Origin of the sequence: Sphingobacterium puteale (assembly GCF_050986225.1) — a bacterium.
Taxonomy (GTDB): domain Bacteria; phylum Bacteroidota; class Bacteroidia; order Sphingobacteriales; family Sphingobacteriaceae; genus Sphingobacterium; species Sphingobacterium puteale.
Map to the genome: position 1 here is coordinate 288,357 of NZ_CP158959.1, position 57,671 is coordinate 346,027.

A 57,671-nucleotide genomic window follows, 5' to 3' on the forward strand; every position below is an offset into this window, starting at 1 on the left:
AACCGATGAGGATATTGCTTCGATGTGCGAGTAACTGCTTGGCAACGTAGGCTTTTAGCCCGAATTTATGGGCATTGGATACGAAGTATAAAACAGAATATTGATACCTGGACAGGTGGTAGCTTCTTAGTAAATCATTGACCCGGATGGTCTCATCAAAGCGGGATTTGAAATAGGCTGGATTTACGGTATTGACGATGCTACCTTCTCGGACGGTTACGGTATAGAGGATTTCTTCTTTGACGGTGAAGGAACTGCATAGGATGCCGCATAGGCAAGAAAACCACATGTCATTTCCTGCAATGACTTCAGCAAATCGGATCCGATGTTGTTCTATAAAACGGCGCCGATAGACTTTGCCCCAGGGTACTGAATATTTGTAGCGTACATCCATCTTGCCCCGCTGTTGAAAATTGGTGATCAGCTCGTTGAAAAAATGATGACGATGACTTGTTTGATAGCTTTGTGAATCGACAGAATTTACTTTGTAGCATATTAAATCTTTATCATAGGCTGGAATACGGTCGAGCTCATGGGCAAGTGCAGAAGTAAAGTAGTCATCTGAATCCGCAAAGAGAACATAGGTGCCACTTGCCATCTCCAGGCCGATATTACGGCTCGCCCCGGCACCTTTCCCGATGCTATTAAGGTGCAACTTAAAATTATAGAACTTTTGCAGATGTTGCAGTTTTTCCTTTTCGTTTTCTTGGCTGAAGTCATCGACAACGATGATTTCCAGATCTTCGCGCTTGGGAATTGACTTCATTAGCCGGTGCAGCAATTCAGCTGAATTTTTGTGGGGAATGATGATGGAGTAGGTCATAGCTAGGTAATAAAAATATCGTTAATCGTTTGATTGGATAGGGTGTTATAATGTTGTTCGGCACGCTCAAGTTGCTCGAAATGCGCTTGCCGTTGAACAAGGATGTCGCTGAGCTGGCTCGTAATATCTTGTGCTTCTTGTTGCGTGTCTAGTAGGAGTGACTGTAAGCCTGCGTCAATAAATATCCCTTTAATCTTTACATGTTTATTGATATCGGTTACTATGATGGGGAGGCAACCGTATTTTGCCGCCAAGAGCGCAACATGTAAGCGATTGGTGAGCACTGCTGCTGCAGATTGATAGTAATGTGCATTTGCGAGCCCTAGTTGCTGCTCGTGGAAGTGAATCGTTGCATCAGGTTTGATCGCTGCATAGAGTTGCTGGCTAAAGGCTGCATCCGAAGCGACTTGATAGACGATTTCAAACTGGTATTGATCGGCATTTTGACGTACAAGGGCTTGGATGAGTTGGAGCAGGTCCTGCTGATAGCCATCAGCGCTGTCTTGATGGACGGCGCTGCGAAAAGAAAGTAGGACCTTTGGCCGGCTGTCTAGGCCGGTAGCCTGGGCTGGAAGTGGAGCAGTTTGTGGTTGGAATGTCCAGCATAGATCAGGAAAAATCTTGGCTTGTGATATGCCCAATCTTTGGGCATATTGGAGCGATAGACTATCCCGAACATAATAATAACGGACAAAAAGAGCCCTAAAGCGTTCGCCAATGTTGCCAAGGGGGCTTAACGGACCTAGTGAAAAGCCGATCTTAATAATTCGTACGCCCAGGAGATAGAGCAGCAGGTAAAACAATCCTGATAGGATATATTTTAATCCGGTAACATTTGATGTCGTTGACTGATCTCCTGGAGGAGAGGCAAGAAAATAGACCTGTTGTTGGGGCGAGAAAATTGCTTTTACAGCACATTTTAGCAACTGGAGATGGAATTCTAACGGTTGGGAACTTGATTTTTCGATTTCTTGCAGGGCTAAAATCTCTGTATAATAATCGGGCATGCCTTTGTCGCTCACAACGACGCGACTGAATTGACGAAAGAATGCGAGCAGGCTTTTATTGATCAGTTGGTCGCCAATATTATGGTATTGTGTATATCCTTTATAAAACAAAATGTTAGGCATGGTTAACTAGGCTTTGGTAAAATGTATAATATTGCTTTTCGATTTTCAGGATATTAAAATTCTCGGCATAATCCCTGCGTTTTTGCTGTAGCGATGGATCGTTTACAGCTGAGTTGTTGAGTTGTAGGCGTAGTAATTCACTGAGATGTTCTTCATCTTTGGCTATGAGTTGTGGTTCGATTTGCTCAATCAGTTCGGTCAAACCGCCACCATCTTGCATGACCAGGACGGGCTTACCCAAATGGAGGCATTCGATGGCCACCAGCCCAAATGGTTCGGAAACGGATGGGAAGACACAAACGTCCATAGCCTTTTGATAGGCACGCACATTTTTTTGATAGCCGGTAAAATAGATGCGATCGGTTAAATTTAGCTCTTCAACCAACCGTTCGAGCTCTTCTCTTTCCGGGCCGTCGCCAACTAAAAGTAGGATGGCTTCTGGGTAATCTGTACTTATTTTGGCAAAGCTCTGGATGAGTAGGTCTACACGCTTCCAGCTGATAAACCTGCTGCTTGTCCCAATGATATATTTGCCCTTGCATGCGGGAAAATGCTCAAATACCAAGCTGCTGTCAGCTGTTTGGATAAAATGCACGCCATTGTAAATGGTTGTGTTGTAGGTTGTTTGCAGCCCTTTGTCCACCCAATATTGTTTGGAGTATGTGGAGTTGTTGATGATACCTTTGCAGTGATTATTCATCTGCCACACTTGTAATCGGGCTTTTATTTTATGGTAATAGCTTTGCTTTCTCCGGATCGCACCGGCAGTATGTACAGTGAAGATGACAGGTATACTTGACTGTGCCAATGTGCGCAAGAGGAGTGGCTTGAAAATATGAAGCTGCGCAAGATCGTAGTCCTTGACAATGTTGTGGATGTTTTGATAGCGGGATATGTGCAGATCAAAGGGTTTAAGGACTTGAAAGTATATTTTAACGTCGAGATCTAGCATTCTTCTGTTGGCTATTTTATTTTCGGCCTGGCAGCATAAAATGGCTACTTCGAGGCTTGGGTTCTGTAATTGGGCCTGAACCAGGTAATACAGGTAACTTTCTATACCCCCAAAGAGAAAATCGTGAACGACATGTAATATCTTAAGTTTTTGCATGACTAATGGACTTTTGCTGACGTTGATAATGATAGAATAAGTTGCCTTTGCTTAACATATATAGTGCTAAACAGAGCGTGGGGATGGTACCCAATAAGGTAGAACCTGCAATATTTCCGATAAACAGAAAATAAATATAATATTTAAGGTAGCTGTATTGCGGCGCGACTTTTAACCGCATGACTTTAAAGAGCAAGACGGCAAAAAAGAGCAAGCCCAATACACCGAAATAGAGAAAGATGGAGGCATAGCCTACGTCGGCAGGGATCAGCCCCTGACTACGACCGTTTTTATCGACGAAATCACCATAGCGTGACTTGCCCAAAGAAAACATGCCATTGCCAAAGATATCATTTAAAGGGCTCCGGGAGACGTCATTAAAATAAAATTTATAGGCCGCAAGCCGGACATTGTCATCTCCGTCCTGTTGCGATTCCAGCTCTTTATTAGTTCGCTCCTGTAGTCCCTGAAAGATATTAGAAGCAAGGATGGGCAGTATAAATATGAAACTTCCCAGCACAATTACAGCACCAATTTTTTTGGCTAGACTAGACCCTTTCAGGTAAAATAATAATCCAAGCAGTGAGCTGATCAGAATGGTCTGACGACCTAATTGAAGCACGATGGTGATGAAAAAGAGCGCGATCAGTAAAAGCCATTTTCTCTTGTTTCCATTCAATTTATACTTGTTTATGGCAAGAAAAAAAGCCAGATACAAAGGGCCGCCACCAATGAGTGTCAAACGGATTCTAGACAGGCCCCGTTCGGTATCAATTTCCTTTCCTATTTCACCATAGCCCAAAAATAACCGTGTTGGTGCTACAGCTAATGCGATGTAAAAACAGACTATAAAGAGGACTGTAAACCACCATAATAATCGTTCCGCTTCCTTCGTTTTGAGATTGCGCTGAAGCAAATAAAAATAGAGCAGGAAGGAAAAATAGGGCAGACAGGAGAGCAATGTGTCGATAATACTCTGCCCCCAGGTCATCATACAGACCATGGAGGAGAGGAAGATGATCCCAATAAATAAACGAATGGGATTTGAAAATACATCTTTGTAGCGACTGTTGAAAAACCCGGATGCTACTGCTCCCATCAGATATAGGAGAACAGGGTAAAAAAATAGTTTCCAGATATCGTCTGTAAACCCCAATGGCCGGAATAAACGAACATAGAGTAGGCAGAACAATAGCACGAATGCGCCTGCGGAGCTAAGTTTATTATGCCTGCTGAAGATCTCCATCGTATTGAAAGGTCAAAAAATTGTCGGCTAAAGTGCGCTCCTTTTCCAGTGCTGCCATGGGTATGCTGTAATCTATGCCCCACTTGCTTACTTGAGGGAGGTCCTGAATACTGTTTATGACCCTATTCTCCAGGCTCAGCTTTTTTACAAGATTGAGCACACGGTGCGGGTTGGATGGTTTGTAAACGCTATAAAAGTCTTTTTGAAAGTTTATGGCGAATGCTGTTCCATGAAATGAATTGGAGACAACAAAACGGCATTTGTCAAGTACATCCAAAAATTCGGCGGGGCCGAGGTCGGCAAGCGTATACTGGATAGGAAGCTTGGTTTTTACCTTAAACAGAGAAACAATCGGTAAGGATAATTCTCGTGCGATACGGTGGGCAATTGCAATGGTTTTGCTATCGTTATCAAACGTGTAGAGCAAAATAAATTCCTGAGGGAGACCGCTCACCGGCTCGCGGATGCTTAACCAGTCGTTTTTGCTAAGTAAAAGGGTTGGATCGAGCACGACTTGTACATCCTGTTTAATGGGATTAAGCTGCTGCCGTAAATATTCTTCCCGTACGGCGACTGCTTGATAACTGTCGAGATACTGTTTCAATTGCTCAAGCTCCAAGGCATTAAAGTCACGGGCGCCAGCACTCGATGCGTAGGCAAATTTGCGAGGTGAATGGTCGGTATCCAAGAAATAGACAGGGTCCAACTGACCTCCGGTAAACTGCGGATTCCAGAGCTGATCGCTGCCACTTACTAAAATGTCAAAGCTAGCAGAGACTGCACGAAACTCGCCGATATGATGAACAGCCGATGTAAGTGGAATATAGTGCTTTAAAAAGGCGTTAAACTTTTGTTCCTTTTTATAATTGCGCCTGAGTATATAATAGGTTATAAAATGTTTGACATTTTGCACGGACGGTTTTTCCGGATCCCACAGCTGATGGCGGTATTTTCTAGTTAATGCCTCCTGTTGATAATCAATACAATAACAATTGCTGTATTTCTGATTTATAAATTGACATAAGGCATAGGCTTGTAGCATGCCGCCATAGTTATATACATTGTGAAAAGTAACAATTCCGATTTTCATTAGGCAAAAAATTTAGTGATTTGATCGACTTCTAACCGTGGTGAAGAGGCAATTTCTAGCGTGTCTGGTAAATAACCCGCCGAAATTACCAAACCAATCCGTTCATTATCGGGTATGTGAAGGAGTTTGCGTAAACGCGCATCTCGTTTATGGTCTACGCTCCAATTAAGCGGACAGGCTCCAATCTCATGGTGATGAAGTGCGTTGAGCAATGACATGGCAAACATGCCTGTATTTATGTAGGATTCATTTCGGTCATTTGGCCCTTGGAAGTAGGATATATTGGCCGTTAAAATAAATAGCGTGCTTGCCAAATGTCCAAAACCCCGGTTGCCATATTGAAGTTTAAGTACTTCTTCTTTTACTTCGGGCGATGTGATCACATAAATTCGATTGAGCTGCCGATTGCAGGATGTTGGTGATTTCATGGCGAGACCAATGCATTTTTTTAAGATTTCTGCGGGAATGGGCCTGCTGGAATAATTGCGGCATGAATAGCGCGACGATGAGAATAGGTCAAAGGGATGATCCTTGTATTTGAAATATTCTTCCCGTGTAAACCGTAGTTGGTGAACCTGTGGGGATTGTACAATTGAATTGGAGAATTCCTGATACTGCTGGGTAATCTCTTCGGGCAATGTAAAAGCTTGTTCTTGATGAAAGTAAAAATATTCGCCTAAAACTTTCTTGCTATGCTGATACTCCAGGCACCTGATATCATAACCTTCTTTCTTAAATTTTTGTAGTAAATCAATGAGATCCTTGATGACAGGTAGGCCAAATCCTAGTCTAGTCTCGGGCATGGTTAAGCCTTTCTCAATAACATGGTATAGGATAGTCAGACGACCTTTATAAGCATCCTCGTTGGAAAATAGCTGTTTTACATTTGAATATTTGTAAAATCTGACCAGATCATAATAATAGATGCGGAAAACACGCATGTAAACCAATGCGTTCTTACCTAATATAGCTTTTATACGATTCATACACTAAGACTTATATTTTTTTTCTTTATCTTTCTAATAGCCGCATTCACGATTGTCCGCTCCGATGCATTGATGCCCAACAGGTAGATGCTGAGGGACATGACGATGGCATTGAGCATGACCGTAAGGAATAGTCGGAGGATGGAGAAGTCTAGACAGTATTGAAGTAAAATCATGGTACATACAGCAATACTCGATACCAATATAATCTTGACAATGACCTCAGTGAAAAAACGATTGATTCCTATTTTGGTGACTTTATGACAGATGATTAAACGCAATGTCAGCGATACAACTTCCATGCTGCTCATGGCCAGAAGTACCTGAAATACAGTACAGCCATGTTGTAGTAAAATATAGGTTATGGGGACAATCAGAATAATGGTGCTACCCACAACAGATTGATACAACTTGATGTTTCCGCTGGCTTGCACCGCAGATTTTAATCCGGTTGATAACTGATTAATGACTGCATTGATCAGGATAATCGTACAGAAAAGCCCGGTTGCTGGTGGTATTTTGGGAAGCCAAAGTTGAAGGACGCCATTCATCTCGGCAATAAGCGGGATAACGACGAAAAGAAGCAACAGGGTGGAACTTTTGGATGACAACAACGAGAGTTTGGTCATCCGTGCCCGGTCTCCAATTCCCTCACTTTTCATGATCTGTGGGTTTAGGGCTTTGGAAATGATTACTGAGAAGGACTGAAGCTGCGAATTCATTTGCTGTGAAATCGCATATGTACCATTTATATTGACGCCCAAAAAGCGGTTTAGCACGACCGCAATACCTTGGCTGGAGGCAACATAACAGATCGATCCAAAGAGGTTCCAGGTAGCATAGGCTAGCATTTCTCGGAAGAGATATCCTTCTTTTAACCATTTCATCTGTATGCTGGACTCCTGGTATTTTATTCGGCACCATAGTGATTTTGCAATACGGATCACAATGGTGGTAAACACGATGCCGGCACTGTAAGCAATCAATTTATGCGCGCTGAAAAAGGTGATATAATATGCTGCACCTAGCTTGAGTATCGTCTCGACGATGCCAATGATGGCGTCAAATCGCATATCTTCTTTGGCATTGATCAGTGAATCGTAGGGGACAGCGTTGACCGTGAAAAATGTGCTTACAACCATCATATGGTAGCAACAAGAAGCTTCAAACTGCTTGTCGGCGGGAATTTTAAGAAAACCACCCAAGAGCCAAATACTAAGTACCTCAAGCACCAGGACAATGATTAGGCTGATCATAAAGTGGATGCTCACACTCGAATTGAATATTTTCGTTAACGTATGGCTATCATTTTTACCGAGATGATACGAAAGGTAGCGCTGGGTGGTGATGGTCATGGCGCCATTAATAAAGGCAAGCATCAGGATAACGCCTGCGATCAGGTTGTAAATACCAAAATCGGCAATGCCCAGTGCACTGATTAAAATCCGGGTACTGTATAATGTGACAACGGCCGAGAAGATAAGCTTGCCATATAGAAAACTCGTGTTCAATAATATTCGTTTAGCGGAGTTATTCATGGAGTGATCGCTTAATTTTTATTTCTTGTTCCAAAATTTCCACCAGGGCTGTTTCTCTTCTTGCCCATAATCGCCATAACCGTAGCCGTAACCATAGCCATAATTTCGCTGATAGCTGCCTTTGGCCTGAATATCATTGACCACAAACTGTATGGGTTTGATTTTTCCTTTCTTTTCCAGGTCGTTCGGAATAAATAGCTGCTCCTTGAAAGTGAAGTCTTGGCGGATAATATAAAGACAGACATCGGCATAGCGATTTAATAGTTGTGCGTCAGTAACCAGTCCCACGGGCGGAGCATCGATGAGAATGTAATCATAACGGTCTTTGAGGCTGTTTATCAGATCTGCTGTTCGCTGAAGTATCAACAATTCGGCGGGGTTAGGGGGAATAATTCCGGCCTGAATAAGATCCACAAGCTCATGCTTGCCTGATGGGGTAATGATTTCATCTATTTCCATGTCGGGACGGACGACATAGTGCGAAAACCCTTTCCCTGCGTCAATGGATAATTTGGAAGTTAAAGTGGGTTTGCGAAGGTCAAGCTCCATCAATACCACGCGTTTGTTTAGTAAGGCCAGTGTGACGGCTAGGTTCAAAGCAATGTACGACTTCCCTTCACCGGACATGGAGGAGGTAAATAGGATGGTCTTGCCGCCCTGCAATACAAATTCCAGATTGGTCCGCAATGCCCTAAACTGTTCGGCTATAGGTGATCTTGAAGTCTTGGTAATCACAACCTGCTCATGGCTTTGGTTGTGCGCAATTGCTCCCAGGACGGGCAGATTACTCCGGCTCGTAATATCTTCTATCGAACGAATACGTACATTAAGCAGGTCTTTGAGATAAATAATTCCTAATGGCGTGATCAGGCCTGCTAACAATCCTAATATGTAGATAAGTTTTTTTTTCGGGGCGATGGGAAATTCATCTGCCTTGGGTGAATCAATTACTTTGGCATTGGCGACGTTGGCTGTTCGGCTAATTGCTGTTTCTTCCCATTTTTGTTGTAGAAATATATATTGCTCCTGTTTAATCTGCTGCATTCGCGTAAGATCAATAAATCCGCGCTCGATGGTAGGTACTTCTGAAAGTTGATTTGTCAGCAAGTCGCTTCTTTGCTGCTGTTTATTTCGTGATAGAGCCAGTTGTTGCCTTGTATTTTGAATATTGGCAATCATATCTGCACGCAGGCCCTGCAATTGTTTGTCAATATTTTGAATAATCGGGTTATTGACCGTATTGCCCAATAGTAATCTTTCACGCTGCAAGACCAGCTCATTGAAGCGCGGGATCAGCGTGTTGAAGGAAATATCTTGTGGGATAATGGATGCCGGCACTATCCTTGGATTGCTACTGTCTTTAAGGTATTTGCTGATATCATCTAGTATGGCAAGCTGCGTTTCAGCTTCGGCGAGAGATTTGGTATACTCTGAGGAGGTATGCAAGAGGATTTTGCTCTGCTCGGAGATGTCAGCCAGACGGGCATTCTTCTTATAGCCGGATATTTTATTTTCTACTCCCGCAAGTTCCTGTGTGACAAATTTAAGTCGTGCATTGATGAAAGAAAGCGTCGAATCAGCAACTGCATTTTTATCATGCAAATTTCGTTCGATGTACTTTTGAATCAAGGTCCGCAAGACCTGTTCGCCACGCTGGGCAATGCCGTGATTTAATGTTAGGTCTATAGTGGATACATTTTTATTGGTAACTTCAATGTTGAGCGATTCTGCTAGACTTCCGACCGCTTTTCTAACGGGGACGATAGAAAAGCCAAAGGTCATTCCTTCGGCGGCAGGATATTCTTTTTTGTGGAGGGTCACGGTACCTACGCTGGGCAAGCGAAAGGCCCGGTCGTAGCTGATGCGAAAGCTGGTGTCCGCATTGGACAATTCGACGGTTTTGCTGTCAATTAAAAGGGCCTTAAGGCTGATGCCGTCAAGAATAGAGTCCGGATCTGAAAGTAGTTGAAGATCAATGGGGGCCAACATGACTGGAGCATTATGCACCTGTCCGGCGTTGAAATAGGTGATATAGGTTTTTTCGGCGAGCACCGCTTCGCGAAAAAGATCAGCCGTTTTTAATACCTCTACCTCATTGTCGACAGAATTTTTTGCACCCATAAGGCTTGAAAGGTCCAACAAGGCCGAGGGTTCCACCATTCCGCCCTTTTTATCGTCAGATACAAGCAATTTGGCCTTAATGGTGTAGGTGGGGTTCGTATACCGAAGGTAGAGATAAGCCAGGCTTAATCCGAGGAGCGCACATAGGGCAAACCAATACCAATTGCTATAGAGTCGCCGAATAAATTGTATCAAATCACGATTGTCCGATTTGGTGTCTTCAAAAGTTAATTCGTCTTCCCAGTCGTTTATTTTCTTCATATAAATGATAGTTAGAGCGTGTAAGTTTAGTAGTTGAATGAAAATGCAATGATGGATTTGAATACATCAATTTATACGGGTGAATACGACGACTAATAAAGATAGAAATGAACCTATCAGTGCAAAAGTTTGCGTCCGTGAAGCATTATTCATTGCTGCTTTGCCTTTTCCGGGCTCCACATAGATTACATCGTTTTGTTTCAGATAGAAATATGGAGAACTAAAGAGCTTACTGTCGTTAAGATTGAGCCGGACGAGTTCTTTTTGTCCATCGTGATCCCGCGCCAAAAGCACGTTGTCCCTACGGCCATAAATGGTCATATCCCCTGCTAGTCCCATCGCGTCAAGAATGGTGACTTTCTCATTGGGTAAACTATAGGTCGCTGGTCTGGTGACCTCCCCCAGGATAGTGACTTTAAAATTGGCGAAGCGCACAAGCACATTCGGGTCGTTATAATATTTTTTTGCCAGATTGGTGATCTTTTCTCTGGCCTGAAAGGTGGTTAATCCCTTAACATAAATATCACCCAACAGGGTAATATTGATATAACCGTTTTTGTCAACCAGATAACCCGATATCAGTTGATTGCCCACGTTGCTGGCTGAACTGGCCCCCACAGCCTGTACAGGTGTGGCCTGATTGGAAATGGCCGCCGAGGCGGGATCTGAGGTCTGGACCGTAATATTTAATATATCATCCTGTTGGATGGTGGGATCTGTAAAGGCTGTTGATGCACGCAATAAGCGGATTGAATCGGCCGGAAGATCGTTAAAGTAAACCGTTTTTTTTACAGAACAGGACTGTAATAAAAAAAGGGTAAGTAGTAGATATAATAAATACTGGGGGTTGTGTAAATGGATTTTAGGAATACTCATGTTGATCGTGTTGTATGTGTTGTAGAATTGTAGTTCATTGTTGTAGAACAGCTTGTACCTGTTCTCTTATTTCTTGGTTTTTTACCCTGCAATCTTTAAATAAAGTGTTGATATTGTGTGTTGTATAGTACTGTTCCAGTACCTTGGTATGTTTGCTATGGTGCACATCGGTACCAACGAAATCGATAAGTCCAGCATCAATCAAGTGTTTGGCCGCTGTTTTTTCCCGGGAGCCATAGTATCCGGTGGGGGATAGCAGGTTAAGCTGCAGGTAACATCCACGATCACGCAATCTTTTGATATTTTCTATGGAACCATGGAAGTAGATATAGCGTTCCGGGTGAGCCAATATGGGTTTATAACCCAAGGTCAGCAGCTTAAAAATATCCTGATCGATGGTTCGGCTTTCGTGGATGTAGGACATTTCTATTAAGATGAAATTCCCGGGAAGTGTCAGCAATTCCTGTTCATTCGCGTTGGATACGATGGAATGAAAGTGGCTGTCAACCATATATTCTGCTGCGTAGCCCCCACTTACAGTATACTGTTGCTGTAGGGTTTGGTATGCAGTTGCAATAGACTTGGGGGTATTGGGATGTACTTCCTGATATACATGCGGCGTAAAGTAGAATGTGGATATGCCTAGCTGCATGAGTGAATCCAATAAGGCTATGCTTTGGGCAACGGATGTACTACCATCGTCTATTCCCGGGAGTATATGTGAATGAATATCAGTCCCCAGCCATTCTAAATTATATTTCGAAGTATTGCGCTTAAAAAAATGCCACATCTGTTTATTTGTTTTTGATTACTCCGTGAACCTGAGGATTGTAGAAATACCCGGCCGGAGCGACCGGCCGGAATATCTCCCTACAATCACAAGTCAACACTTGAGTTCTTTGATATTTTAATTTGTATATTGATTTTAAAATGCATTTTCTTCTCCTTTAATCATGTTGATCGCTGTCATGCAGACAATCTTAAAATCCAACATGGCAGACCAGTTGCTTAAGTAGTCCAGGTCGTATTCCACTCTTTTTGCCATGAGCTGTGGGTCTTTTGTTTCGCCACGATATCCGTTAACCTGTGCCCAGCCTGTAATACCAGGTTTGACAAAATGACGTACCATATAATGCTGAATTAGTTTGCTATAGTGTTCGGTATGTGAAAGCATATGCGGTCTTGGCCCGACGACACTCATCTGTCCCAGAAAGACGTTGATAAATTGTGGGAATTCGTCAAGATTGGTCTTTCTGAGAAAGCGTCCAATTGGCGTGATGCGGCTGTCATCTTTTGAAGCCTGTTTGGCATGGGAATCTTTATTCTGAACCATACTCCTGAACTTGAAACAATCGAAAGATTTATTGTTGCGGCCAGAACGGGGCTGTCTGAAAAAGATGGGGCCGGGACTTTGTATTTTAATAATAATGCCAACTAAAGGAATCATCCAGCTTAAAATAAAGACCATGACAAAGGATGAAATCAAAAGGTCAACGAAACGCTTTTTTAACCTGTTTTCCATGGATGACATGGGCTCTTCATGCGATTTTAGCACAGGAAGCTGCATGGTTAAAGGTTCTTGACGACCGTTCCCATAGGCAATGTTGGCGGTAATAGTGGGAACAAAATTGAGCTGTACGCATTGGTGATCTGCAGCTAGGATGAGTTCTTGACTACAGTCTGTAATATCATTTGAACCAATGAGAAATACATCGTGAATACCCGCTTTGGAAACTTCTTCAAAGTAGCGCTTAAAGATGTCAATCTTTTCTTCTTTACTGAGGTCTTTTTCGTCCGATTCAAAGGGAATCGTGTCTACTGTGTAGAAAGCGTTTTGCCTAGAGAAAGCGGCTGCAATATTGTCTAGATTTTCATAGTGGCCGATCAAAGCTACTTTTTTATTCCAGTTAAATCGTTTTGGCAATTTAACATAAATGTAAGTGAGCAAAAATCGGGAAATCAAACAATACAGAAAAACGATGATCGTAAGGGAAATCAGAAAGGAACCGATGCCCGTAAATGGGTGTGCTAAAAGTGCGTAGCCTGAGAAGACTATCGTCAAGGCTGTTGCAGTTTTCAGGGTGGCTCTGTAGATGCGCTCAATATGCTCGATCGTGGCATCATTATACAGATGGTGGATGAGCGATAGTGCTAATGCGGCCAGATTGAACATGGCCCAGAATGAATAGTAGTTACTTGAAATGACCTCCTCTGTGTCAATGAATCCATTAGCTGTGCTCCATGAATTTACAAGTAAAAAAGACAAATTTAAGCAAATGGCGTCTGTTATTATAAGTAACATTTTAATACAAGTTAACGCACGGTTTTGAACATATTTTAGCATAACACTGAATGATTAGTCAATTCAATGGATGATAAGGTTGTCTTTGAAAACTATCACGATAGATGTAACAACTAGTGTATTTAATATTGTATAAGGGTGTTGAATTTCCTTATAGCGTATTTGAATAAACTAATGTTTTAAATGTCTTAATTTTTGAAAATAAGATTCGTTCCGGTGATTTTAATTTTCTTAGTTAGCCATATTATCCAAAATAATTTTTAGCCTGCCTCTTTGATTTATTAGTGACAGGTGCTTTGCAGTTTCCCGCGTACTCAGTGTTGTTTGTAGATTGTAGATCTAAGTTTGATCATTTATGTACAAATCGCAGGCCAATTATAGGTGTATTTGTTTTTTTTAATCGGTTAATTATTGAAAAATAATGTTTTTTATTGGTTTGTAGTGTTTTAATTGTTTGAAAAATATAAAATTTTTATTTTTTATTTATTTTTATTGGAAATATTGTATTGAAAATAGGTCAGTTGTTTAAAAGTTGTATAAAAAAATGGATGTACATTCATTTGTTTGTATATAATAGCTAAATTTTATTTAAAAAAAATATGAAATGTATCTATTTTAATGTTTTTATAATTGTTTTATGGTTTTTTTACGATTAAATAATGTGTTTGCTGTGTATTGGTGGTATTTTATTTATTATTTTGTGTTTTTATTGAATTTTATTTGTCTTTTTTTTAGAAATATGGTTATTTGTGTTTTCTTTTAGTTCTTTTACCCAAAGGTCTGGTCGGTTTTTTTAAATGCTTCTGATTTCCGGCTGTTCTATTCATAAAAAACGAAAGGAAAATCTTATGAGCGAATTAACTTGGAAGGGCCGTTGGAATGAAATCAAAGGTAAGGTAAAACAACAATATGCTGATCTTACGGATGATGATTTACTTTACGCTGAGGGTAAAGAAGATGAGTTGGTAGGAAAGCTTCAGAAGAAGATTGGTAAAACACAAGATGAGGTGAATAGTTGGCTGAACGGATTGTAGAAACAAGTGTTTTTTTTTAATAATCTGAATAGGTAAGCGGTTTCGCTCTTGCTGTTTCTACAAAAACTTGATTCAACTTGTGTGATTCTGTACTTCTGGAAATAGAATATTGATGTTTATGTAAGATATTTATCAAATGGCGAGAAATATTACCGCTATTTAGATGAAAATCTATAACTTTAGTAAAGAACTTTAATATAAAATCCAAAGGCATGAACCACCATAATTTTATGAGCGCCATTGATCAGAGCATTTCTGAAGGCGTTAGGAGAGGTATACTTCATCTGATCCAAGAGGGCAATCTCGCAACCGACAATTTGATCCAAATTAATGGCTCCGAATTAGTGAACTTTACTTCTTGTAGCTATCTGGGACTGGAACACGATGAACGTCTAAAAAGCGCTGCCATAGCTGCCGTGGAAAAGTATGGTGTACAATTTTCTGAATCGAGAGCATATGTGTCCATCGATTTATACCGGGAATTGGAGCAGTTGATGAGTGAGATTTTTGAAGCTCCCACTATTGTTGCTCCTACGACGACACTCGCGCATTTGTCTGCAATCCCTGTAATCCTGGATCCAGAAGATGCGGTCATCGCTGATCAGCAACTTCATAATTCAGTATTGAGCGGTATAAATGTATTTAAGGCAAATTGGCCAATCCACTTTGAAGTCCTTCGCCATAATCGTTTAGATGTCTTGAAAGAACGTATCGAAGCACTGCAAAAAACGTATAAAAGGGTTTGGTATTTTGCCGATGGGGTGTATTCCATGTTCGGTGATCGCTGTCCTGCAAATGAGATCTTTAATTTGTTGGACTCCTTTCCCGCATTTCATACGTATATCGACGATGCACACAGTATGAGTATATTGGGCAAAAACGGAAAAGGATATATACTTAGTAACCATACTATACACGAGCGGATGATTGTAGCCTCATCGATGGCCAAAGCCTTTGCTACAGGTGGAGGTATTTTGGTTTTTCCGAATAAGGAAATCGCCAGGAGGGTGCGCGCCTGCGGGGCGCCGTTCAATTCCTCCGGTCCTTTGCAGCCAGCGACCTTAGGTGCTGCGGTTGCCTCTGCAAAAATCCATTTAACGGACGAAATATATGTGCTGCAAACTGAACTGGCAAATAGGATAAAATACGCAAACTCATTATTTAAAGCCACCTCATTGCCATTAATTTCGAATTTTGATTCGGGGATATTCTTCGTTGGTACTTCAAGGGCCGAGCTGGCATATAGTATTATGGGAAAAATGATCAAGCGCGGATTTTTGTTGAACATCGGAGTATTTCCCGCTGTATCCAAAAACCATTCAGGCATAAGATTTACAATGACAACACTGCAGTCCTATGATCAGATAGAAAGAATGATAAAAACGCTGAACGAAGTATTTTTTGAAACTTTAGGCGAGCATCAATATTCCGTCGATCAGATTTATAGCGCATTCAAGGTTGTCGCCCGTCTGGAGGATCGTGCAACCGGCGAATTCATTAGCGAGTATAGCGCTGAAAAAGACTAGCATATACAATGCCATTTCTGCTAAAGAGAAAAGTTGGAGGGCATAGATCTTATAAACGAGCGATGTCCTCTTATGAATTTCTGGAATTATGCTGAGAATATACGGTTTGCTTATCCGGCAGGCTCTTCGACCGAGTTATAGGCCCACCCTAAAATGTTCTTGATCGAAGCTTTGATCCTGTTCAGCCCTTCAGGGGTGGAGATATCGATTTCACAGACGGTACTTTTGGTATGTGCCGAGTGGAGAACAATATAATAGATGCCTGCAACCAGAATAGTAACAACAGCCCTGAGGTCGAGATCCTTACCTTGAAGTTCTTTATCTGCAAAGGCAAAGAAAAGAGCACTCATCTTTTCCCGTTCCTGCGAAATCTCAGACATTAGTGCAGATTCCTCGCAGATCTGCCAGGCCAAAATCTTTTGCATTTCGGTATTGGTAAGAAAATCTTCCAGTTGATTTAATAATAAAGATTCTAAAAACCCCCGTGACCCCACCTCGGGCGCATTTCCAAAATATCCAACAGCGTTAATCGTTGCAGAAAGCCAATAGTCTTTGCCTCTGATGTAAGTTTCTACCAAGTTGTCGAGCGTCCCAAAGTATAGACCGATGAGCTTGCGGTCGACACCGGCCTCCTTTGAAATATTTGCGATCGTAAGCCCTGAATAACCTTTTTCTTCAAGTACTTTGCCAACGGAAGCAATTAACTTCCCCATGGTTCGTTCTTTATTATTTTTTTCTCCTTGATATTTTTTTCTCGACTGTTGTTTATTGGTCATAATACTGCTTGAAATCGAATGATTTAAAGATTGATATCAAATATAAAAAAAATTAACTTAGCATACAGTTAATTCGTTAAAGAGTTGTAGGTTATTTAAACGTACGGTTATAAAAAATGCTACATATAACGTTGAGTAGTATCGTAACCATACTATGTTTCCATCTTTTGAAAAACATAGTATGGTTAAACAAGAATCATCTATTTGACCTTAACCAGCTCGACACGGCGGTTTTTTGCTTTGTTTTCTTCGGAGTCGTTGGCTACAAGCGGTCGCTCGGCGCCGTAACCTTTGGCTGATAGGCGTGACTTGTCTATTTTTTGCCCTACTAAAGCAGTCATCACCGCGCGCGCTCTATCATCAGATAGTTTTTTATTATGTGCCGCATCACCTGTATTGTCCGTATGCCCCTCAATGGCAATTTTAAGGGTGGGGTCATTTTTTAGCGCTTCGGCAATCTGAATAACCAGATCAGTGCCTGCTGTGGTTATGCTGGACTTATCGGTATCAAATGTGATGTAAACAATTGATTTTCCGGTCTCCGATAGATCCTTGCTGATGTCGTCTGCCGTGATTTTTTGGATGGTTTGTTTAAAGTTGTTTTCCTGCAGTATATTGAGCTTGGCACCAGCATTATTTGCTGTGTATTGAATAAAGATATTGCCCTGATTTTTACTGCGGATGACGTATACACGGATCTGTTCATCTGCATAGCCAATATCGCCCTCATCACCTTTATGGGGGTCTTGTTTGTGGTACCGTTCGTATTCTTCGCTTGTGATGCTGCCATCGAAAACTTTTACAGCACCTATTGATGCTAAGTAATCTTCCATACTCTTTTCAAAATAGCGTTGTGAAAACTGCGTCCCCTGCTCATTGGTAATATTTGCTTTATACAGCCTTCCCTCGTAGGGCTTCATGACGCCATTAATCGCGAAATAGCATACATCAAAGTCCTTATTGATGGGTTGGTTCATCTCCTTATAGCCTTTTGGTGGGGTAAAAAAAGGAAATACACCGATATCTGCAGCCGAATAAGGAATGCTCGCAAGGTCGAGCGTTGCCGATGTGTCAATTTTAGCAGGCTCCTCCGTCGCTGATGTATCTTGCGGAACGGGAGGTGCCGCGGTTTCTTTTGGTTTTTGATTACAGGAAACCATAACTGCTGCAAGTGCAAATAATAGTGCTGTTCTTTTCATGATCTGTTCTTTTCTTTTTTTGCAATGACAAATTTTGTGCCTAAAGGGCAAATAACAGGCCGATTTATTATAAAACAGAACATGCTGTAGGTGTCGACCGCTCACCTTTATTAAATGGGATGAATAGCGGCATGGCTAGATGTTCTGCCCGCTGATGAGAAGTACTTATACGCCTGATATGTATTTATACTTTTTTATGGGTTTAGGGATACGGGTCTTGTTCTGTATGTGCCGGTATGGCATAAAGTTTGGATTTAGCTTATTGATTTTAATAAAATCTGGATTTACAAAAACACATTAACTATGAGAAAATTTATTCAGACATTGGGACTAGGTATGCTTATCTTGACAGCAGTAATCAGCTTCACTTCATGCAGCAAAGACGATGATCCGGCAGATAACAATCTTTTTATCGGTAAATACGAAGGGAAGATTGCATTTGACGATCTCAAGGACAATAGTAAAGATGTACCTTCTGGCGACGGAAGCATTACGGTAACGAAAACTGGAAACACCTATAATTTTGCTTTCGGCAATGGCATTCCTAATCTTAACGGCGTTGACTTTGAAGAGAAAGACAACGTATTGGTCAATATCGGTTCAGCAGGCACTGGCGTGATCCGCATCGATGCCGGCAAATTAACAATCGGTTACACGAAAGACGACAAGGTGTGGACAGCGGATTGCCAGCGTAAGTAACAGTAACCTATATCGGATTCTTTTTTCTGAGCCATTTCCCTTGAGAAATGGCTTTTTGTTTTGATCTTTATGTGAATATGTATGATTTTACCTGTAACGTGGCATCTTCAAGATATTACGCAGTTCCTCCTCCGTGTAGCGCTTATTGCCGCTTTGGAGCAATTTGAATCCACAGACAAGCCGCAATCCGTTCATCGAAAAAAAACGAAGTTCATATACATCCCTGGAGTATCCGGTGAGCTCCATCAATTTGCTTCGTGGCATTCCCTCTGGATAACCATGTTCGATGCTTTTGGATTTATAGAGTTCCGCAAGCTGCTTTTTGCTGAGCCTGCAACGCTCACGCGTACTATAAGCCGGCTTTTGACCAAAAGATTCAATAAAACGATTTAAGCGCTGCCCTGTTTTCCAGACCATCGCACCCGATGTGACACCCATTTTGGCTTCCAGTTCTTTTGTCGTCGGTGCCCTGCCAAGTTCTTTTGCGAGACTGAGGTAATAGTCTTTGATGCTAAACTTGGTAACGGGTATTTTAGTTCCGGCGAGATAACATAAGTTATTCCAGCCAAATTTTTCCTTCAGGTACCAAACCGAGGGATAATTTTCAGGCTTTAGCCGTTTGTAATCTTTATAATATTTGATACGGTGCTTTTTGATCAGCTTGATCACTTTCTCTTTGGCTTCATCTACCGTCATCGTGGTAACCCGAAAGTGAGACTTTAACTTGACGTACTCCAGTACATCGGCCCAGCTGTTGACATTCAGATGCCGGTAATAGGATAATGGATTGTAGAGCCCGTTTTTTCTTGTACAATCTGATATATTCGGCGAACGCCCATGTTTAAGGTAAAATTTGACCAGTGAATTTTTTAGCTTTCCAATGGAAGGAATTCTACGGTCATTGGGAGTAAATCCCGCTGCGGCAATAAACTTGTTCCAGGATCCAAAATAGTTATTTATACTGGATGATTGTGCAGAAAATTCCCTGCGCATTGGAATCCGGCCATTCATTTCGTAAAAATCGCTTACCAGAGCCAATAGCTTGGCTGTGATCTCTTCTTTCGTCCTGGTATTGGGCTTTAGTCCCGCCGCAAGAATAAATTTATTCCAGGAGCCAAAATATCGGCGAGCGATCGTATTGATGTTTTCCATTTCCCGCCGGACCGGAGTTCGGCCATGTTTGACGTGAAATTCGCGCACTTTAGAAAATGCATGGGCAATAATATCTTCCTGTGTTTGTTTCAAATTATTTCTCCTCCTTCCTATACGATGATGCTATTGCCGAGCCAATTGTAACCAAAAATTTTCTCCGGATCCTTAAGATTATTTTCATCTTTAAAATAGATCCATGTGCGCCTCGGGATATGATAACCGATGCTATATTGGACTGGGGTTGGATATTTCTTGAGCAGCCCTCGCGCGACGACTTGTTGCAGCATTGCTTGAAGCCTTTCTGACGTTGTGTGTAGATTGTAGTCGTTGGCAAAATCTGTTACTATTTGAAACAGGGGCCGCGGAAGTAAAAAATAGTCAGTCGTTCGGACAATGGTTGCAACCTGATCACGATGTTTTTTTTGTTTCTCACGTTTTTCTGCGTTAGCAAGACGAATGACTTCTGCGCTTATTTCAGAAGACTCTTCTACTTTCTTAGCTTCGATTGTAGGGGAGATCACTGGCTGTATCTTCCTTGGACTTAACCTTTTGTTAAAATCACAGAAGTCATGGAAATCGATTGATAATGCTGTGCATATTTTGAGGACCGATTCCAATGTAATGGGAATACTGCCCATCTGGTACCCCTTTAATGAGCGAATATTAATGCCCGCCATACGGGCTAACTCCTGTATAGGAAGTTTTGTGAGGCGCAAAATCTCATCGATACGATGTGATACCGAATTAGAAAGTTCGTTTTTAGCTGTTTTTACCATGCTAATATGCTTGAATTAGGTTTACTATAAAACAAGATAAAATGACTGTTAATATAAAGGTAATAATTTTTCTTTAATTTTTCATACCGTATCGTGCCTCGCTTGTTATTGCTTATTTTGAAAGTAAGAAAAGGGGTACGCACAAGGCTGTGGTACCCCGGTTATTAAGGGAAAAAAGGGACAAGATTAATTTTGACGTTTGATACTGATGTTCAGGTAACGGTTATTGTCAAAACCACTCAGGGCATTGACAATAACAACGCCATATTTTTCATCCGGAGTTTTAAAGTAAAACAGGCTTCCTACCTTCAGGTCCTCCAATTTGAGATTGGTGGTTTTACGGGAGATTGCATTAGCCTGTATCACCTGGCCAGAGGTCAAGGTATTTAAAAATGAACTGGCCTGATTATTTTGGATGCCCGAAAAATAAGTCACACGGCCCTTGCCCGCCAGACCGGTAAAGTCAAATGCGCCAAATGGAATAGGGGCAGCCTGTAGGGAATAGATACTGTACTGATATGTAATATTTCCATTAGACTCCACTTTATATGTCCGATACATCCCAAGATCTATTTTCTCCGGATGAAGTTTGGCCTCGGCATAGGTATAGGTTTTACCTTCTACCAGATCAATAAAGCAGGCACTGCTCCGGTTTACGCTATCAGGCATATTGAGCACACGGTTGTTGAGATGAACGTAATCGGACAGTACATTGTAGGTGACAGAGGTATAGCCATCTCCCATAAATACACCTTCTTTGTCAACGGCCATAATCCGGAAGGTGCTCTCGCCGACTTTATCGGCCCGGATCTTATATACATAGCGAAAACTTCTTTTTTCTGTTTCCTCTAATGGTATTTTTAGGACAGCGGCGCCAGCTCCATTATAGAAGATCCAGACCTGGTGCATATCTTTGGATTTGGAGCTGATGGTAAAATCAACGAAAATGGAGTCGCCCACGGCAACATCCTTATAGGTACCGATATTGTGTTCGTTTTCCATGTGAAGCGTGACGGAGACATCTTCAAATAAATTGAAAATATTGTCACCTTCACGTTTACAGGAAAATAATATGCCCAATAGGAGCACAACGAATAAGTAATGTGCTTTCATCTGTAAATAATGAGGTAGAATAGCTGTTAAATAGGAACGGTTCATAACTAATCATTTAATGGGTCAAATGTACCGCCTTCGTAACCGATTGTCTGCTCCAACAAAGGCGAGGAGTTCATAAAGGTATTGGGAAGGGGATAGAAATAATAATAGTCACGGAAGGCAAAGGCGCCATTGGAACTCTCTGCACGCAGGTTGTAAGGATATTTAAAATAGGTCAGTACCGTATCGCGGTTGTTCATATCCAGGCTTTCGCGATGGCGAATACCAGCCGCATTTTTCGATTCGAGCATGTCTTTTGCTGCCCCAGATTTTGCTTCAAATAAATAAGTCTGAATAGTCCCCTGCAAGGTATGCATACGCCTTGTCCGGCGTAGGTCATGATAGCGTTTGCCTTCAAAGGCAAATTCAATCTGCCGCTCGTTCATCATAAGATCACGCATCTGCTCTTTGTTGGATGCCAGCGATAAGCCATAGTCAAAGTTTCCCTGTTCTATTCCGGCGCGCTGGCGAATGCTGCGGACCAGCTCCTTGGCAAGGGAGAGATTGCCCGTTTCGTTGGCTGATTCAGCATAATCCAACATTACCTCAGCAAAACGGATTTCGATCCAGTCCATGCCATTGCCGCCCATATCGTTGGCAATTCCAACAGCTGCGGACGAAAGTGCCGGATTGACAAATTTCTTACAATAAAAAGATTTAATGGAGGATTCATCCGCGGCGTTGCTGTAATTCCATTGTTTTCGTCCCGTCTTACCACTTAAAGGCCATTCGGCACCGTTATAAACAACGGTATGTTTAAATCTGGGATCGCGGTTTTTCCAAAATAGTGCATCGTCATAGCTTGTATTGCTGCTGTTGGCCGGGGTGCCGTCCTGCATGGGGTAGGCGCCTAGCAAGAGGGTCGTAGGCACATAATAATCTGCAGGTGATCCGCCCTCGGATGCAGGACGTGAAGCGCGCTCAACAACCGTGAACCGCTTTGGTGATGTCGCTGAATAGGAACGGACAATCACGGCCTCAGTATTTGCAATGCCTTCTTTTAGAAAGATCTCGTTATAATTGGGCAGCAGTGCATGGCCGGCGGTTTTGCATAGCTCATAGGCTTCTTTGCTTGCCTGCAGCGCTGTCTCCCAACGTTGCGCCTCATAGGGGTGTGCCGGGTTATCTGTAGGGTTGAATTGCGGACTTGCCCAATACAGTAGTGCTTTGGCTTTCAGCGCTGCTGCCGCGGCTTTTGTTATTTTTCCGCGGCCTGTGGCGTCGTCCCACAGCACACCATCGAGATTGACCATGGCCGAATCCAGATCGTTCACGATCTGCCCAAAACAGGCCTTTGCCGACGCTCGGCCCTCCAGTTTCAGGTTATCGGGATTTTGAGGGGCAAGAACCAACGGTACACCGCCGTACAGCCGGGTGAGCTCGAAATAAACCATAGCACGTAAAGCATAAAACTGACCTAAAAATTTTTTCTTTACCTCAGCCGAGAGTGTGCCTGTTGGGATATAGGCAATGGCATTGTTGCAACGGGCGATATCAAAATAACGGTTGTCGCCCACATTGGTACCCTGGTATTTGCTTGCAATGTATTTCACATCATTAAGCGTAATTTCACCGCTTAATCCCAATACTTTTTTGCTAGGGCCATTAGTTCCCGAGAAATAGTTTTCGTCACTGGCATAGTGCATCTGCATGTCATTGGGAGTGATCTCATGGGGATGGGTCGGCATAATCATGGCATAAGTACCTGCCAGATAGAATTCTATTGCGCCTTCGTTGTCCCAGATACGGGCATCAAGACCGCCGTGATCGACCAGCTCAAAAAAATCATCTTTACAGCTTTGGGTCATAAGGACGGTACTGGATGCCATCAGTAGGGCTATGATATAATTAAAATGTCTTTTCATGTCTTTGTATGTTAAATGCCAAAGTTTAAACCAAAGGATATCGTCCGGATCGTCGGGTAGTTATATAAGGACGTAGCGTAAGGGTCACGATGTTTAAACGGTGCGACGATCGTCCATAAGTTATTGCCGGATAGCATCAACTTGAGTGAACGTACATTGATCTTATCGGTAAAATTTTTGGGTACACTCCAGTTAAAAACCATATTGTTGATCCGGATTGTTGTTCCGTCCTTCGCCCAGAATGTCGAGTTCCATTTTCTCATCATGGCCGCATCATCGTAACGGGGGAATCTGCCATCGGGATTCTCCAATGACCAATGGTCTTCCCAAAAGCTGGGTACATTGACTTTATCGGTAGGGGCAGTCATAGCCTGTGATTCATAAAACGCTTTGCCGCCAAAAACTGCACGGAAGTTGGTGTTCAGTGAAAAAGATTTATAGGCTAAACCGATGGTAACACCCGTAGAGAAAATGGGCGATGTATTCTCAAACATGGTGGTGAGATCTTTCTCGGTAATTTTTCCGTCGCCATTGGTATCTTCGTATACTGTCCAGCCGACCTGTGGCACTTTCCCGTCGATGGTATAGTTGGGGTTTTTAGCCAGAAAATTATCCACATCCTGTTGTGTACGCAGCATATCCACATAGATCAGTCCATAATTGCCGGTATTGTATTTGCGGGAGTCGGTACCCATTTCGACCTTCCAGTCGGGATAGGAGAAATCCCAGAGCTGGAACTTATTGAAGTACATCTGCGTGGTATAGCTGCCCGAGTAACCAAAATTCATGTTGGTGGATAGCTTAAGCCCATTGGAAAATGTATTTTGGTAACCCAGAGAGAATTCAGTTCCCCAGCCTTTGCGTTTTTGATAATTAACCACCGGTGCTTTGAATCCGGCATACATCGGGAAATTCTCGTCATTCCCTTTGTCAAATACATCGTAGGAATCGCGGAAGTAATACTCGAATCCGAAACTCAGTTTATTATCAAACCAGCGCGATTCAATACCAAAGTTAAACGTGCGGTGTTTTTCCCAGGAGATATCCGGATTGGCAATGATGGTCGGGTTGAGGGAGGCCACTGGGGTTTCGCCATAGAGGTAACCCGTATTGACCAGGTCTACACTAAAGCGGTCCTGCCACAATCGCGCCGTCACACGGTCCTCGCCCACAAGCCCGTAATTGGCCCGCACCTTTAGATAGCTGATGTAGTTCAGGTCTTTAAAGAAGTTTTCTTCGCTGACTACCCAACCAGTCGCGACTGTGGGAAACAATCCCCATATATTGCCCTTTGCAAAACGCGAGGATGCGTCCAGGCGGGTGATCACCTCCACGAGGTATTTTTTCTTGTAGTCATAATTGAAGCGGCCAAAGACAGAACGTTTGACGGCCTCTTCAATGTTGCGCCCATTATTGGTAAAAGTAGATTGGTCGAAAGCCCAATATTCATCCAGATTCAATAGCTGTTGGTTGGTCCAATAGGCCGATAATCCCTCGGAATTGGATGCTGACTGCTCCGCGCCAAGCAGCACAGCCATATTGTGATCGCCGAAGCTATTGGCATATTGTAACACGAGATTACCCTGATAACTGCTTCCCTTGCCCAGTGAGGGAGCAATTTTTGTTTTGTTGCCATCCATACGAAAGGTGGAATTGACGGTATTGGTATAGAGCAAGTTGTTATTGCCCCAACGTACAAAGTCGTATAGGTCGTAGGCCGGAAGGTATTCCTGACCACTGGATGATGTGCCGGAATGCGACACCTGGATACGTGCATTAAAACCTTTCAAGGCCTTCGGAGCATAATTTAGCGAGGCATTGATGCTATAGTTTGTATTGTTCTGCTTTTGATAATAACCTGAATTAATAATGGCCAATGGATTGGTGTTGCTATTGGCGTTGATGTTATTAAAGTTGACGGGCAGACCATCGATCTGAATAGGTACCCATTGCGGGGTGGTAATCAGGGTTTGGTAGAAATTTTGGTCGCGGTCATCAGACAGGCTATTTTGGCTGTTGGTTTTGGTATTATTGACGTTAAAAGCCACATCTGCTTTCAGTCCATCGATGATTTCGGCATTGAATCCCGACCGAAAGGAATATTTTTGTTGGCTCATGCCGGCATAATTGCCATTTTCCTTTTGGTAACTGCCCCCTGCAAAGAAGGTGACTTTTTCACTGCCACCGGAAATAGACAGATTGTGGCGCTCCATCCTGGAAGATTTCCACAATTCGTCATACCAGCTTTTGTAAGGATTGGTTTTGAGATAGGCGAGATCTTCATCTGAAAAGAATAAAGTAGGCTGCGCATTGTTAAGGGCATAGGTTTCGTTCAATAATTTGGCATGCTGATAGGCCGAAAGCATTTTGGGCTTAACGGTGGCGTCTGAGACACCCATATAACCGTTGTAGCTCAGTTGTGTCTTGCCGGCCTGTCCTCGCTTAGTGGTAACAAGGATAACTCCCTTTGCGCCCGAAGCGCCATAAATAGCTGCTGAAGCATCTTTTAATATCGATATATTCTCGACCATGGAGGCGTCCAGATTTTCAAAAACATCGGATGTGGAGATGATTCCGTCAATGACATATAAGGGTTCGTTTGTCACACCCTGCAACTTGGCCTGATCGGAGGCAAAGGCGTTCCGGACGTTTAATGTAACTGCTGCCCCCGGCCGGCCGGATGATTCACTGACACCCAGTCCTGCAACGCGATCCCGCAACGCTGCCGCAATATTTGCTGCCGGGATATCCTGGATTTCTTTGGGATCGACAGAAGCCACAGCGCCTAGTACCTCACCGCGTTTTTTTGTACCATAGCCTACCACGACGACTTCATCAATACTCGTATTGGATTCAAGCCGGATGGTGATGTTTGTTTTTCCGGTCATGTCTATCTCCTGCACTTTATAGCCAATGTAGCTGACAATAATGACCTGATTATCGGCAGGCAGATTGATATGAAACACACCGTCTTCGCCTGTTTTGACCCCGGCTTTACTGCCTTTGACCAAAATCGTAGCACCGTAGACGGGTTTGCCGTCCGGATCCAGTACACGCCCTGTGATGCCGGCCAATTTACTGCTCAGCAAAATTGGGCTTGCTGTAAATGGATTTGCGAATAAAGGGCTGGGGGAAAGTGCAATCAACGGGCACAGCAATTTGATACTTCTTTTCAGTAGCGATCTCGTAAAAAATTGGTAATTCATACAGTTCAATTTGTTTTATAATTGGTTTTTCGAGAAAGTAAATGATTACTTTAATTATTGGTTAATAGGTTCTTTCAGGTTACGGCAATTCCATATAATGGATAGATAGTTTTAAGCAGAAAATAGGATCTGAAAGAGCTACAGTACAATAATGCAATTAAACTTTTATTCCACTGTCCTGAACTGTTGGTAACACACAAAAAAAGCCTGCTCTACGAATAGAACAGGCGTTAAGTATAAAGGTAGGGGTGATTTTACTAGTTTGCCGTTAATGCGACGGCATTGAGTTGTCTGGAAGTCCCATCCGGACCTACGGCAACGATATTGTCAAAGATCACACGTGTTCCCGGCACGATGCCATTCAGGGCCGAGGACATGCTTGAACTTAATTGACCGCCCGAGGTAGACAGTACGATCGCATCTGCACGGGGTTTGGCGATAATCATGGTAAACTTGGTCACTTTGAATGTAGCGTCAAAATCAAAATTATCCAGTTTCGCAAAGAGTGCATTTTGTGCTTTCAGCGCTACTGTTGCCATAGAACCACCTGTTTTACCGGCAAATTTGGCAATCGGATCCGGGATTCGCTTGACGCGGAATTCGGTCGAACTCAGAGTCTGTGTTTTTCCCGGAGCCACCTCTGCAGCTACAGAGATATGCGCTGTGCCCGGTGAGCTCACCCGCACATTATATTTGCCGCCGCCCGCAGGGGATATGCTTCCGCCGCTCATGCTTACCCGCACTTTATCGGTAGGTGTGCCCGGGGCAGAAACAGAAATCGGATTATTGACGCCGATATACAGCACATTCATTTTATCCGGTGATACCACGGCCGAAGGACGGGCGACCTGATAGGTCTGCTGTGGTGTGCGGTATTCTTTAAATGATCCGTCTGTCTGTTTTACTTTAATCACTCCGGTCCAGCTAAAAATACCTTCGCGGTTGGTCGGTACGGAGTATACCCCTTTGCCGTCCACAATCTGTAATGCCGAACCGTTGACAGAGATAGCCGGTTCGGACTTGGAATCGGATGCGGTTAAAAAGACTTCGGCTTTGTAAGGCTGTCCCTGTACCAAATAAGACGTGGGAGCAACGGCTACTGCAGCAAATTTGTCCAGATTGACCACAGCCTGATCCATTTTGCCCAGAATGATCTTCACCACATCAGACTCGGCATTTTGTGCATCGGTCTGGATCTTTGTCAGTATGGTCATCGCTGCGGTCAATGGCGTGCCACTGCCGAAATTGATCTCTTCCCAGGATCTTTTGCCATTCACCGACTTCTCTGGATTCTTGGCTTCAAGGGAAAAAGAAACCATTTTTTGCTCTTCAGGTGTCAGCAATGCCAATAATTTGGAACGGGTTTCATTAATCTTGTCCTTCAGAATCGTTCCTTTTTTCTCATTGATCATCAGATTGGGAGAGATATCTTCATTTTCCCGTTTGACAAGGTCTCCCTTTTCTTCATCGTATCCGCCGCCCTGTTTGACAAATTCTTCTTTCAGGGACAGAATATATTTGTCGAGTTCGCCAATAATAGCCTGTGCTTTTTTTGCTTTATCGTAAATAGGTTTGGCCCTTGCGGGTTCCTCCTTTAATTTGGTGTTTTCAAATGCAGCGAATAGCTGTTGTACAGCGGTGTTGACATTTGACTTGGATGTTTCGAGACTGTTGTTGATATTTTTGAATGCATCCAAGATTGAATCCGGTACATTGAGTGCCAGTAAAGCAAGCAAGACCAGATAGAGGATGCCGATCATCCGCTGTCTTGGCGTTTCTCTTCCTAATGCCATTTTTTCAGATTTAAGTAATACAAGGATAAATTATACACGAGGCTGGTTCATGGCGCTCAGCATATTGCCGTAAATGGCATTTAATGCATTCAGATTTTTCGCCAGTTTGCCCACTTCTTCTTTAAATGCTTTGGAGTCATCCAGTGATTCGTTGAAGTTTTGCATGGTATAGCTTAAGTTCTCATAAAACTTATTCATGGACTGCAGGTGTGATGCGGAGTCACGTAATTCACGCTCATACATGGCATTGAGCTGACCAAGATTAGTTGTCAGATTTTTCACCTGGTCGTGGTAATTTGCCGTATCACCGGAGGTATTTGACATCGCTACAAGGTTTTCCGAAGCTTTTTCAAAAGCAGAGCTCAGGTGGTCAAATTTTGATGTTGCGGTGCGCAGTTTCTGTGTAAATTCTTCCGTTGCCAGCGAAACGTCAGACAGTTTGTTGATGGCCGATACCTTCTCGCTGAAATCGCGTAATCCACGTCCCAGGTTTTCAATACTCGCCGGTTCGATATTAGCATCCGCAAACATTTTGTCCAATGCGGCAGTAGCGGAAGGTCCTGCAGGTTGCGCCACTACGGTTTTACCCCTGACAGGTAGCTCTCCATTGAAGTTGTCATCCAGTTCAGGATAAACACGGCTCCAGTCAGGTTCTGGTGCAGGGGGATTGAAACCCATCAGAAAGAAAAGGAGGGCTTCCACGCCGAGTCCGATACCAATCATATAGTTGGCGGTGCTGCCGCCGATATGGAGGATTTTGAACAGTACCCCGATGATAACGATACTCGCTCCCCAGGATATAGCCACGTTAAGCCATCTTGAATTGTCTTTTTTCTTGCTCATAGTTTTTGATGTGTGTTTGGTTCTAATTCTTTGTGGATAGTTTTATTTTATTTTGTTAAATCCATCTGTATAAAACGGATTTGTACCTTTAATAGTATGCATGATCAATTATGGCACCTCCATTTCGTGTTGATTATATAACAGAGCTGCTTGTTTCAAAAAATATACCAAAGATGAATCTTGATCTAATTTTATGCTCTTAGGTGATCCATTTGTGATAGCAAATGGTATTTTCTCAAAATAAAACAAACGTTACCTCTGCCCAACAGTTATACATAGTAGTAATTTATATGTAGTGCAATAGAAAATTATAACGTTATGACCGAAGTATTAATCCAACTTTCACAGAACTGGCCTGTATGGCTCTGGAATATGGCATTAATCCTATTTTCATTCCTGATCGGTATTCTCATAAAAATGTTGTTTATACCCCTGTTGCGAAGGCAGGCGATCGAGCAGTCTTCTTATTCCCTGTTCCGTTCATTCATTCGCCGATTCAACAGGATATTGAGTATTTTTATTCCCTTGCTGGTCTTTAACAGTTTACTTCCTTTTGCGCATTTTAATGCCAGAACTTTACAGGTGGTGACCAAAATCAACGAGATATTGTTAGTCAGCTTTTTCGCCTTGGCGTTGATTCAGGCGATCAAAGTATTTGAAGATTATCTGTACCATCGCTTTGATGTCAACAAGGAGAATAACTTACGTGAGCGGAAGGTCAGGACACAGATCGTTTTTATCCGCAAAGTGGTGGTGACCATCATTATTGTGGTCGCACTGGCGATTGTATTATTAAGTTTCGAAAGCATGCAAAAGATCGGTGCAGGATTGCTGACTGGTGTGGGGGTCGGCGGTATTATCATTGGCTTTGCGGCACAGAAATCACTTGGGAATCTGCTGGCGGGTTTTCAAATCGCATTTACACAGCCCATACGAATGGACGATGTGCTTGTGGTAGAAGGGGAATGGGGAAAGGTTGAGGAAATCAACCTCACTTATGTGGTGGTCAATATCTGGGACAAGCGTCGTCTGGTACTGCCGATCACCTATTTTATCGAGAAACCTTTTCAGAACTGGACGCGGACTACAGCTGAGATATTGGGAACGGTTTTTATCTACACCGATTTTACCATCCCCGTGCAGCAGCTTCGGGAGAAGTTGACGGTCTTGCTCGCCGGGCATCCCTTATGGGATGGTCAAGTGAATGTCTTGCAGGTGACTGATATTAGGGAGCAGACCATGGAGATACGCTGCTTGATGAGCTGCCGTAATTCAGGGCAAGCTTTTGATCTCCGCTGTTACATACGTGAACAGATGATCGACTATATCAAGTCCAATTTTCCGGATGCCCTGTCCAAAACACGTGTCGATTACACCGCGAAAGAAATTAAAGCGTAACCCTTTTTATGGGATCTTCCTGCCGGTCAGTGATTGGACACGGAAATGTCTTGTTCAGGCCATATCTTTGTGATATAATTTTGAAATTAATATGCAGATCATATTTTTTGTTTTGTCGGGACTCTTGATTCTCCTTAGCTTGCTTCCTTTTATCCGGTGCCAGCACTGGGTCTTTCGTGTGGCCGAATTTGTGAAATTGCAGCTGCTGGTTTTTCAGGTACCGGTACTGGCCTGGGGATTTTATCTTGTTGCGGACGCTCCCTGGATATGGAGCATACAGATCCTTCAGGCGCTGTTGATTGGCTATCACGTATTTATCTTGGTACGCTACACCAAATTTTGGAGGAAAGAAATATATGAAAAGGGGAAAGACGCTTCAGATAGTATTAAAATTATATCCTGTAATATCTTGCAATTCAATAAAGAGTACGGCCGTTTTATAGATCTGATCCGGAAAGAGCAACCGCAGATTTTTGTGACAATGGAAAGTGATGCGGTTTGGGAAAATGCCTTGCGTGAATTGGAATCAGACTATCCTAATGTGGTCAAAGTGACCTTGGATAATACTTATGGCATGCATTTTTACACCAAGCTCAAGGTCAATAAAAGTTGGGTGCACTACTTTGTCGCTGATGATATTCCGAGTATCGAGGCTGAATTGGAGACAGAAGACGGTCACCGTTTTATATTTTTTGCGGTGCATCCACCGCCACCAAGTCCTACGGAAGAAGAGAACTCCAAGGAACGGGATGGTGATCTGCTCAGCGTGGCGAAAAAGGTGCGCAATTATAAAATGCCGGTAGTGGTGACGGGCGATTTTAACAATGTGGCCTGGGCAAGGTCCTCAGTCCTGTTTAAAAAAACAAGCAAGCTCATCGATGCACGGATCGGACGTGGCATCTTATCGACTTTTCATGCCAATTATTGGTTTTTCAGGGTTCCGCTGGATCTGCTGTTTCATAGTCCAAATGTATTCATAGACAAGCTGTTTATTTATCCTTCGGTAGGTTCTGATCACTTTCCCATGGGCTGTACCTTCTTTATAGATCGCTATTCGGATGAGCAGGCGGAAGATATCGAAGAACTTGAAAAGGGAGAAATGAGCGAAGTCAATGAACTGATCGCGGAGGGACGCAAAGAGGAGAGTGACAACCGTGAATAGTTTGCGCATGCGATGGGCTCCCTGATTCTGGCTATTGTCCGATCCGTAGTTGATATTCCTTTGCTGCCGCAACAGAGAAATAGCCCAATGCGTTGTTGGAAATATTGGATTTCGGATTCCCGGGTGCGGCGTTGCTGAGATTGTTGCTTTGGTACTCGTTCCAATATTGATAGGTTTTCTGGTCCACACAATAGCGGCGTATTGTAATTGTGTCACCAAGGGATAGGTCTTCCTCCTGGTCGGTTATATAATGGGTTACTTTCAGTCCGTCGTTAAATTGGTCGGACTCTGCCCGTGCAAAACGAAAGGGACCCCCATTGGTGGAGAGGGTATAAATATAATAATTGGAAATTTTAGCCGGATCTTTAAAGGTCAGTGCCGCAAAATAATAATTTTCTCCGCCGAGATTTTTTTCGGAAATATGGGTTGACTCCACGGCAACATAGGTGGGCATCCGGCAGGTAGAGCCATATTGCTGCTTTTGGACCTCAACATGCAACGTATAGGTCCGGCCGGAAAGGGGCTTAAAGGTACGATGGATATAATAGCCGTCTTTCTCATATTGAAAGGAGTAGTTCCTATTTTCATTGTCTTTGACCCATACCGTTGCTCCTTTGATCCCGGAAGTATTGATGGGATCGTCGAATCCGACAGATCGTGAAATGCGTATCCGCTGAACTGAACTGGCATCGGATAGCTGGGCATCAATAACAATGCGTGCGGCAGCCTCATTGAGATCAAGGTCCATTTTTTCCTCACAGGAAGAAATCAGCAACAACAGAACGCATAGGATAAAAGACAGTTTAACATTCATAAGGTCTAAAATTTAAAGTTCCAGGTGACGGAAGGAATGATTCCGAATAAAACAATTTTGTAAGCTTCGGTGAGATTGGGGTTGTCCTTATTTTCCCGAAAGTCAATGGTATAAGCATTTTTGCGGTTGTAGGCATTGTATATGCCAATTGTCCAGCTCGAATGAAAGCGTTTGCCGGTTTTATTGGGGGCGTAAGTCGCTGACAGGTCCAGGCGGTGATAGTCAGGCATGCGGTAACCGTTCCGCTCGGTGTAGTAGAACATGGATTTGCCGTTGACAAGGTATTTTCCGCTTGGAAAGGTAACGGCATTTCCGGTGTTGAAGACAAATGTTCCGCTGACTGTCCAGCTGTCCGAAAGGGCATAATTGGCCACAACTGCGAAGTCGTGTGTGCGATCCTGCCGAGCATTGAACCATTTTCCGTCATTGATTCCGTTAAATTTACGTCGGCTTTTGGAAAGGGTATAGCTGATCCAGCCTTTAAGACGGCCGCTGTTCTTGCGCAGGTGCCCCTCCAGGCCGTAAGCCCGGCCGATACCAAAGAGCAGCTCCCCTTCGAAATAGGCATCCGCCTGTAAGGTGGCCCCATTGCGTACGTCAATTTGATTGCCCAGACGTTTATAATAGGCTTCGACCGAAAAATCGTACTGCTTGTTCACAAAAGTACGGAAGTAACCAAGGACAGCCTGGTCTACGCGCTGTGGTTTGATATGGAGACTACTGAGTACATACCGATCGGTGGGCAGGCTGGCGGTGGTATTGGTCAATTGATGCAGGTTCTGCACGATGCGGTTGTACGAGGCTTTTAAGCTGCTGCGTTCATCCAGCATCAGACTGGCGGAAAGACGTGGTTCCAGATTGATATAGTGTTTGGCAATCTGGCTGTTATCCCGTTTTTCGGAAACAGGCTGTCCGTTTTTGTCAAATTGATAGAAAGTCCGTTTGCCCAGGACCATAAAATCATGGACATGGATACCGTACTGTAACGACAGGCTGGTGGTAGCTTTCCATTCGTGGGAGATATAACCACCGAGATCAATACCGCGCTGGCTTTCAATGGCCGTCGGATTGACAGACTGATTTTTGCCCGAAGAGAGATTGGCCGGCCGGATGGACTGTGCCAGTGCGCTTACCCCCAGCCGGATGGTATTATTAACATTCGCATAATAGGAAAAATCCTGCTTAGCATTGACGTTCCGGATGTTGGAGACCATCTGAAAATCGATCTGCTCGCTGGAAACACCGGCCTGATAATTGAATCCGCTATAGATAAGTGAGGTGTTGCTGGATATTTTATTGCTAAAGCGGTGGTTCAACCGTGCCGTCGCTGTGGTATTCCCCCAGAAAAGATGAAATAGGTCGCTGTACTTTAATCTGTCTTTGCCATGATAGCCTGATAGATATAGGTTGGATTTCTTGCCCAGACTAAAACTGAGCTTGGCATTCAGATCATAGAAATACAGACTATTCTTATCCATGTCTTTGCTTTTCGCCAGTTTTAAAAAGGAATCGGCATAGGAACGGCGGGCACTGAATAGAAAGGAGCTCTTGTCTTTTGCAATTGGGCCCTCCAGTTTGAGCCGCGAAGCAACTATACCCAGGCCGCCTTCGCCGGAGAACTGCTTTTTGTTGCCATTCAACATGGAAATATCCAGTACAGAAGATAGACGTCCGCCATATTGGGCCGGTATGCCGCCCTTATAGAGCTGTACATCCTCGATCGCATCCGAATTAAAGGTAGAGAAAAATCCGAGGAGATGCGAAGCATTATACACGGTAGCCTGATCAAGGAGGATCAAGTTTTGTCCACCGTCACCACCGCGCACATGAAAATTGGCAGAGCCTTCACCAGCGCTCTGTACACCGGGCAACAACTGTATGGTTTTAACGAGGTCTTTCTCGCCAAAGATGACGGGGACATCTTTAATATCCTTCATATTGAGATGAGCCGTGCTCATCTGTGGATCGTCGATGGCTTCGCCCTTTTCTTTGGCTGATACGACGACCTCGTCCATTCGCTTGGTAAGGGGCTGTAACGCAAAGTTTTTTTCAAGTGTCTGCCGTAATTCGATCGTCGCTACCTGTTGCCGATAGCCCGTGTAACTTACCGTTACCAGGTGAATACCTTTAGGAACCGTGATCTGATAATGTCCTTGCTGGTCTGTGGTCGTGCGTATGCCGTCCTTTATGGTAATAATGGCTCCGCGTAGCGGTGTTTGAGTAACGGAATCGCGAATGGAGCCACTTAGCAGTGCGTCTTGTGCGGAGGCAAGGAAAGGGGATAGTACAATTGAAATGGGAAGAAAACAGGAAATAATCGAGCTCATTTTTAACGCTGGTCTGGTTGATTTCTGAACAATAAAAAACGGAATGACGTATTAACCCTTTATTAATATTTATTGCTATAGTTTAAACGATTTTAGCTGCATAGTACTCTCTTTTATTGATGTGGTTTAGTAATTATGTAACGCTTTTGGTACATGAAATATTGTTCTAAGCGCTTTATTTGAATGGTGGATTTGCTAGTGATCAGTGGGTAGATCTGTCGAACCGAAAACCGGATGCCTGATATTTACTTAGAAATGTGTAAATTAATGGCACAAATGTATCCTGTAAATCTAACTAATGGGTAAAGATTATCATTATAAAATGTCTGGCGATGAGCTGCAGTCGAAGACCATTGATTTTTTGCGTTTCCCACTGATTGTGGGTGTGGTATTTATCCATACGGATTTTTCAGATATTGTTATGAAGGGTGTAAAGCAGATCAGCTTTGTTAACTACCCCTTGTTCTCGCATACCTTTTTCTTATTTTCCAAAATTGTTTTCGAGCTCTGTGTACCGCTTTTCTTTTTTATTTCAGGTTTTTTATTTTTCTATAAAACAGCTGGTTTTTCTATGGAAATCTACCTGCAGAAGTTGAAAAATCGTGTCCGTTCGCTGTTGGTTCCTTATATTTTCTGGAATCTGTTGGTCATCTTATTCCTTTTGCTTGCACAGTCATTTTTGTCGGGCAGTTTAGTTTCAGGAAGAAACAAATTAATAACGGATTATGACCTGGCGGACTGGCTCTGGTCCTTTTGGGATACCTCTCAGGTTAACCCGCACTCGGAGAAATCGTTGCCGGTTAATTCACCCTTTTGGTTTATCCGTGATCTGATGGTTGTAGTGCTGTTTTCGCCTATAGTCTATATCCTGATTAAAAAACTGCGGACTTATGCCGTAATTATATTGGGATTGCTCTGGATTTTTAATCCCTTTTTTTATTTGCCGGGGCTGAGTACGGTTTCTTTCTTTTTCTTCACTGCGGGGGCGTATTTTAGTATCAACAATAAAAACTTTGTCAGTGGTATGCGGCCGATGTTATCGATCGCCGTGCCTTTGTATGTCCTGCTTGTTGTGGCACAGTTATTATTTCTGAACAAAAGCTGGTGGGTTGATTTATACTGTGCGGGAATTAGCATAGGTCTTATTGCTACGGTGTCAGTCGTTGCTCATTTTATAGGAAAAGAAAGCTGGCGTACAAACAGGTTCCTGGCCACTAGCAGCTTTTTTATTTTTGCCTACCATCGTTTACCTTTGGTGTTTGTTATTAAGTTTTTATTTAAGTTACTCAAGCCACAGTCTGAAGTCTTATTGCTGTTCCTGTACTTTTTCTGCCCTGTTATTATCATTGTTTTTGGTCTGATGATTTACAGTTTTTTAAAGCAGTTCTGGCCCCGGTTTATGGCAATTGTCAGTGGCGGACGTTAATAGAGTTTATGAAAAGATATAAAAAGCCTGTCATTATTCTGTTTGTACTGGTTATCGGGGCATTGCTGGTCAACTATGGACGTAAGATGTTCATTAAAAACAAGTATAAGCGAATTAAAACGGAATATGTTTTTACGGATGTCATCAATCTTGGTTGCACCTCGGTAAAACAACAGGGCGCATCAAATACCTGTTGGTCTTATACCGGTAATTCATTTCTGGAGTCGGAGATGATCCGAATGGGAAAAGAGCCGGTCGAAATTTCACAGGTTTATACCGCCAGGCAGGCCTATGTGGACAGAGCGCATAATTTTGTGCGTCTCCACGGAGGTCTGACGATGGGCGAAGGGGGACAATTACATGATGTTCTGAATGTATTTCGCAAGTATGGTGCGATGCCGGGGGCGGCTTACACAGGCTTACGTGGCAGACAAACCTATAATGATTTTAAGAAAATGACACCCATGCTGAACGCCATGCTCAAAGTGCTGATAAAGAGCAGGCCATTGACCCCAAACTGGGAGCAGGCCTACCGCGCAACACTTGATGCTCATCTTGGGGAGGTACCTCAACAATTTGACTTTAAGGGCAAAACCTATACGGCGCGATCATTTGCGGATCAGGTGATCGGCATCGATCCTGATGATTACATTGGTTTTGCTTCTGTAACGGATCAGCCGTACTACAAGCCTTTTGTGCTAATGGTGCCGGACAATTGGTCATTTGACCGTTTTTATAATGTGCCGATGCAGGATCTAACGGAAATTATAGATAGGGCATTGCAACAGGGCTTTACCATTGCCTGGACAACGGATGTGTCTGAAAAGGGGTTCTCATGGCCTTATGGTATTGCTTATGTTCCCGAAAAACCCTTTGACAGTATGTCCGGCGAAGAGAAAAAGACCATGTTTGTCAAGCCGATGCCCGAAAGGAAAGTGACTCCCGAAGAGCGGCAGAAGGCCTTCGACAATTGGGAGACCACCGATGATCACGCGATGCATATTGTAGGGCTGGCCAAGGATCAGCATGGTAAAGAATATTACCTTGTTAAAAATTCATGGGGGAAAGCCAACGATTTTAAAGGGTATATGTATGTCACCAAAGAATTTGTCAGCTATAAAACGGTTACACTGATGTTACATAAGGCGGCGCTGGATCCAACGCTAGCGTCTAAACTGAAACCTGAATAAGTTTATCCGTTAAAATGACGGCCCCGAAAAGGTGTAAAATACCCCAAACGCGGTATTTTATATATTAGGATGCACCATTAATTTTACGCCTAAAGAAAGGGGTGAAATTATGAAAAGAATAAGCCTATACACTTTTATGCTATGCATGGGGTGTTTTTTAATCATTGGTTGTGCGAAAAAGGAACGGGAACCGGAGGAAGATAACTCCGAACAGCTCGAAAAAAAGGAGCGGGCCACCTACAACAATAAACAAATGCCCGGAGTAGGGAATGTGTATGTATCAGGAGGCACACAAGCTGGTGGCAAGCAGGAGCTGTATGCCAAGGCTGACTACCAGAGTGGTCATCTTGCGTATTATATATCGCCCACAGCAACTGATCTGGGAGCGGATCATCGTATTGTTTTCGGTGCCAATAAGGGGGATCTATGCGTCGTTGAGGTGGATGATGCAAAGCAGGTTTTACGTATGTATACCGAGCGGGAAGGGAAACGTTTACCTGTCATGTTAAAAGTCAGCCAGTATAGCCTGAAACAATTTGAATTCCAGCTCTATCGAATAGATTGGGACAAAAAAGTTGAAGAACTCGTGACAAGTGTCTATCTGCGTGATGGCAAGCCGGTAGGGACATACAAATTAGCCGCCCGCGCAACCAGTGCGCTTGCGGATACCGTTGCCAAGGATACAGTGGGATTCCCGGGAGTAAAAAGACCGGCTAAGCAGTCATCTGTCACGGCCAACACAGCTGTAATGCTGGATTATGTCAATCGCATATTAGGACCTTTGGTCGATCTCTCCAACGAAGGAATGGCAACTTTATCCGGCAAGTTGGAACAATCATCCGCCACAGCAGCTGCGTTTGGGGCATTGTGGTACGATCTGGGCGTAATGAATACGGTTCTTGCACAGGCTGGTTTGCTATTTGGCTCGTTCCGTACCGATCCTTTAGCAAAAGATGATCCGATGTCGAGTTTCAGTTGGTATATGGGACAGGGGCATACGGCTGTCAATCTTAAAAACATGCAATTGACGCCTGTACTGAAAAACTCTACACTGTTATATGATGAGACGGATCTGGCTACGCAATTAAAATTAACGGTACAGGTAGAAGATAAAAATAAAAAGGCGTTAATCGGAAACCCGGTATTTGTCGACTTTAGGGTGGAGCTCGAGCAGGACGGCAAGATCCATGTGCTGTCAGAACAGACCTTAAGCTCGGACAAAGAAAAAGGGACCGTTGAGCTGTTATATAATCCGCATCAGGCCGCGGTAAAACCTAAAGTAGGGAGCAAGCTCAATATTTTATACAGATTGAGCGCACACGAGGGGGCTGTTTTCGCCAAACAGGAAGCGAGTATCGCTGATCGGGAACCTGCCCGCATAAGTATTGTCAGTGGTGCCGGTCAGGAAGCGGATTGGGAAGAAAAGCTGAAAGCGCCCCTGATTGTCAAAGTAACGAACAGAGCCGGGCAGGGTCTAAAAAATATTAGTATTAGCTGGACAGTGCAATCGGTCTCCTGGGGAATTATAGTCGGCACATTGAGCGATACACAGGTTGTGACAGATGATCAGGGATTGGCCAAGACGTATTACAGGGTCGGAAAGCAGCAGGAGAAGCCCGAGACCGTCAAGGTACAGGTAGTCGGTAGCAATGGACAGCCTATTCCAAAGGTCGAAACTATATTTACCTACAAACAGAAGCGGAGGAATTTTACGCTTGTGCAGATGAAACCCGAGAAAGATACATATTATGGCAGTTCCAGTACAATGCGTGAGTGGAAAAGTGGCGATGCGATTACTATTATGGAGAATGAAATGATCCAATTCAATATCAAAGAAGATGGCAAATTGTTAAAAAGACAGGATGGAAGCATTGTCGAATTTGGATTAGGTACTAATGATATCATTCGAAAATGGCAATATGGTACGAAGACATTTCAATCCAAAGACATTCTATTGAAAAATTGGGCGGTAAAATTTTCAGATCCCATCAGTGGACGTACGGACAGTATTGTGATTGATCTGACCATCAGTAATCAGCTCTACCGCACTTTTGTGGGAAAAACGCTCCGGGCGGAGGGAGGTGGTAGTACAGTGGATGGTAATAGAGACGAAGTCTTAACATTTGCATACAGGGCAGATGGAAAGGTTGAAATGAAAAGTGCCAAATATCCAACAACGAATGTACTAACTACATACGAAACTCATCTTACCTACAGTTATGTGCCAATCTATGGTTGTTCGGATAAAAATGGTGTAATACCCTATACAATGAAGAGAGCATTGGGTACCATAAGCTCCCCCGCAGGACCTTCAATGATTTATGGCATGAGTTCATCTTTTCTACTATTTGAAGATGGTACCATTAGGCCCCTTTCTATGGGTAGCGGCTTTGATGCTTGTACATTTAACAGATTTTGGAGCAGTGTCAAGCTGCAATAAAACATTTTTTAATTGTCTGGTTCTGAAATTACGTTTCCATTTAATAAATAAAAGGGCTATTCGGACGAATGGCCTTTTCTGATCTATTTCTGATTTTCATATACCCCAATAACTATATATTGATGAAAAATAGCCTCGGCTGGTACTGCATTCTTGTCGAATGTTTTTTTAGTTCGCTACTTTGGGCACAGGAGATAACTACGGTATTTCATGCGGACCAATCTATTTTGTTGAAAAATAAATCTATATTTTCAGAAACTATCGATATAGATACTGTGGCAATAGGCTCGGTAAAAATTAATGAATTTTTTGAACCCGCCCTGATGATGACTTATGGCGTTATCCGGATAAACAATAATCTGATGCATGGTTTCGACCGGATGCTGAAATCCAATCTGCAAAAAAATGCGGGGCCTAAACGAAAAGTTGACGATGTAGTGCAATATCTTCCAACGGTCACTTTTTTGGGTTTGGATTTTATGGGCGTTAAGGCAAAAAATAGTTTTAAAAATCGTTTTTTGTATGGTACAGCAGCTCATCTACTCATGGGGATAACCGTCAACATCATGAAAAACTCCTTTACTGTGCAACGTCCAGACCAGTCTGCTTCAAACTCTTTTCCTTCGGGGCATACCGCAACTGCTTTTGTCGGAGCTGAACTATTATGGCAAGAGTATAAAGATGAATCAATATGGTACGGCATTTCGGGTTATACCCTGGCTGCCGGTACGGTTTTTTTTAGAATGTATAATAATCGGCATTGGTTTTCTGATATCGTTATGGGGACTGGTATAGGAATTGCCAGTGTCAAATTGACCTATCTCTTGTTTCCGCTGATACAGCAACGCATGAGGGAAGAAATCAACAGATTAGTTTTACAGCCGTATATGATGGTGTATACAAAGGTTTATCCGTACGGTTGAGCGTGCCTTAGAAACCAGATTTTTATTATAAACCGGCAAGCCCTGTATCGACAATCTGAACATAAAAAAGCAGGCCGAGTTCGATGCAGCGTTTGATTAATGAGCTGCTGTTGCGCGTATTGGTTTTGCGCAGTATATTTTTTCGGTGCACACGAACGGTTAATTGGGATATTTCAAGTTGTTTGGCGATCTCGGTACTTGACATTCCCTGTGCAATATAAGGCAGAAGTTCAAGTTCGCGCTTTGTTAGCGTGCAGCTGCTGTTATTCTTTGCCGGGTTGACCGAGAGATCTATTTGATAGAAGTCACTGCGCCCATTGATGCCCATAACGGTGGCGATGTAGTTATTCTTAGTTGACAAATGGGATATATCTGTATGGATATTGAGACTTCGAACAATCCTGTTCTCATGATCCGCAATCAGGGTAATGGCTTGATGATGAAATAACCGGTAAGATCCGTCTGCAACAATCATACGGAAACAATAGCATGATTTTAACGATTTGAGGTGTTCTGAGCCGATCTCATTGATCTTGGCATAGCAGGCTTCCTCTGCATTTAGCACGAAAGAAATGTCATCGGGATGGATGAGATCAATAATCTCCTGAAGTTGCGACGGTATAAATTCCAGTCCGTGAATATGGAGTATATTGGGGTGTTGGTGGCTCAGTTCCTGCGCGCGGATATTGATGAGATAGTAGTAATAATCACCTGTAAGGAATATTTCCGAAATTAGACCAAGTATTGACGAGGCATCCACAGCGAGATCATCCGAAGAGAAAATATCCGGATATTTTTCCCAAATGGGGGTCAGGCTATGTTCCTTAGTTTTCATTGTTACAATAATAATAAAGCAAGGCTGCGGATAAAATACCCCATTTAGGGTATTTTATAGGAGACCAAGCTCAATACTTTTCTTGATCAGGCATCCACTATTTGAGGTCTGCGTTTTCTTAAGGAGACTTTTTCGGTGTACTTGTACTGTAAATGGTGAAATAAAAAGTTTGTCAGCAATTTGCGGACTCGTGAATCCCTGCGCGAGCAAACGGAGCACTTCCATCTCACGCCGCGAAAGCTTTGGAAGAATAAATTCGGAAGGATCAGCGGAAAGCGCTAATTGACAATAATTTTTTTCACCTAACGCTTTTACGAGAACAATTTTATTGTTTACTGCCGTAACATGGTTAATGTCCGTATGGATATTCAGGGCTGCGGTAAAACGTCCTTCTTGATCCTGACTTAAATGGATGCCCTGATGATGAAAAAGATGGTAGGTGCCGTCTGCAACTTTCATGCGAAAACAATAGGATGTGCGGTAAAATATGCCTTTCCTAAATCCCAGTTCTTCCATTTTTAATAAGGTGGCCTTTTCTGCCTCAAAGACAAAGTCCTTATCATCGGGGTGGATATAGTCGATCACCTCTTTCAAAGTAGTGGGATAACAATCTGCTCCATGTAAGGTAAGCAGATTGTCATGAATATTATAAATCGTATAATCAGCAATATTAATAACATAATAATAAAATGGGCCTATGGCCAGCATTTCAGAGAGATATTTACCAATGGGCACCTTTTCAGGGACCGAGTATTGACTGGCAATGGCATCGGGATAACTTTCCCAAAGATCGGCGAGCAAATGCTGTTGTTTTTTCATCTTTCCATTTGGTTAGTTATTCTACGCTTTAAAAAAGCAAAGTGCATTTAAGCAATGCTGGCTATGCATCGCTGTTTTTCATGATACGGCTAAGATGTATTAAAAATAGAAAAATAACGTTAAAATGCCAAATGGAATTGGAATGGATACGATGTAGTGAAACAGAAAAGGTAGTCTCCACAGGAGACTACCTTTTCTGTTTGGAGGTAAAGATATTATTTTTTCAGGTAGTAAGTTTCGACCCATTTGACCGTTTGTCCTTCCCCGTTTTTGGTCATGCCCTCGCCCTTGAAGACCAGTTCCTGATCTGTTAACTTGACGATGGTAAATGCCTCCTCCTCCTCATCATCGTCTTCTTTAAAGATTAATTTGTTGTCTTTGACTTTCCATGTAAAAGGTTCTAGATCGAAGCGACCGTCACCATTATCCCATCGTTGGGCTCCGGTTCCGTCTTTTTTAAACTCGGCCCATTCACCGCTCTTGCCGATATAGGTATCCGTTTCACCCGGTATTAACTGATTTACGTATTTTTCTAAGTTCCATTTGCCGACGATATTTTGCTCAGTTTGACCTCCTTCGGTGGGATCTTTATCTTTACTACATCCCGTAAATAGTAATAAAAAGAGACATAGCCCCATTGCTAAAAGACCTGTTTTGTATTTAATGATTTGTGTTTTCATAATCTCCTTTTTTTATGTCAGACGGTACTGGTCCGCCGGATGATTGAAAAATTTATATTTAGCGGACTAAAATCTAAATGCTAAAAATACCCTGCTCCCGTTGAGTATTATTTTCTCTTTTACGGTTACCTCCTGTTCTTCCAGCTCGTCAATAGCGATATTAAAACTGTGCTTGGCAGATCCCCAGCGGGTTTCAAAACCTAGGCCAAATGCACCGTAATTCGCGGTTAAACCTGTTGTGAAAAAATTACCAAAACCGCCCGAAAAGTCTTCATCAGCATATAATAATGAGTAGGAGGGCGCGTATCGAACATGGCCCGAAAGGGTGAATCCGTCAGTCAGTCCGACGTGAACAGATGGACCTACCTGCATGCCGATTTCCCCTTTATGGGTAACATAGTTGTCTGTCTCGGTAATCATTCCTCCATTGCCATCTTCAAAAGAATAGGTTTCACTTTGTTTAAACTGTGCATAATTTAAATCAAGATAGGTCCAGTCAATCCCGAAATAGAGCACTTTGGCGATGGGGTACCGGTTGAGGAAAAATGTCCGGCCACTGCTAAGGGATGCGCCAAATTTACTTTTGAGTTTTGACTCACCGTCAAAGTCGTCATCGGCTTTAATATGTTGCGAAACATACCCAATATTTAAGTATTTTTTTCCCGGCTTGGACTGTGCGTTGGCAGTGTAATAAGCTAAGCTGAAACAGGTTAATAGTAATAATGCTTTTTTCATAGTTTTTTGGGTAATAAAGTTGCGTTAATATTTTTTTTAAAAGTAGGAGGATAAAATACAACGTGAAATACCGCGTTTGGGGTATTTTGTACAATACTACTTTTGAATAATTTTATCCTTAAATAGAAATTTGCTCCCGGTTCGATGGCTTTTGGTGAGTTTAAGTATAACCTATGAAAAACGCAAAATGATCGTGTTTAATGTGAACTTTACTTTGTTTTTGTTGCATTTGCCTTGTTTGGTTACCCTGTTCGTTGGCTTGGGTGTAAGTGTATTTTGGTTTGGTCGAATGGCATATGGCAGAAGCTCGTTTAATACACTGCTGATGTTGGAGAGGATATTGATCAGCTATGTGATGATACTTACATCCATAGTGGTATTTGTAATCAACCTTTCGGTGGCAGGGGGCGATTTTGGAAATTATCTATCGAATGATATCTTTTGGTTAGGGATGGGAATTGCAGTTGTGGGCTTTATGTTTACCACAATTTTTGTGATTGCCAAATGTATTTTATGTTGGTCTTTGGCACATGGCCTAGGCAAGCGGAGCTGTCGTTGGTATTTAGCTTTTTTACCGCTTTGGTTAGTTTGTTTTTTGGGACAGATAATCGTCTTTATTTTGGCGGTAATAAAGTTAGCATAGAATTTTAAATTCCCAATTGTTTCCATAATTGTGTCTGTGATTTGTGGTATGAACTACGATAGACACGCGATACAACGATTTGGATTTTTGGTGATAATAGGAATTATTTTGCTGACAGATTCGGTCAGTGCGCAGGAAAATAGGCCGTTTCCGGATAAGGTGCACCATGCCGAGCCACTATATAATGATCTTGTTCGTGATCTGGGCGCAAGAAAAGGGGAGAAGGAGTTTAATGTGGGGGCTGATATCAAAAAAATGGATAGGACAGATGAGTATGGCTATTTGGCAGAATATGAGTTTGCACCCATGGACCGTCTGGGGCTGGAGGTGGAAACCGATTTTGCCTATTCAAAAAGTAAAACGGCCGATGTTTCCTCGGGCAATGAACTCGAAAGGTTAAGGCTGTCATCCCAGTATTCCTTTTATGTTTCCAAAAAACAGGCGACAACATTGGCCATAGGCTATACACAGATTTTTAATTTCGAGGATGGAGGTACTGCGTTCAATCCCTTTTTTGTAGCTGCGAAAAGCTGGCATACCAACTGGCATACATTAATTTATACCGGGCCAGAAATAGCTTATCATTATAAATCACGTACAACCGAAATGAACTGGCAGATCAATACTTCCTTGCATTATACCTTGCCACAAACCGACCATTTTATTGGCCTTGAGGTGAATCAGGAAGTTGCCGGAGGCCTGTTGGAAACAACACTTAGGCCACAGGTTAAATTGGGGCTGAGCAATAAATTGGCCATCGGTATGGCGGTCGGCTTTCCGATAGCAGGAAAGGAAAACGCAATCAGCTCATTTTTTCGCCTGATTTATCAGCTTTAAACACTCCTAACTGCTTTGTACAATTGTCGTATGCAAGACAAATGACGAAGAAAATATATGTTTGTTGTTTATGAATTCATGTGCTGTCAGCTTAAATTATAAATTATTTCTTAAAATATGATACAATATATTGGTATCGTATAAATCCACTGATCTTAACAGGTTCCGTTTTGTTTCATAAGGGATAATTTTTGGTTTTACCCAAATATCAAACGTTACACTAAAAATTTACTCTTATAAACTTCGTCCAGATAAGCACCCAAAGAGCGGGTTCTTTCGGTGTCCGTATTGCTGATATAGCGCTGAAACATCTGTTCGGTACTATGTCCGGTTGCTTGCATAAGTAATGGTGTCGGTATCTTCCCGTAAAAATTGGAGGCAAAACTGCGTCGGCCAATGTGACTGGTAATGGCTTCCCATTTTTGTATCAGTTTTTCTGTCGACCTGAAACCAGTTCGGGTGCGAACTTTGATCAGGCTATTTATACCGGCCAGGCGCGCGATTTCCTTAATCTGTTCATTGTATTTCTGAGCGGAAAGTTTTGAAGGGAAGTCGTTTCCATTAGCAGACATAATATGTACGACAGTAGGATGTAAGGGAAGCAGAATCGTCTTTTGTGTTTTTTGCTGTGTAAACGAAAGACAGGGTTTTCCGTCCAGGATTTCCATCATGTCCAGGTTAAAATTCATGAAATCTGAAACGCGTTGTCCAGTGTAACAGCTGATGGTTAGCCAGTCCTTGGCTGCCTTCAGTTCCGGGGGGACAACAGTTTCTTTGATACGGATGAGCTCATCTTCGGTAAGACTGATGACCCGGTTGTATTTTTTAATTTTTGGGAGTTCCAGTTCGTAAACGAAGGTGCGTATTCCTCTTTTTTCTAAAAAATTCAGGACAGTACGAACAAAATATATAGTCCGATAAATGGTACTGGAACTGTAGGATTCCAACTCTCCGAATCTGATAAAATCTTTCACAAAATTGCTGTTTACTTCGTTGAGCATCAGGTTTTTTTGCTGAAAACCTTCGAAGCGCTTCAGCATGCTGAAAAAGACCTTGTATCGCCGATGTGTATTGCCGGATATGAGGTGCAGACGGTTCTGGATAAAGTTGTCCGTTGCTTCTAACAGACTTCCGGGTTCATAAGGGCTTTCTTTTATAATGCAACATTTTTTTATGAGCCGGGTCAAAACATTGAGTGAAAATTTACGTTGTTTAGATGCGACCTCTTTCAGGTAACTGGATACCGAAATTTTGATTGCATCTAATTTTGCGTTAAGCTTTTTATAGATTTTTAGGTAAATGTTTTCCGGGCGCTGTTTATCTTGATTCCAACGATTGGGATTGATCTTTAAGGTTGTTTTTACGACAAACTCTTTTTGTTGTTCATCAATAAATTTTAGGGCAATCTGTGATGTTGAGCCTATACTCAACAGGGTAAAATTGAAAATCATCGCGTACACTTTTTACTAATATCTGAGTATAAAGATAATAGTATATACGAATTAGTCTAATTCAGACTACAATTTCACTTACTCAAATATACCGTTTTTATTTTAAATGCGTGCAAACGATTGTGTTAAAATAACCATGAAATTAAAAAAAATACCCAATCATTAGCTGAATGGGTATGGTATAAAAATGTTTAAAATTTATAGCACTGAAAACCAGGTGATAACATATTTTTTTTAGTCTGAATTAGACTAACATTATTAGCCCAAGTGGTTATTTAGAAAATGTTTAAAAAACCTATCGTAGCATAATGATGAAATCCAAACGCAATTATATACAACCAAAAGTTGAGGTAATACTTGTCGAACCGGAGAATTCTTTTTATAAAATTTCTGCCGGAAGAGACGTGGAAAAAATAAAACCCGATTGTAACAAAGTGTCGGACATTAAATTGTTGGAAATGAAAATACTTCCTTCTTAATCTTTTGATAATTTGGAGTGATCTACTACAGTTTAATGTAAAAAATAAGCACACATGGAAAACAAGATTAAGTTGGTCTTTGCGGATGACTGCAGGCTTCAGCAAAAAATTATTGAGCTGCTTTCGACGCAACTTGATCTGTTCGACTTGCAATTTATGGCGGATAACGGGAGCGAATTGCTGCGCTATCTCGGTTCTTGCAAAGTATTGCCCCAGATCTGTATTTTGGATCTGCACATGCCCGTTATGAACGGGATTGATACGGTACGTGAAATAAGCCGTCGATTTCCATCCATCAAAGTATTCGGATATACTGCTACGGATAGTCTGATCGAAATAAATGATTTTAAGAGGAATGGAGCGCTGCAGGTGTTTTCAAAACGTGATCCGAAACAGATGCTGGGATTAATTTGCGGTTATGGAATGATGGGGGCTCCATATGAGAGGCCTCTGGTTGTTAGAAAAAATATTTCAATCATTTCGCATGAAAATTCCTGATCAACTAGGCAATATCACGACCGCCGGTTTCCGGTTTTTTGGTTTTAGGAGCATCCCCGACCAGGACCTCGAACAAACCGGTGGGGATTTTTTTACGATAGTCAAGACCTTTGAGCCGATTGATATTTTCGTTGAGAAAGAAAAATATCATCTTAGGGCAGACCAGATGATTTTTGTTGGTCCGGGTAGATCCATTGACATGTCAAATCTGCGTGTGGGCAGAGGTTATGTGCTCCGTTTCACCGCTAAATTTTATGAACGTTCGGTCGAGGATACAGCCACTATTCATTCACCCGTGTTCTTTGGGGAACGTCCGGTTCTCCATCATGATTCTTGCTTTGTTGAACATGTTTTTAAACAGCAGATTACGATCCGGCTTGGCAGGGCCAGCATGCAGGGGGACTATATATTTGATCTTGTTGCACATCACTGTGTGGAATCGCTTTTGTTAGATGTGTATCATGAGGTATCGGCCGGCGATCAGATGCTGCAGCAAAAGAACGTAAGCGATATTGGGCTGGTAAATCATTTTTCAATGTTGATTCACAAACATTGCAGGGAATATACCTATGTGCAATTTTATGCCGATCAGCTTCATGTTACTGCGCGTAAGTTAACGGATATATGTATGGCGACCACCGGAAAAACTGCCAAATCAATGATTTTGTCCGTTTTGGTGCAGCAGGCTGTAAGGTATATCAAGCATACCAATCTTTCCATTTCACAGATATCCTATGAAATGGGATTTAATGACGAATCCAACTTTAGGAGTTTTGTAAAGAAACAGACCGGTTCCATTCCGCTTGCGTTGCGACAGAGCTAACCATTATAAAAGTTCAAAAAATGAAAATTCATCTGTTATTTTTGATCGTATCCATTTTAGTTATCGATCTGCTATATGGTAAAGTTGTGATGGCGCAATACGCATCGTTGAGCATTCAATTAGGAACTTTTATTTCAGTAAATAGCATCCCTGCTGTGCATCATTCTTCTTCGGTTGACATGATATCTGCTCCTGATTCATTGGTTGTTAGGGCTTTGGGAACATTTGAGATGCAGGTCTTTAGGAAAACCATTGATAGTATGAGCAGTTCAGTTATTGAAGGAAATAAAGACAAAAGTTTTCCAATAGGGAATAGACCTGTTTTACTAAACCAGAGGGGGAATACAATAAAGGGGCTGGGGCAGATAAAATTTCCGCTTGAAAGTGAGGTCGAAACTATTATTTCGATTACTGCTTTATAGATTTTGGTTTTCTATTTCTGATTTGAAGTATAAAAAGGGCCTTTTACTAATGCTACCCTTGCATTTGGGTCTTGGCAAGGGTTTGCGTTGTAACACTTCGCCGCCGACATACTTTCGTAGCAAGCTATAGATCCTTTCTGTGCTAAAATTAACTTTATAATTTTCTTGAAAATCATCGGCCATCTGTTCGAGGGTGCGAGCTTCGGTAAAATAATCTGACGCGTAAACGATATAGGCGATCAGTTCACGTTGACGTCTAAGGTCTTCGTTGACCGATTCACTTATGGGAGCTACTTTTTGCTTCAATAAGAAGTTTTGTTCTGGAGCCGAATTTGTTTTCCTAAAAGCACTTAACCCGGGAACCTTGTTAATTGCGATCTCGAGTTCGATTTCAGCGTTGAAAAAATCAGTAAGAGGAATGGAAAAGGGACGACATATTTTGGCAACATGTTCGACAGTGATCGTAAGTGTCTTGTTGTAATGACTACGCAGCGGCCCTGCTGTTAAACCCGAAAAGCTGGCAAGGCCGTTAAGTGAGAGCCCGGTCTGATTCATAATCTCAGTAATACGTGATGAAATCAATGTTGCTAGTGCATTGTCCGTGACTTTTCCCATGATACTTTTTCTGAAAATGATATGCTGTAATGCAGCTCGTCACTTGTCACACCTGTCACCTTGATCAGCTGCTAGGCCAGCATAGTTTAAGAAGGACGGGTGCAAAATCGTCAGCTTTTTAGCATGCAGGAAATAGCAGTAAGTAAAGAGTGTGTTGGTTTAACAAGTTGACTATAAGTGATTAAAAAATAATGGAACGAACGCCTTCGTTCCATTTTATCCATTAATATTATCAAGTCGAACGCAAAAAAAATGACTTGATGGTTCAAAAGTAGAAAATATATTTGGAAATTTCCGTGTGGAAATTGACGATAATCGTGTTAAAAAGTGTGAAATAAATATTTTGTAGGGAGAAGGCTACAAATAAAAAAAGCGGTTAGATTTTGTCTAACCGCTTGCTTTGAAATAGGAATACTGAAAGCATCAGTTTATATTAGTTTGCGCGTACGCAACGAACATTTTTGAATGAAGTTCTCAATAAATCTAAGCCTAAGAGTTCTACATTCAATGCTTCAGCTGTAGTTGAAGCTTTTACAAATGGATCTCCAAAAGGCGCGCCAAGGAATGTACGTCTAGTTGTAAAGGCATGATAACCATAGTAACCAACTCTTGTGCCTAAAGCGTTCAAAAGAGGGCCTGCAAGTACCGGAGAATCTGTCCAGAATGCAGCTGAGGCATCATAAGAAGTTCCTAATACAGGGATATTTGTGTCCAAAACATTTAAACCCAATAGGTTTGCCGAAAGATTTGAAAGGCCAAGTCCTAATAATCCATTGCCACTGTCGCCAATCCCAGTAAGAACTGCTGTATTTACAATCTGTCCATTGTAGAAGAAGCGCAGATTATTTGAATTTGACGTTGCTGTACCAAAAGCATTTGTCCCAGCTGTACCTCCACCAGTAATCGCGTATTGAGCGTGGTTTCCTCCATCAGTACCAACTGAGGATCCCGGTGCTGGATCTGCAGCGCCCAGTAATGTTCCGACAAGATTGAGTACGTTATTTAACAATCCTGTTGTCGAAGTTAGGGTTTCAACCTGCGTGCTTGTAGGCTGTTTCCAAAGTCCTTGCGGATATATTCTTGTACAAGGATCTCCCTTTTGTGCAGCACTTGATGGGAATCGAGCGGCAACCAAAGAACCGTAAGAGAAATAGCCATCTCCTCTACTTCTTTGTGCATTTGTCGCATAGAAAGCATATTTCCGTAAAGGATCGTTTCCATCTCTTTCAAATAAATTTGAACGGCTCCATCTTACAGCACTACTGCCACTGCCAGTGACTAATGGAGATTCAATAACATTTAACAATAAGCGATGGCTTTTGCCTAGCTCAGGTGTCACAGAGAAATTAAAATCCGTTGCAGTTGCAAAGTATGTCCGTGCTAAACTCCCGTCTACGTGGTTAATGTTTAAGTTCTGTAGTGTTACTTTGACAGCACTTTGTGCAGCGGTTGAGGCTGTATATACGTAAGCAATTTTAGCATCATTATGTAGTGGATCGATATTTTTGAAATCGGCATAGCTAAGCGTCGGTGTGAATGATGCACCGGCGGTCACAGTACCATCCAATAAATTAATGCTTCCTGTTGCTAAATTCAAACCTGATACAGAAACACTAGGGTTCCCAGTGATATTACCAAAAACACCGATAGTATTTAATTCTATACCAACGCGTGAAAAAGCGTGGTTAAATAGAATATTAATGGTAGGGCTAGACGCTAAATTAACACTGCCAGTTGCATAAAGCACGTCTTTATTCTGAGGAAGTGCAATTGATCCACTCGCTGGCGTTATTGATGGCGCTGTGTCTTTCGCGTTGTATGAAAGTGCAACCCAAGTGTAGGATCCGGCTGGATCAAGACCTTCGATAGTACCTGCAGTGCCTGACAATAATTCTTTCGACGTAACTAGTGTATTTCCTGAGTAGATGTATACTACATATTTTGTGTCTTGTTCCATATTCTCTGTTACTCCAGGAGCAACGTCAGCTGCTGTGCCGTTTGAACGTACAGAATTAGCCAAACTACTGGTTTTTACAGGAACATTATTATCCGTCGAAATTTGCATGTCGACATCACTGAACGAATAAATTTTGCTTTGCGCTGTTTTGCTGGATGAGGAAACACCCATACGTTTTACACCTTCATCGTTGTTTGTATTGATACCGCCAACTGAGATGGTTAATTTGTTGCTTTTTGTGTCAACAATTTCTGTTTTTGAATCTTTGGAGCAGCTCGTTATCAACGTCCCTGGTATCGCAAGTATTGCCATTGCAACAACCCAGTGAGCCCCTTTCTTTTGTAGAAATTTCATTTTAGTGCTTTTCTGTTGTTAATAATTTAAATACTTGTTTAGGATGCGTCACCGTTATTGGTTTCGTCTGCTCCGGCTCCCCAGCCGCTTGATTGTGGAGTAGCGCCTGGTTGGGCTTGAGAACCTGCAGCAATGCCTTGCTCAAGTTCAATAACGTGCTCCTTAATGGACGGAGCAACGTACATTTTTTTTGCGTTCTTATTCATGATAATATTATTTGGATAATTCATGCTATTGCTAGCATGGGGTTTAAAATTTAATGGACAATTTAATTTTTCATTGTTAAAAATTTAGAAATTAACGTTTTGATAAGCTACTTGTCTCTGCGTACAGACAAGTGTTGTTGTTATCGCTGCGTCAATTTGTGATAATATTCCTGTTAATGCCGTTATAAATTTATATATGTCTACTACTTTTTCTTAGTTTGGCTAAATACAATATATTTTTGAATTGTAATATTACGATTAAATATCAACTTGTGCAAAAAAAAATTGTAAATTATTTTCTAACATAAAATTCATTTGATATTTAAACATTTTCCATTTCATCGATTTATTGTCTGTCTCTTTTTTATATAACTGTCTTTTAATGTAAAATGGCAGTGTTTTTTAATACTTTCTATCGCATCACATGACAGTGATACTCTGCTTCAACAAAGAAGTTTGATTTTTGTTTTAAATTTCATTCATATTTTATCGGTGATTATTTGTTTTATAATTAACATGTTTGAATAGTTGGTTCTCGGTAGTCTATATTTTCGATATTCACGTGCTTGATTATTCTTCTTTGGTGTATGTTGAATGTTTTAATATAGCTAATCAATTTCTTAGTACTAATCACTTCTGTTTTAGACATAATATATAACATCTAGCTGTTTCTTGTATTTATTGATAAACAATATTTGTGGTGTGTATTTGTTGTTTTAGAAAAATATATATCGACCTATATTTTTTTTGTTGTTATTTGTTTTTATTTTCATAATAATTAAAGTGTTTAAGCAATTAATATCTTTGAATTCCTCGATTTCGGTTCATAGCTAAACCACATTTTTTGATCCGTTCTGAAAATTTCGGCCATCTCTTTCTCGTGGCCGAGTTCTCGAGAATCTTACATCAATTCTCATGTAAATGTCATGCAAATAGCTCGTTTTAAGTTGGCTTGTAGTGCTTTGGCTACAGGAAAATAAACATCGTCCGAATTCCTTTGGTCCCTTTCGAATATTATCTACTTTCGTGCAACTTCTGATTTGGAAGTGTCATATTATTCTGTAGTAAAGGTCTGTCTATTAATTAGATAACATCTTTTTTTAGTGTGTATAAATTACACAAACATAAATTGCTTTAGAACATTAAAAATATAAAAAATGAAAACGAACACAAAAAATTTGGCTAACCTAAATGGCCGTCTTCCTTATGAAACTCCTTGTGTGAATGCGTTACATGTAGAACTGGAATACAGCGTTGCTGCAGGTTCCAATCAAGGTTCTGTTAGTGGTTCGATGACCGAATCTTGGCAGACTGAGACGCAAAGTCAGGATGTAGAGTGGTAGTATTTAGGATAAATAAATTAATAGTGATATAGACAATTATTTTATGAACAAGTTTACAACAAAATTCGGTTTAGCCTCTCTTTTGGCATGCGTAATTTTTATCTCATCATGTAGTAAAGATACTAATAATGTGGTCATTCCAGATGAACCAACCTTACGTTTAAATATAGGACAGGCATTTGCGCCGGAAGGTCCGGTAAAAGCGGCTTCAGTTGGTCGTTCTTATGCTTCGGCTGCACAAATAGTAGAAATTCCGTTTGACAATCAATATACATTGGTGGCGACGTTGACCGCTGAAACCGCAGCGGCTCCGGGTTTAAAAGCATCTAACCGTGCGGCTACCGTTTCGACAGGTACTGATCAGAAAGCATTGAAACAAGGTACTGTTTATTATGTTGCAATTTTTGATGCAGCGGGTGACTATAAAGAAACAAAATCTTTTACACAGGGAAATGGTACGCAGGATTTTGCGATTGAAAAAGGAAAATATACTTTCGTAATTTATGCGTCCGGTACCAATAAGACGTTGCCTTCAATTGCCCCTGGATCGAAGCTGAACACCGTGAATTTCGCTGGTCTAACTGCCGATAAGGACTTTATGTTAGCTCAGGTTCCATTTGAGGTTAAAGATGGTCAGAACGTATTGAGTGCTGATCTGGCACATTTATTTACACAGGTGACACTGAAATTTGACGCCTCGCAGTTGGGCTCAGTAAGCAGTATTGCGGGGGCAACAATTGCTCCTTCCAGTGCAGCTGTTGATGTGTCGCTTACAAATGGTGCATTGACCTTTATTGGGGCTGCAAATCCGGTAGCATTCAATCTTAAAAATACCAATGGAACAGTAATCAATTCGGATTCTACCTACATCACAACGGCTGCTACAACAAATGGAACAATAGTATTGTCTGGAGTTTCAATAGCTGGAAGTGTTGCAAAGAATTTAACAAAAGGGGGATGGAACCTTAAACCTGGTGTGAAATATCAGTTGGATATTACTTTGAAAAAGCCAATTGACGTAAATATCGGTGGTAGTACCTGGGGACTGGGAAATTTGGTTTATAACCCAAATACGGGCAAGTATGGCTTTGCGGAAGCGAATAATGCAGCCGGCGATTATTTCTTTGCTGATTATGTGTTGCCTAAATTTGTTCCGACATCCGATACAAAGGATCCCTGGATTTACCAAACTCCTTCAAGGGAGCGAAACGGTGCGGCTGGTGACCCTTGTAAATTGGTAGATGGTAATACCTGGAGATTGCCAACCGAGCAGGAGGCTAGTGCATTGATCCAAAGGACAAACCCCAATAGTGCTGAAAATCAACGTAGCGATGCGGCAGCTAGATGGGTAGATACATTTAGCGGTAACGCTGGGGGCAAGATGGGAATGTTCTATGGTGTCTATAATCATCCCGGGGCGGCAAGAGATCAGTATTTATTTATGTTATTTGCTGGTCAGTATAGTACGTCTAATGCATTAAACGGTGAAAATAATAAAGCTTATTATTTGATTACAGCTAATGGTGGTGGATACAAAAAATTTGAAATGGGGGGAGCCAAAGGAAGTGTTGGTTGGGACTGTCAGATTACCGGAATTAATTCCGGTGATGCCGTGCAGGTGCGTTGTGTACGAAATTAAGATACTGAAAGATCTAATTGAATAACAAGTTTAATGGAGACGCCTTTCCTTTTTGGGAAGGCGTTTTTTTTCGTTCCAAATTATTTATTAAATTCGCTTGGCCTACGCTGCTGATTTTTCAGGGTGTTATTTTCGGATAATTGGAAATTATGGAATTTGGAGTTCATCGTGTGATCGGAATAGAGCGGGAGGCGTCGGCCATTGCTGATGCAACGGCAACAGACAATTATACCGTCCTTTTTGTGTCGGCAGGTGGCTGCCGGATTCAGATTGATAAAAAAATGGTTGAGGTAAACGAATACAGTCTCGTTCTGGTGCCAAGGGGAGTTAAAATTGCATTTGATCCGGACGAGCGGCGTGCTTTTTTAATTATCTACTTTTCCGAGAATTTTTTTGCACGTACAGACATCGATGCTTCATTTATCCGTAGTTTTAAATCATTTGACAGACGACAATATACCTATCAGGTGCTAACTGTCCCTCAGGAATACGCGACTTATTACGAGTTTGTTGGACTGCAGCTTAAGCTCTCCAAGCAAAACTATAACCAGGCTATCTATCGTGACCTGGCACATAATATTGTGAAGCAAGTGGTTTTGCTCGCAGCGATTTACATGGAAGAAAAAGGGCCGGGTGAGCTGTTGGGATATAATATGGATTTGGTACGCCGCTTTGAGGATCTCGTAGAAAAAAATGTAAAAAAGGAGAAACGGGTGATGTATTATGCCGGCGTGCTCAATATAGGTAGTAAAAAACTAACCAGTTTAACAAACGAAGTGCTTGGAATTACACCAAAAGATGTGATTACTGGCGAATTGTTGCGCGTGAGTAAAAAGTCATTGGTGGAGTCTTCGCTCAGTATTAAGCAGATCGCCTGGGAGCTGGGCTATACCAATGTAAATAATTTTAGTACGTTTTTTTTGAAGGAAACCGGCGTAACTCCAAAAGAATATCGAAAGCGCTGGCAAGGATAAGTTTATTCGCTCCTGTTTTTATACTTTTTAGACCGAAATTCATACTTTTCGCCTTATTTGACATTGTATTTTTGTGTTAGTCAAACACCCTGCACGCCTTATGAAAATCATAAAAATACAGGTGTCATAGGATACCTGCATTTTTATGTGTTTATCCCGAACGTCACCCGCCAATGCAATAATTTTATTGCAAGCGGGAGGAATGCTGATCCTGTAATTCGTCAATCGTTGTTAAAAGTGAAGCCAAAAAAGGTCAATGTCAGATGATTTGCTGTTTAATGGTGCGGGGTAACCTGTATTTTTTTAGCCGGCAATGCCCTGGGATTTACTGTTGTTGAAATGATCTGCCAGGCTTTGATTCTGGATCGGCGAAGTTTTTAACATTTCACGCACCGGATATTTTTCTGCGATTTTCTGTAGTGCTTCAAGATGCCGCTCATGATGCAGGTCCGTGCCCACAAAATCATACATGCCGGATTTTAATAAAGTCATTGCAATTGCTTTCGCATCAACGCCATAGTATCGGCTGAGGGAAAGTAAATTGAGTTGCAATAAACAGCCCGCGTCCTTGATCTGCTTGTAAATATTGAAATTGTTATGGTAATAATTATAACGTTCGGGATGCGCTAAAATAGGTTTGTAGCCCAGTTTTTGAATATCCCGAATGGTATGAAATAATGCTTTGGACTCGGACAGATAAGACATCTCGATCAGCACATAACCGCCGGGTATAATGCAAAGTTCATCCTGTTGAACAAGGGATGCCAGGCCGTCATCAATCATGTGTTCGGCCGCCGCAAAAATCGGAGTATCGTTTCCGATGTCTTTAAGACCGCTGATCAAGGCCGTCTGCGCCTCTTCGATCGTTGATTTTGTATTAGGGTGTACGCCTGCCATAATATGTGGGGTACAGATAAACTTTCGCAGCCCCAGCTTTTGTAAAGCTTGAATATATGCGATTGAATTTTTTACAGATGCACTGCCATCATCAATTCCTGGAAGAAGATGGTTGTGCATGTCCACTTCTAAAAACTCGAGTTGGGCCAATGGTCTTATGGATGAAGGCTTTTTATTGGTAAATAAATGGGTAAAAAAATTCATAATATATAATTCAAGTACATGGTTTTGTCTGTCTTAATAGGATGTTTTACAAACAATATGCCAGTTTTAGTGTTT

At 42.1% G+C, this 57,671-nt stretch carries 47 protein-coding genes (1 of these 47 only partly in view); 16 read left to right on the top strand and 31 right to left on the bottom strand.

What is annotated here, in order from left to right; genetic code table 11:
• From ABTV71_RS01225 to ABTV71_RS01275, 11 genes are all read right to left on the bottom strand, one after another.
• On the bottom strand, positions 1-823 hold the 5' portion of the coding sequence (locus ABTV71_RS01225) for a glycosyltransferase family 2 protein (RefSeq protein ID WP_433902003.1). 62 nt of this gene lie to the left of the window's left edge; the window shows 823 of its 885 coding nt (coding positions 1-823); the start codon lies at positions 821-823; its stop codon lies off the left edge, out of view.
• A 2-nt stretch (positions 824-825) separates the two neighbouring features.
• Positions 826-1,953 (bottom strand): polysaccharide pyruvyl transferase family protein, encoded by a 1,128-nt coding sequence (locus ABTV71_RS01230; RefSeq protein WP_433902004.1) that lies wholly within the window; start codon positions 1,951-1,953, stop codon positions 826-828.
• The gene (locus ABTV71_RS01235) at positions 1,946-3,061 is read right to left on the bottom strand and encodes a glycosyltransferase family 4 protein (RefSeq protein WP_433902005.1); all 1,116 of its coding nucleotides are present in this window, start codon (positions 3,059-3,061) and stop codon (positions 1,946-1,948) included. The genes ABTV71_RS01230 and ABTV71_RS01235 overlap by 8 nt, the downstream gene beginning before the upstream one ends.
• Positions 3,048-4,307 (bottom strand): O-antigen ligase family protein, encoded by a 1,260-nt coding sequence (locus ABTV71_RS01240; protein ID WP_433902006.1) that lies wholly within the window; start codon positions 4,305-4,307, stop codon positions 3,048-3,050. The genes ABTV71_RS01235 and ABTV71_RS01240 overlap by 14 nt, the downstream gene beginning before the upstream one ends.
• The gene (locus ABTV71_RS01245) at positions 4,285-5,397 is read right to left on the bottom strand and encodes a polysaccharide pyruvyl transferase family protein (RefSeq protein ID WP_433902007.1); all 1,113 of its coding nucleotides are present in this window, start codon (positions 5,395-5,397) and stop codon (positions 4,285-4,287) included. The genes ABTV71_RS01240 and ABTV71_RS01245 overlap by 23 nt, the downstream gene beginning before the upstream one ends.
• On the bottom strand, positions 5,397-6,383 hold the full coding sequence (locus tag ABTV71_RS01250; RefSeq protein WP_433902008.1) for a nitroreductase family protein: 987 nt from the start codon (positions 6,381-6,383) through the stop codon (positions 5,397-5,399). The genes ABTV71_RS01245 and ABTV71_RS01250 overlap by 1 nt, the downstream gene beginning before the upstream one ends.
• A complete protein-coding gene (locus ABTV71_RS01255; protein ID WP_433902009.1) occupies positions 6,380-7,921 on the bottom strand; it encodes a lipopolysaccharide biosynthesis protein in 1,542 nt (513 codons plus the stop codon). Before ABTV71_RS01255 ends, ABTV71_RS01250 begins: the two co-directional genes overlap by 4 nt.
• Positions 7,922-7,939: 18 nt before the next feature.
• Positions 7,940-10,303 (bottom strand): GumC family protein, encoded by a 2,364-nt coding sequence (locus tag ABTV71_RS01260; protein ID WP_433902010.1) that lies wholly within the window; start codon positions 10,301-10,303, stop codon positions 7,940-7,942.
• A 66-nt stretch (positions 10,304-10,369) separates the two neighbouring features.
• The gene (locus tag ABTV71_RS01265; RefSeq protein WP_433902011.1) at positions 10,370-11,179 is read right to left on the bottom strand and encodes a polysaccharide biosynthesis/export family protein; all 810 of its coding nucleotides are present in this window, start codon (positions 11,177-11,179) and stop codon (positions 10,370-10,372) included.
• 34 nt (positions 11,180-11,213) lie between these two features.
• The gene (locus ABTV71_RS01270) at positions 11,214-11,969 is read right to left on the bottom strand and encodes a tyrosine-protein phosphatase (protein WP_433902012.1); all 756 of its coding nucleotides are present in this window, start codon (positions 11,967-11,969) and stop codon (positions 11,214-11,216) included.
• 135 nt (positions 11,970-12,104) lie between these two features.
• The gene (locus ABTV71_RS01275) at positions 12,105-13,481 is read right to left on the bottom strand and encodes an exopolysaccharide biosynthesis polyprenyl glycosylphosphotransferase (protein WP_433902013.1); all 1,377 of its coding nucleotides are present in this window, start codon (positions 13,479-13,481) and stop codon (positions 12,105-12,107) included.
• An 848-nt stretch (positions 13,482-14,329) separates the two neighbouring features.
• Between ABTV71_RS01275 and ABTV71_RS01280 the strand changes: the two genes are divergently transcribed.
• The gene (locus ABTV71_RS01280) at positions 14,330-14,515 is read left to right on the top strand and encodes a CsbD family protein (RefSeq protein WP_433902014.1); all 186 of its coding nucleotides are present in this window, start codon (positions 14,330-14,332) and stop codon (positions 14,513-14,515) included.
• Positions 14,516-14,727: 212 nt separating this feature from the next.
• A complete protein-coding gene (locus ABTV71_RS01285; RefSeq protein WP_433902015.1) occupies positions 14,728-16,041 on the top strand; it encodes an aminotransferase class I/II-fold pyridoxal phosphate-dependent enzyme in 1,314 nt (437 codons plus the stop codon).
• A 110-nt stretch (positions 16,042-16,151) separates the two neighbouring features.
• Here ABTV71_RS01285 and ABTV71_RS01290 read toward each other — a convergent pair whose 3' ends face one another.
• Both ABTV71_RS01290 and ABTV71_RS01295 read right to left on the bottom strand, forming a co-directional pair.
• Positions 16,152-16,817 (bottom strand): TetR/AcrR family transcriptional regulator, encoded by a 666-nt coding sequence (locus ABTV71_RS01290; RefSeq protein ID WP_433902016.1) that lies wholly within the window; start codon positions 16,815-16,817, stop codon positions 16,152-16,154.
• 200 nt (positions 16,818-17,017) lie between these two features.
• Positions 17,018-18,016, bottom strand: a complete 999-nt coding sequence (locus tag ABTV71_RS01295) for an OmpA family protein (RefSeq protein ID WP_433902017.1) — start codon at positions 18,014-18,016, stop codon at positions 17,018-17,020.
• Positions 18,017-18,319: 303 nt separating this feature from the next.
• Here ABTV71_RS01295 and ABTV71_RS01300 point away from each other — a divergent pair, with 303 nt between their 5' ends.
• Entirely contained in the window at positions 18,320-18,715 is a 396-nt protein-coding gene (locus ABTV71_RS01300) for a hypothetical protein (RefSeq protein ID WP_121126956.1), read from the top strand.
• An 87-nt stretch (positions 18,716-18,802) separates the two neighbouring features.
• On the opposite strand, the gene ABTV71_RS01305 is transcribed toward ABTV71_RS01300, so the two are convergent.
• The 7 genes from ABTV71_RS01305 to gldL form a co-directional block, all read right to left on the bottom strand.
• Complete coding sequence (locus ABTV71_RS01305) at positions 18,803-19,960, bottom strand: homing endonuclease associated repeat-containing protein (RefSeq protein WP_433902018.1); 1,158 nt, start codon at positions 19,958-19,960, stop codon at positions 18,803-18,805.
• A gap of 17 nt (positions 19,961-19,977) precedes the next feature.
• A complete protein-coding gene (locus tag ABTV71_RS01310) occupies positions 19,978-20,643 on the bottom strand; it encodes a helix-turn-helix domain-containing protein (protein WP_433902019.1) in 666 nt (221 codons plus the stop codon).
• A 186-nt stretch (positions 20,644-20,829) separates the two neighbouring features.
• Entirely contained in the window at positions 20,830-21,801 is a 972-nt protein-coding gene (locus tag ABTV71_RS01315) for a hypothetical protein (RefSeq protein ID WP_121126902.1), read from the bottom strand.
• A 2-nt stretch (positions 21,802-21,803) separates the two neighbouring features.
• A complete protein-coding gene (locus ABTV71_RS01320; protein ID WP_433902020.1) occupies positions 21,804-23,663 on the bottom strand; it encodes a RagB/SusD family nutrient uptake outer membrane protein in 1,860 nt (619 codons plus the stop codon).
• 11 nt (positions 23,664-23,674) lie between these two features.
• Positions 23,675-26,869 (bottom strand): SusC/RagA family TonB-linked outer membrane protein, encoded by a 3,195-nt coding sequence (locus ABTV71_RS01325; RefSeq protein WP_433902021.1) that lies wholly within the window; start codon positions 26,867-26,869, stop codon positions 23,675-23,677.
• A gap of 257 nt (positions 26,870-27,126) precedes the next feature.
• Complete coding sequence (gene gldM / locus ABTV71_RS01330; RefSeq protein WP_121126905.1) at positions 27,127-28,662, bottom strand: gliding motility protein GldM; 1,536 nt, start codon at positions 28,660-28,662, stop codon at positions 27,127-27,129.
• Positions 28,663-28,692: 30 nt separating this feature from the next.
• Positions 28,693-29,505: a gliding motility protein GldL gene (gldL, locus tag ABTV71_RS01335; RefSeq protein WP_121126906.1), complete on the bottom strand. Its 813-nt coding sequence runs from the start codon at positions 29,503-29,505 to the stop codon at positions 28,693-28,695.
• A 318-nt stretch (positions 29,506-29,823) separates the two neighbouring features.
• On the opposite strand from gldL, the gene ABTV71_RS01340 reads away from it, so the two are divergent.
• Together ABTV71_RS01340 and ABTV71_RS01345 are read left to right on the top strand one after the other, a co-directional pair.
• Positions 29,824-30,903 carry a mechanosensitive ion channel family protein gene (locus ABTV71_RS01340; protein WP_433902022.1) on the top strand — a complete coding sequence of 360 codons (1,080 nt, stop codon included), beginning with the start codon at positions 29,824-29,826 and terminating at the stop codon, positions 30,901-30,903.
• 91 nt (positions 30,904-30,994) lie between these two features.
• A complete protein-coding gene (locus ABTV71_RS01345) occupies positions 30,995-32,065 on the top strand; it encodes an endonuclease/exonuclease/phosphatase family protein (protein WP_433902023.1) in 1,071 nt (356 codons plus the stop codon).
• Positions 32,066-32,096: 31 nt separating this feature from the next.
• On the opposite strand, the gene ABTV71_RS01350 is transcribed toward ABTV71_RS01345, so the two are convergent.
• Positions 32,097-32,879: a DUF4249 domain-containing protein gene (locus tag ABTV71_RS01350; RefSeq protein WP_433902024.1), complete on the bottom strand. Its 783-nt coding sequence runs from the start codon at positions 32,877-32,879 to the stop codon at positions 32,097-32,099.
• Between the two features lie 5 nt (positions 32,880-32,884).
• Positions 32,885-35,206: a TonB-dependent receptor gene (locus tag ABTV71_RS01355; protein WP_433902025.1), complete on the bottom strand. Its 2,322-nt coding sequence runs from the start codon at positions 35,204-35,206 to the stop codon at positions 32,885-32,887.
• A 298-nt stretch (positions 35,207-35,504) separates the two neighbouring features.
• Here ABTV71_RS01355 and ABTV71_RS01360 point away from each other — a divergent pair, with 298 nt between their 5' ends.
• The 4 genes from ABTV71_RS01360 (at position 35,505) to ABTV71_RS01375 (ending at position 41,185) form a co-directional block, all read left to right on the top strand.
• Complete coding sequence (locus ABTV71_RS01360; RefSeq protein WP_433902026.1) at positions 35,505-36,632, top strand: acyltransferase family protein; 1,128 nt, start codon at positions 35,505-35,507, stop codon at positions 36,630-36,632.
• Positions 36,633-36,640: 8 nt separating this feature from the next.
• Positions 36,641-37,822: an aminopeptidase C gene (locus ABTV71_RS01365; RefSeq protein ID WP_433902027.1), complete on the top strand. Its 1,182-nt coding sequence runs from the start codon at positions 36,641-36,643 to the stop codon at positions 37,820-37,822.
• A 109-nt stretch (positions 37,823-37,931) separates the two neighbouring features.
• Positions 37,932-40,262 carry an Ig-like domain-containing protein gene (locus ABTV71_RS01370; RefSeq protein ID WP_433902028.1) on the top strand — a complete coding sequence of 777 codons (2,331 nt, stop codon included), beginning with the start codon at positions 37,932-37,934 and terminating at the stop codon, positions 40,260-40,262.
• Between the two features lie 122 nt (positions 40,263-40,384).
• Complete coding sequence (locus tag ABTV71_RS01375; RefSeq protein WP_433902029.1) at positions 40,385-41,185, top strand: phosphatase PAP2 family protein; 801 nt, start codon at positions 40,385-40,387, stop codon at positions 41,183-41,185.
• Positions 41,186-41,210: 25 nt separating this feature from the next.
• On the opposite strand, the gene ABTV71_RS01380 is transcribed toward ABTV71_RS01375, so the two are convergent.
• From ABTV71_RS01380 to ABTV71_RS01395, 4 genes are all read right to left on the bottom strand, one after another.
• Positions 41,211-42,020 carry a LuxR C-terminal-related transcriptional regulator gene (locus tag ABTV71_RS01380; RefSeq protein ID WP_433902030.1) on the bottom strand — a complete coding sequence of 270 codons (810 nt, stop codon included), beginning with the start codon at positions 42,018-42,020 and terminating at the stop codon, positions 41,211-41,213.
• Between the two features lie 54 nt (positions 42,021-42,074).
• Positions 42,075-42,839, bottom strand: a complete 765-nt coding sequence (locus ABTV71_RS01385; protein ID WP_433902031.1) for a LuxR C-terminal-related transcriptional regulator — start codon at positions 42,837-42,839, stop codon at positions 42,075-42,077.
• A 215-nt stretch (positions 42,840-43,054) separates the two neighbouring features.
• Positions 43,055-43,519, bottom strand: a complete 465-nt coding sequence (locus ABTV71_RS01390; protein WP_433902032.1) for a lipocalin family protein — start codon at positions 43,517-43,519, stop codon at positions 43,055-43,057.
• Positions 43,520-43,585: 66 nt separating this feature from the next.
• On the bottom strand, positions 43,586-44,254 hold the full coding sequence (locus ABTV71_RS01395) for a hypothetical protein (RefSeq protein ID WP_433902033.1): 669 nt from the start codon (positions 44,252-44,254) through the stop codon (positions 43,586-43,588).
• Between the two features lie 691 nt (positions 44,255-44,945).
• On the opposite strand from ABTV71_RS01395, the gene ABTV71_RS01400 reads away from it, so the two are divergent.
• Positions 44,946-45,734 (top strand): HAEPLYID family protein, encoded by a 789-nt coding sequence (locus tag ABTV71_RS01400; protein WP_433902034.1) that lies wholly within the window; start codon positions 44,946-44,948, stop codon positions 45,732-45,734.
• A 215-nt stretch (positions 45,735-45,949) separates the two neighbouring features.
• On the opposite strand, the gene ABTV71_RS01405 is transcribed toward ABTV71_RS01400, so the two are convergent.
• Positions 45,950-47,185 carry a tyrosine-type recombinase/integrase gene (locus ABTV71_RS01405; RefSeq protein ID WP_433902035.1) on the bottom strand — a complete coding sequence of 412 codons (1,236 nt, stop codon included), beginning with the start codon at positions 47,183-47,185 and terminating at the stop codon, positions 45,950-45,952.
• A 533-nt stretch (positions 47,186-47,718) separates the two neighbouring features.
• On the opposite strand from ABTV71_RS01405, the gene ABTV71_RS01410 reads away from it, so the two are divergent.
• Genes ABTV71_RS01410 through ABTV71_RS01420 form a run of 3 tightly spaced genes read left to right on the top strand, consistent with a single transcriptional unit; the run spans position 47,719 to position 49,407 of the window.
• Positions 47,719-48,162 (top strand): response regulator, encoded by a 444-nt coding sequence (locus ABTV71_RS01410; RefSeq protein WP_121126914.1) that lies wholly within the window; start codon positions 47,719-47,721, stop codon positions 48,160-48,162.
• On the top strand, positions 48,149-48,985 hold the full coding sequence (locus tag ABTV71_RS01415) for a helix-turn-helix domain-containing protein (RefSeq protein WP_433902036.1): 837 nt from the start codon (positions 48,149-48,151) through the stop codon (positions 48,983-48,985). Before ABTV71_RS01410 ends, ABTV71_RS01415 begins: the two co-directional genes overlap by 14 nt.
• Before the next feature lie 20 nt (positions 48,986-49,005).
• On the top strand, positions 49,006-49,407 hold the full coding sequence (locus ABTV71_RS01420) for a hypothetical protein (protein WP_433902037.1): 402 nt from the start codon (positions 49,006-49,008) through the stop codon (positions 49,405-49,407).
• Here the strand turns inward: ABTV71_RS01420 and ABTV71_RS01425 are convergent.
• From ABTV71_RS01425 to ABTV71_RS01435, 3 genes are all read right to left on the bottom strand, one after another.
• Complete coding sequence (locus ABTV71_RS01425) at positions 49,402-50,022, bottom strand: hypothetical protein (protein ID WP_433902038.1); 621 nt, start codon at positions 50,020-50,022, stop codon at positions 49,402-49,404. The two genes, ABTV71_RS01420 and ABTV71_RS01425, sit on opposite strands and share 6 nt — an antisense overlap.
• A gap of 433 nt (positions 50,023-50,455) precedes the next feature.
• The gene (locus tag ABTV71_RS01430) at positions 50,456-52,333 is read right to left on the bottom strand and encodes a fimbrillin family protein (protein WP_433902039.1); all 1,878 of its coding nucleotides are present in this window, start codon (positions 52,331-52,333) and stop codon (positions 50,456-50,458) included.
• Positions 52,334-52,371: 38 nt separating this feature from the next.
• Entirely contained in the window at positions 52,372-52,518 is a 147-nt protein-coding gene (locus tag ABTV71_RS01435; RefSeq protein ID WP_433902040.1) for a hypothetical protein, read from the bottom strand.
• A gap of 1,178 nt (positions 52,519-53,696) precedes the next feature.
• On the opposite strand from ABTV71_RS01435, the gene ABTV71_RS01440 reads away from it, so the two are divergent.
• The 3 genes from ABTV71_RS01440 (at position 53,697) to ABTV71_RS01450 (ending at position 56,495) form a co-directional block, all read left to right on the top strand.
• The gene (locus ABTV71_RS01440; RefSeq protein WP_433902041.1) at positions 53,697-53,882 is read left to right on the top strand and encodes a hypothetical protein; all 186 of its coding nucleotides are present in this window, start codon (positions 53,697-53,699) and stop codon (positions 53,880-53,882) included.
• A gap of 43 nt (positions 53,883-53,925) precedes the next feature.
• Positions 53,926-55,521: a hypothetical protein gene (locus tag ABTV71_RS01445; protein ID WP_433902042.1), complete on the top strand. Its 1,596-nt coding sequence runs from the start codon at positions 53,926-53,928 to the stop codon at positions 55,519-55,521.
• Between the two features lie 149 nt (positions 55,522-55,670).
• The gene (locus ABTV71_RS01450; protein ID WP_433902043.1) at positions 55,671-56,495 is read left to right on the top strand and encodes a helix-turn-helix domain-containing protein; all 825 of its coding nucleotides are present in this window, start codon (positions 55,671-55,673) and stop codon (positions 56,493-56,495) included.
• A gap of 303 nt (positions 56,496-56,798) precedes the next feature.
• Here ABTV71_RS01450 and ABTV71_RS01455 read toward each other — a convergent pair whose 3' ends face one another.
• Complete coding sequence (locus ABTV71_RS01455; RefSeq protein ID WP_433902044.1) at positions 56,799-57,596, bottom strand: tyrosine-protein phosphatase; 798 nt, start codon at positions 57,594-57,596, stop codon at positions 56,799-56,801.
• Positions 57,597-57,671: the final 75 nt, after the last annotated feature.

Bases quoted from the DNA above. Each gene is read 5' to 3' on its own strand.
- ABTV71_RS01390 (WP_433902032.1), bottom strand. From the start codon at position 43,519: ATGAAAACACAAATCATTAAATACAAAACAGGTCTTTTAGCAATGGGG.
- ABTV71_RS01435 (WP_433902040.1), bottom strand. From the start codon at position 52,518: ATGTACGTTGCTCCGTCCATTAAGGAGCACGTTATTGAACTTGAGCAA.
- ABTV71_RS01385 (WP_433902031.1), bottom strand. From the start codon at position 42,839: ATGAAAAAACAACAGCATTTGCTCGCCGATCTTTGGGAAAGTTATCCC.
- ABTV71_RS01445 (WP_433902042.1), top strand. From the start codon at position 53,926: ATGAACAAGTTTACAACAAAATTCGGTTTAGCCTCTCTTTTGGCATGC.
- ABTV71_RS01355 (WP_433902025.1), bottom strand. From the start codon at position 35,206: ATGAGCTCGATTATTTCCTGTTTTCTTCCCATTTCAATTGTACTATCC.
- ABTV71_RS01450 (WP_433902043.1), top strand. From the start codon at position 55,671: ATGGAATTTGGAGTTCATCGTGTGATCGGAATAGAGCGGGAGGCGTCG.
- ABTV71_RS01425 (WP_433902038.1), bottom strand. From the start codon at position 50,022: ATGGGAAAAGTCACGGACAATGCACTAGCAACATTGATTTCATCACGT.
- ABTV71_RS01310 (WP_433902019.1), bottom strand. From the start codon at position 20,643: ATGGTAAAAACAGCTAAAAACGAACTTTCTAATTCGGTATCACATCGT.
- ABTV71_RS01415 (WP_433902036.1), top strand. From the start codon at position 48,149: ATGAAAATTCCTGATCAACTAGGCAATATCACGACCGCCGGTTTCCGG.
- ABTV71_RS01345 (WP_433902023.1), top strand. From the start codon at position 30,995: ATGCAGATCATATTTTTTGTTTTGTCGGGACTCTTGATTCTCCTTAGC.
- gldM (WP_121126905.1), bottom strand. From the start codon at position 28,662: ATGGCATTAGGAAGAGAAACGCCAAGACAGCGGATGATCGGCATCCTC.
- ABTV71_RS01250 (WP_433902008.1), bottom strand. From the start codon at position 6,383: ATGAATCGTATAAAAGCTATATTAGGTAAGAACGCATTGGTTTACATG.
- ABTV71_RS01395 (WP_433902033.1), bottom strand. From the start codon at position 44,254: ATGAAAAAAGCATTATTACTATTAACCTGTTTCAGCTTAGCTTATTAC.
- ABTV71_RS01270 (WP_433902012.1), bottom strand. From the start codon at position 11,969: ATGTGGCATTTTTTTAAGCGCAATACTTCGAAATATAATTTAGAATGG.
- ABTV71_RS01340 (WP_433902022.1), top strand. From the start codon at position 29,824: ATGACCGAAGTATTAATCCAACTTTCACAGAACTGGCCTGTATGGCTC.
- ABTV71_RS01380 (WP_433902030.1), bottom strand. From the start codon at position 42,020: ATGAAAACTAAGGAACATAGCCTGACCCCCATTTGGGAAAAATATCCG.
- ABTV71_RS01375 (WP_433902029.1), top strand. From the start codon at position 40,385: ATGAAAAATAGCCTCGGCTGGTACTGCATTCTTGTCGAATGTTTTTTT.
- ABTV71_RS01400 (WP_433902034.1), top strand. From the start codon at position 44,946: ATGAACTACGATAGACACGCGATACAACGATTTGGATTTTTGGTGATA.
- ABTV71_RS01295 (WP_433902017.1), bottom strand. From the start codon at position 18,016: ATGAAAAGAACAGCACTATTATTTGCACTTGCAGCAGTTATGGTTTCC.
- ABTV71_RS01280 (WP_433902014.1), top strand. From the start codon at position 14,330: ATGAGCGAATTAACTTGGAAGGGCCGTTGGAATGAAATCAAAGGTAAG.
- ABTV71_RS01235 (WP_433902005.1), bottom strand. From the start codon at position 3,061: ATGCAAAAACTTAAGATATTACATGTCGTTCACGATTTTCTCTTTGGG.
- ABTV71_RS01350 (WP_433902024.1), bottom strand. From the start codon at position 32,879: ATGAATGTTAAACTGTCTTTTATCCTATGCGTTCTGTTGTTGCTGATT.
- ABTV71_RS01405 (WP_433902035.1), bottom strand. From the start codon at position 47,185: ATGATTTTCAATTTTACCCTGTTGAGTATAGGCTCAACATCACAGATT.
- ABTV71_RS01315 (WP_121126902.1), bottom strand. From the start codon at position 21,801: ATGAACCGTTCCTATTTAACAGCTATTCTACCTCATTATTTACAGATG.
- ABTV71_RS01245 (WP_433902007.1), bottom strand. From the start codon at position 5,397: ATGAAAATCGGAATTGTTACTTTTCACAATGTATATAACTATGGCGGC.
- ABTV71_RS01360 (WP_433902026.1), top strand. From the start codon at position 35,505: ATGGGTAAAGATTATCATTATAAAATGTCTGGCGATGAGCTGCAGTCG.
- ABTV71_RS01255 (WP_433902009.1), bottom strand. From the start codon at position 7,921: ATGAATAACTCCGCTAAACGAATATTATTGAACACGAGTTTTCTATAT.
- ABTV71_RS01420 (WP_433902037.1), top strand. From the start codon at position 49,006: ATGAAAATTCATCTGTTATTTTTGATCGTATCCATTTTAGTTATCGAT.
- ABTV71_RS01300 (WP_121126956.1), top strand. From the start codon at position 18,320: ATGAGAAAATTTATTCAGACATTGGGACTAGGTATGCTTATCTTGACA.
- ABTV71_RS01290 (WP_433902016.1), bottom strand. From the start codon at position 16,817: ATGACCAATAAACAACAGTCGAGAAAAAAATATCAAGGAGAAAAAAAT.
- ABTV71_RS01410 (WP_121126914.1), top strand. From the start codon at position 47,719: ATGGAAAACAAGATTAAGTTGGTCTTTGCGGATGACTGCAGGCTTCAG.
- ABTV71_RS01320 (WP_433902020.1), bottom strand. From the start codon at position 23,663: ATGAAAAGACATTTTAATTATATCATAGCCCTACTGATGGCATCCAGT.
- ABTV71_RS01230 (WP_433902004.1), bottom strand. From the start codon at position 1,953: ATGCCTAACATTTTGTTTTATAAAGGATATACACAATACCATAATATT.
- ABTV71_RS01370 (WP_433902028.1), top strand. From the start codon at position 37,932: ATGAAAAGAATAAGCCTATACACTTTTATGCTATGCATGGGGTGTTTT.
- ABTV71_RS01455 (WP_433902044.1), bottom strand. From the start codon at position 57,596: ATGAATTTTTTTACCCATTTATTTACCAATAAAAAGCCTTCATCCATA.
- ABTV71_RS01275 (WP_433902013.1), bottom strand. From the start codon at position 13,481: ATGTTACTTATAATAACAGACGCCATTTGCTTAAATTTGTCTTTTTTA.
- ABTV71_RS01430 (WP_433902039.1), bottom strand. From the start codon at position 52,333: ATGAAATTTCTACAAAAGAAAGGGGCTCACTGGGTTGTTGCAATGGCA.
- ABTV71_RS01285 (WP_433902015.1), top strand. From the start codon at position 14,728: ATGAACCACCATAATTTTATGAGCGCCATTGATCAGAGCATTTCTGAA.
- ABTV71_RS01440 (WP_433902041.1), top strand. From the start codon at position 53,697: ATGAAAACGAACACAAAAAATTTGGCTAACCTAAATGGCCGTCTTCCT.
- ABTV71_RS01265 (WP_433902011.1), bottom strand. From the start codon at position 11,179: ATGAGTATTCCTAAAATCCATTTACACAACCCCCAGTATTTATTATAT.
- ABTV71_RS01240 (WP_433902006.1), bottom strand. From the start codon at position 4,307: ATGGAGATCTTCAGCAGGCATAATAAACTTAGCTCCGCAGGCGCATTC.
- ABTV71_RS01365 (WP_433902027.1), top strand. From the start codon at position 36,641: ATGAAAAGATATAAAAAGCCTGTCATTATTCTGTTTGTACTGGTTATC.
- gldL (WP_121126906.1), bottom strand. From the start codon at position 29,505: ATGAGCAAGAAAAAAGACAATTCAAGATGGCTTAACGTGGCTATATCC.
- ABTV71_RS01325 (WP_433902021.1), bottom strand. From the start codon at position 26,869: ATGAATTACCAATTTTTTACGAGATCGCTACTGAAAAGAAGTATCAAA.
- ABTV71_RS01260 (WP_433902010.1), bottom strand. From the start codon at position 10,303: ATGAAGAAAATAAACGACTGGGAAGACGAATTAACTTTTGAAGACACC.